Annotated in this window: 55 protein-coding genes, 1 tRNA gene and 2 pseudogenes; 22 read left to right on the top strand and 36 right to left on the bottom strand. The window is 68.2% G+C overall.

The window, feature by feature from the left end:
* Window positions 1-84: 84 nt before the first annotated feature.
* From AB0L71_RS16505 to AB0L71_RS16430, 16 genes and pseudogenes are all read right to left on the bottom strand, one after another.
* Window positions 85-693, bottom strand: coding sequence for a hypothetical protein (locus AB0L71_RS16505; protein WP_365243067.1), 609 nt, complete (start codon window positions 691-693; stop codon window positions 85-87).
* Window positions 690-1,997: an MAB_1171c family putative transporter gene (locus tag AB0L71_RS16500; RefSeq protein ID WP_365243065.1), complete on the bottom strand. Its 1,308-nt coding sequence runs from the start codon at window positions 1,995-1,997 to the stop codon at window positions 690-692. The genes AB0L71_RS16505 and AB0L71_RS16500 overlap by 4 nt, the downstream gene beginning before the upstream one ends.
* Window positions 1,998-2,038: 41 nt before the next feature.
* The gene (locus AB0L71_RS16495) at window positions 2,039-2,659 is read right to left on the bottom strand and encodes a toxin (RefSeq protein WP_365243063.1); all 621 of its coding nucleotides are present in this window, start codon (window positions 2,657-2,659) and stop codon (window positions 2,039-2,041) included.
* A gap of 6 nt (window positions 2,660-2,665) precedes the next feature.
* Complete coding sequence (locus AB0L71_RS16490; protein ID WP_365243320.1) at window positions 2,666-3,073, bottom strand: hypothetical protein; 408 nt, start codon at window positions 3,071-3,073, stop codon at window positions 2,666-2,668.
* 458 nt (window positions 3,074-3,531) lie between these two features.
* Window positions 3,532-3,906, bottom strand: a complete 375-nt coding sequence (gene crcB, locus AB0L71_RS16485; RefSeq protein ID WP_365243061.1) for a fluoride efflux transporter CrcB — start codon at window positions 3,904-3,906, stop codon at window positions 3,532-3,534.
* Window positions 3,903-4,256: a DUF190 domain-containing protein gene (locus tag AB0L71_RS16480; protein WP_365243059.1), complete on the bottom strand. Its 354-nt coding sequence runs from the start codon at window positions 4,254-4,256 to the stop codon at window positions 3,903-3,905. Before AB0L71_RS16480 ends, crcB (AB0L71_RS16485) begins: the two co-directional genes overlap by 4 nt.
* Window positions 4,253-4,663, bottom strand: coding sequence for a fluoride efflux transporter CrcB (gene crcB, locus AB0L71_RS16475; RefSeq protein ID WP_365243057.1), 411 nt, complete (start codon window positions 4,661-4,663; stop codon window positions 4,253-4,255). The genes AB0L71_RS16480 and crcB (AB0L71_RS16475) overlap by 4 nt, the downstream gene beginning before the upstream one ends.
* A gap of 148 nt (window positions 4,664-4,811) precedes the next feature.
* A pseudogene (locus tag AB0L71_RS16470) lies at window positions 4,812-5,438 on the bottom strand (phosphoribosyltransferase); the annotation flags it as partial.
* A 146-nt stretch (window positions 5,439-5,584) separates the two neighbouring features.
* Complete coding sequence (locus tag AB0L71_RS16465) at window positions 5,585-6,382, bottom strand: VOC family protein (RefSeq protein ID WP_365243055.1); 798 nt, start codon at window positions 6,380-6,382, stop codon at window positions 5,585-5,587.
* A 181-nt stretch (window positions 6,383-6,563) separates the two neighbouring features.
* Window positions 6,564-7,373 carry an enoyl-CoA hydratase/isomerase family protein gene (locus AB0L71_RS16460; protein WP_365243054.1) on the bottom strand — a complete coding sequence of 270 codons (810 nt, stop codon included), beginning with the start codon at window positions 7,371-7,373 and terminating at the stop codon, window positions 6,564-6,566.
* Window positions 7,370-8,500, bottom strand: a complete 1,131-nt coding sequence (locus tag AB0L71_RS16455) for a cytochrome P450 (RefSeq protein WP_365243318.1) — start codon at window positions 8,498-8,500, stop codon at window positions 7,370-7,372. Before AB0L71_RS16455 ends, AB0L71_RS16460 begins: the two co-directional genes overlap by 4 nt.
* A gap of 329 nt (window positions 8,501-8,829) precedes the next feature.
* The gene (locus AB0L71_RS16450; protein WP_365243052.1) at window positions 8,830-10,218 is read right to left on the bottom strand and encodes a cytochrome P450; all 1,389 of its coding nucleotides are present in this window, start codon (window positions 10,216-10,218) and stop codon (window positions 8,830-8,832) included.
* Window positions 10,219-10,307: 89 nt separating this feature from the next.
* The gene (locus tag AB0L71_RS16445) at window positions 10,308-10,898 is read right to left on the bottom strand and encodes an ATP/GTP-binding protein (protein ID WP_365243050.1); all 591 of its coding nucleotides are present in this window, start codon (window positions 10,896-10,898) and stop codon (window positions 10,308-10,310) included.
* Window positions 10,873-11,247: a DUF742 domain-containing protein gene (locus AB0L71_RS16440; protein ID WP_365243048.1), complete on the bottom strand. Its 375-nt coding sequence runs from the start codon at window positions 11,245-11,247 to the stop codon at window positions 10,873-10,875. Before AB0L71_RS16440 ends, AB0L71_RS16445 begins: the two co-directional genes overlap by 26 nt.
* Window positions 11,244-11,648, bottom strand: a complete 405-nt coding sequence (locus tag AB0L71_RS16435; RefSeq protein ID WP_365243046.1) for a roadblock/LC7 domain-containing protein — start codon at window positions 11,646-11,648, stop codon at window positions 11,244-11,246. The genes AB0L71_RS16440 and AB0L71_RS16435 overlap by 4 nt, the downstream gene beginning before the upstream one ends.
* Window positions 11,645-12,883 carry an ATP-binding protein gene (locus AB0L71_RS16430; RefSeq protein WP_365243044.1) on the bottom strand — a complete coding sequence of 413 codons (1,239 nt, stop codon included), beginning with the start codon at window positions 12,881-12,883 and terminating at the stop codon, window positions 11,645-11,647. Before AB0L71_RS16430 ends, AB0L71_RS16435 begins: the two co-directional genes overlap by 4 nt.
* Before the next feature lie 867 nt (window positions 12,884-13,750).
* Between AB0L71_RS16430 and AB0L71_RS16425 the strand changes: the two genes are divergently transcribed.
* From AB0L71_RS16425 to AB0L71_RS16400, 6 genes are all read left to right on the top strand, one after another.
* Complete coding sequence (locus tag AB0L71_RS16425) at window positions 13,751-15,226, top strand: basic amino acid/polyamine antiporter (RefSeq protein WP_365243042.1); 1,476 nt, start codon at window positions 13,751-13,753, stop codon at window positions 15,224-15,226.
* Between the two features lie 68 nt (window positions 15,227-15,294).
* Window positions 15,295-16,554: an arginine deiminase gene (locus tag AB0L71_RS16420; protein WP_365243040.1), complete on the top strand. Its 1,260-nt coding sequence runs from the start codon at window positions 15,295-15,297 to the stop codon at window positions 16,552-16,554.
* 203 nt (window positions 16,555-16,757) lie between these two features.
* Window positions 16,758-19,844, top strand: coding sequence for an FG-GAP-like repeat-containing protein (locus tag AB0L71_RS16415; RefSeq protein WP_365243039.1), 3,087 nt, complete (start codon window positions 16,758-16,760; stop codon window positions 19,842-19,844).
* Between the two features lie 162 nt (window positions 19,845-20,006).
* Entirely contained in the window at window positions 20,007-20,549 is a 543-nt protein-coding gene (locus tag AB0L71_RS16410) for a GNAT family N-acetyltransferase (RefSeq protein ID WP_365243037.1), read from the top strand.
* 3 nt (window positions 20,550-20,552) lie between these two features.
* Complete coding sequence (locus AB0L71_RS16405; protein WP_365243035.1) at window positions 20,553-20,867, top strand: hypothetical protein; 315 nt, start codon at window positions 20,553-20,555, stop codon at window positions 20,865-20,867.
* 201 nt (window positions 20,868-21,068) lie between these two features.
* On the top strand, window positions 21,069-23,474 hold the full coding sequence (locus AB0L71_RS16400) for a PA14 domain-containing protein (protein ID WP_365243033.1): 2,406 nt from the start codon (window positions 21,069-21,071) through the stop codon (window positions 23,472-23,474).
* 118 nt (window positions 23,475-23,592) lie between these two features.
* On the opposite strand, the gene AB0L71_RS16395 is transcribed toward AB0L71_RS16400, so the two are convergent.
* Window positions 23,593-24,873, bottom strand: coding sequence for a peptidase (locus AB0L71_RS16395; RefSeq protein ID WP_365243031.1), 1,281 nt, complete (start codon window positions 24,871-24,873; stop codon window positions 23,593-23,595).
* A gap of 609 nt (window positions 24,874-25,482) precedes the next feature.
* On the opposite strand from AB0L71_RS16395, the gene AB0L71_RS16390 reads away from it, so the two are divergent.
* The gene (locus AB0L71_RS16390; RefSeq protein WP_365243029.1) at window positions 25,483-26,259 is read left to right on the top strand and encodes a polysaccharide deacetylase family protein; all 777 of its coding nucleotides are present in this window, start codon (window positions 25,483-25,485) and stop codon (window positions 26,257-26,259) included.
* 88 nt (window positions 26,260-26,347) lie between these two features.
* Window positions 26,348-26,995 carry a class I SAM-dependent methyltransferase gene (locus AB0L71_RS16385; protein ID WP_365243027.1) on the top strand — a complete coding sequence of 216 codons (648 nt, stop codon included), beginning with the start codon at window positions 26,348-26,350 and terminating at the stop codon, window positions 26,993-26,995.
* 293 nt (window positions 26,996-27,288) lie between these two features.
* On the opposite strand, the gene AB0L71_RS16380 is transcribed toward AB0L71_RS16385, so the two are convergent.
* From AB0L71_RS16380 to AB0L71_RS16345, 8 genes are all read right to left on the bottom strand, one after another.
* On the bottom strand, window positions 27,289-28,401 hold the full coding sequence (locus AB0L71_RS16380) for a hypothetical protein (RefSeq protein ID WP_365243025.1): 1,113 nt from the start codon (window positions 28,399-28,401) through the stop codon (window positions 27,289-27,291).
* A 1,470-nt stretch (window positions 28,402-29,871) separates the two neighbouring features.
* Complete coding sequence (locus tag AB0L71_RS16375) at window positions 29,872-30,273, bottom strand: PIN domain-containing protein (RefSeq protein WP_365243023.1); 402 nt, start codon at window positions 30,271-30,273, stop codon at window positions 29,872-29,874.
* A 429-nt stretch (window positions 30,274-30,702) separates the two neighbouring features.
* Complete coding sequence (locus AB0L71_RS16370; RefSeq protein WP_365243021.1) at window positions 30,703-31,026, bottom strand: hypothetical protein; 324 nt, start codon at window positions 31,024-31,026, stop codon at window positions 30,703-30,705.
* Window positions 31,023-31,388, bottom strand: coding sequence for a hypothetical protein (locus AB0L71_RS16365; protein ID WP_365243019.1), 366 nt, complete (start codon window positions 31,386-31,388; stop codon window positions 31,023-31,025). The genes AB0L71_RS16370 and AB0L71_RS16365 overlap by 4 nt, the downstream gene beginning before the upstream one ends.
* A 29-nt stretch (window positions 31,389-31,417) precedes the next feature.
* Window positions 31,418-31,612: a type II toxin-antitoxin system Phd/YefM family antitoxin gene (locus tag AB0L71_RS16360; RefSeq protein ID WP_365243017.1), complete on the bottom strand. Its 195-nt coding sequence runs from the start codon at window positions 31,610-31,612 to the stop codon at window positions 31,418-31,420.
* 398 nt (window positions 31,613-32,010) lie between these two features.
* Window positions 32,011-32,412, bottom strand: coding sequence for a PIN domain-containing protein (locus tag AB0L71_RS16355; protein WP_365243015.1), 402 nt, complete (start codon window positions 32,410-32,412; stop codon window positions 32,011-32,013).
* Window positions 32,409-32,657, bottom strand: coding sequence for a type II toxin-antitoxin system CcdA family antitoxin (locus tag AB0L71_RS16350; protein WP_365243013.1), 249 nt, complete (start codon window positions 32,655-32,657; stop codon window positions 32,409-32,411). The genes AB0L71_RS16355 and AB0L71_RS16350 overlap by 4 nt, the downstream gene beginning before the upstream one ends.
* Before the next feature lie 501 nt (window positions 32,658-33,158).
* Complete coding sequence (locus AB0L71_RS16345) at window positions 33,159-33,374, bottom strand: DUF6243 family protein (RefSeq protein ID WP_365243011.1); 216 nt, start codon at window positions 33,372-33,374, stop codon at window positions 33,159-33,161.
* A gap of 496 nt (window positions 33,375-33,870) precedes the next feature.
* On the opposite strand from AB0L71_RS16345, the gene AB0L71_RS16340 reads away from it, so the two are divergent.
* Complete coding sequence (locus tag AB0L71_RS16340) at window positions 33,871-35,289, top strand: DEAD/DEAH box helicase (protein ID WP_365243010.1); 1,419 nt, start codon at window positions 33,871-33,873, stop codon at window positions 35,287-35,289.
* A gap of 81 nt (window positions 35,290-35,370) precedes the next feature.
* Complete coding sequence (locus AB0L71_RS16335; protein ID WP_365243008.1) at window positions 35,371-35,709, top strand: thioredoxin domain-containing protein; 339 nt, start codon at window positions 35,371-35,373, stop codon at window positions 35,707-35,709.
* Between the two features lie 125 nt (window positions 35,710-35,834).
* On the opposite strand, the gene AB0L71_RS16330 is transcribed toward AB0L71_RS16335, so the two are convergent.
* From AB0L71_RS16330 to AB0L71_RS16320, 3 genes are all read right to left on the bottom strand, one after another.
* Window positions 35,835-36,527, bottom strand: a complete 693-nt coding sequence (locus AB0L71_RS16330) for a DUF4232 domain-containing protein (RefSeq protein ID WP_365243316.1) — start codon at window positions 36,525-36,527, stop codon at window positions 35,835-35,837.
* A 540-nt stretch (window positions 36,528-37,067) separates the two neighbouring features.
* The gene (locus tag AB0L71_RS16325) at window positions 37,068-37,559 is read right to left on the bottom strand and encodes a hypothetical protein (RefSeq protein ID WP_365243006.1); all 492 of its coding nucleotides are present in this window, start codon (window positions 37,557-37,559) and stop codon (window positions 37,068-37,070) included.
* A 276-nt stretch (window positions 37,560-37,835) separates the two neighbouring features.
* Window positions 37,836-38,102 carry a hypothetical protein gene (locus AB0L71_RS16320; RefSeq protein WP_365243004.1) on the bottom strand — a complete coding sequence of 89 codons (267 nt, stop codon included), beginning with the start codon at window positions 38,100-38,102 and terminating at the stop codon, window positions 37,836-37,838.
* A gap of 76 nt (window positions 38,103-38,178) precedes the next feature.
* Here AB0L71_RS16320 and AB0L71_RS16315 point away from each other — a divergent pair, with 76 nt between their 5' ends.
* From AB0L71_RS16315 to AB0L71_RS16300, 4 genes are all read left to right on the top strand, one after another.
* Window positions 38,179-38,616, top strand: coding sequence for a hypothetical protein (locus AB0L71_RS16315; protein ID WP_365243002.1), 438 nt, complete (start codon window positions 38,179-38,181; stop codon window positions 38,614-38,616).
* A gap of 50 nt (window positions 38,617-38,666) precedes the next feature.
* On the top strand, window positions 38,667-39,533 hold the full coding sequence (locus AB0L71_RS16310; protein ID WP_365243000.1) for a hypothetical protein: 867 nt from the start codon (window positions 38,667-38,669) through the stop codon (window positions 39,531-39,533).
* Window positions 39,534-39,723: 190 nt separating this feature from the next.
* Entirely contained in the window at window positions 39,724-40,503 is a 780-nt protein-coding gene (fabG, locus tag AB0L71_RS16305) for a 3-oxoacyl-ACP reductase FabG (RefSeq protein WP_365242998.1), read from the top strand.
* 30 nt (window positions 40,504-40,533) lie between these two features.
* The gene (locus AB0L71_RS16300) at window positions 40,534-40,971 is read left to right on the top strand and encodes an NUDIX domain-containing protein (RefSeq protein WP_365242997.1); all 438 of its coding nucleotides are present in this window, start codon (window positions 40,534-40,536) and stop codon (window positions 40,969-40,971) included.
* A gap of 355 nt (window positions 40,972-41,326) precedes the next feature.
* Here the strand turns inward: AB0L71_RS16300 and AB0L71_RS16295 are convergent, their stop codons facing one another.
* From AB0L71_RS16295 to AB0L71_RS16285, 3 genes are all read right to left on the bottom strand, one after another.
* The gene (locus AB0L71_RS16295; RefSeq protein WP_365242995.1) at window positions 41,327-41,728 is read right to left on the bottom strand and encodes a DNA-binding protein; all 402 of its coding nucleotides are present in this window, start codon (window positions 41,726-41,728) and stop codon (window positions 41,327-41,329) included.
* A complete protein-coding gene (locus AB0L71_RS16290) occupies window positions 41,725-41,973 on the bottom strand; it encodes a type II toxin-antitoxin system CcdA family antitoxin (protein ID WP_365242993.1) in 249 nt (82 codons plus the stop codon). Before AB0L71_RS16290 ends, AB0L71_RS16295 begins: the two co-directional genes overlap by 4 nt.
* 132 nt (window positions 41,974-42,105) lie before the next feature.
* Complete coding sequence (locus tag AB0L71_RS16285; protein WP_365242991.1) at window positions 42,106-42,852, bottom strand: hypothetical protein; 747 nt, start codon at window positions 42,850-42,852, stop codon at window positions 42,106-42,108.
* Window positions 42,853-42,887: 35 nt separating this feature from the next.
* Here AB0L71_RS16285 and AB0L71_RS16280 point away from each other — a divergent pair.
* Window positions 42,888-43,530 (top strand): annotated as a pseudogene (locus AB0L71_RS16280) (site-specific integrase); the annotation flags it as partial.
* Between the two features lie 101 nt (window positions 43,531-43,631).
* Here the strand turns inward: AB0L71_RS16280 and AB0L71_RS16275 are convergent.
* Window positions 43,632-43,705: transfer RNA gene (locus AB0L71_RS16275), tRNA-Gly, on the bottom strand.
* Between the two features lie 490 nt (window positions 43,706-44,195).
* On the opposite strand from AB0L71_RS16275, the gene dcd reads away from it, so the two are divergent.
* Both dcd and AB0L71_RS16265 read left to right on the top strand, forming a co-directional pair.
* Window positions 44,196-44,771 carry a dCTP deaminase gene (gene dcd, locus AB0L71_RS16270; protein ID WP_365242989.1) on the top strand — a complete coding sequence of 192 codons (576 nt, stop codon included), beginning with the start codon at window positions 44,196-44,198 and terminating at the stop codon, window positions 44,769-44,771.
* Window positions 44,772-44,776: 5 nt separating this feature from the next.
* The gene (locus tag AB0L71_RS16265) at window positions 44,777-45,277 is read left to right on the top strand and encodes a phosphoribosyltransferase (RefSeq protein ID WP_365242987.1); all 501 of its coding nucleotides are present in this window, start codon (window positions 44,777-44,779) and stop codon (window positions 45,275-45,277) included.
* Between the two features lie 185 nt (window positions 45,278-45,462).
* On the opposite strand, the gene AB0L71_RS16260 is transcribed toward AB0L71_RS16265, so the two are convergent.
* The 3 genes from AB0L71_RS16260 to AB0L71_RS16250 all read right to left on the bottom strand — a co-directional run bounded on the left by AB0L71_RS16260 (window position 45,463) and on the right by AB0L71_RS16250 (window position 49,692).
* Window positions 45,463-46,425, bottom strand: coding sequence for a Yip1 family protein (locus AB0L71_RS16260; RefSeq protein WP_365242985.1), 963 nt, complete (start codon window positions 46,423-46,425; stop codon window positions 45,463-45,465).
* 221 nt (window positions 46,426-46,646) lie between these two features.
* Window positions 46,647-48,929 carry a (Fe-S)-binding protein gene (locus AB0L71_RS16255; protein WP_365242983.1) on the bottom strand — a complete coding sequence of 761 codons (2,283 nt, stop codon included), beginning with the start codon at window positions 48,927-48,929 and terminating at the stop codon, window positions 46,647-46,649.
* A gap of 100 nt (window positions 48,930-49,029) precedes the next feature.
* The gene (locus AB0L71_RS16250) at window positions 49,030-49,692 is read right to left on the bottom strand and encodes a sugar transferase (protein ID WP_365242981.1); all 663 of its coding nucleotides are present in this window, start codon (window positions 49,690-49,692) and stop codon (window positions 49,030-49,032) included.
* A 267-nt stretch (window positions 49,693-49,959) separates the two neighbouring features.
* Here AB0L71_RS16250 and dnaK point away from each other — a divergent pair, with 267 nt between their 5' ends.
* The 4 genes from dnaK to AB0L71_RS16230 all read left to right on the top strand — a co-directional run bounded on the left by dnaK (window position 49,960) and on the right by AB0L71_RS16230 (window position 54,174).
* Window positions 49,960-51,813 carry a molecular chaperone DnaK gene (gene dnaK, locus AB0L71_RS16245; protein WP_365242979.1) on the top strand — a complete coding sequence of 618 codons (1,854 nt, stop codon included), beginning with the start codon at window positions 49,960-49,962 and terminating at the stop codon, window positions 51,811-51,813.
* Entirely contained in the window at window positions 51,810-52,460 is a 651-nt protein-coding gene (gene grpE, locus AB0L71_RS16240; protein WP_365242977.1) for a nucleotide exchange factor GrpE, read from the top strand. The genes dnaK and grpE overlap by 4 nt, the downstream gene beginning before the upstream one ends.
* Before the next feature lie 90 nt (window positions 52,461-52,550).
* Window positions 52,551-53,726: a molecular chaperone DnaJ gene (gene dnaJ, locus AB0L71_RS16235; RefSeq protein WP_365242975.1), complete on the top strand. Its 1,176-nt coding sequence runs from the start codon at window positions 52,551-52,553 to the stop codon at window positions 53,724-53,726.
* Between the two features lies 1 nt (window position 53,727).
* A complete protein-coding gene (locus tag AB0L71_RS16230; protein ID WP_365242973.1) occupies window positions 53,728-54,174 on the top strand; it encodes a helix-turn-helix domain-containing protein in 447 nt (148 codons plus the stop codon).
* Window positions 54,175-54,316: 142 nt separating this feature from the next.
* Here AB0L71_RS16230 and AB0L71_RS16225 read toward each other — a convergent pair whose 3' ends face one another.
* Window positions 54,317-55,303, bottom strand: a complete 987-nt coding sequence (locus AB0L71_RS16225) for a helix-turn-helix transcriptional regulator (RefSeq protein ID WP_365242971.1) — start codon at window positions 55,301-55,303, stop codon at window positions 54,317-54,319.
* 141 nt (window positions 55,304-55,444) lie between these two features.
* Between AB0L71_RS16225 and AB0L71_RS16220 the strand changes: the two genes are divergently transcribed.
* A partial coding sequence (locus AB0L71_RS16220; RefSeq protein WP_365242969.1) for a hypothetical protein occupies window positions 55,445-55,835 on the top strand: 391 nt, incomplete at its 3' end.

Below are 55,835 nucleotides of genomic sequence, written 5' to 3'. Positions count from 1 at the left end.
ACCCGGCCGTGGAGCGGTTCAACGGCGATCCGCCCGTCATCACCCCTGGCCCGGTGCGTGGTTGACGAAGCGGGTACGCCGGGATCAGACGAACAGGAACGCGCCCGCCGTCGTGGCCCCGAGCGAAGCCCCGGCGATCGTCTGCGCCACCGTGTGGTACCCGAGCGCGACCCGTGACCAGCACACGGCGATCGTCATCACGTACACCAGCAGCCACCACGGCGAGTGGACCGCGGCGGACAGGGCGACGACGGCCGAGGCGACCGCGGCGTCCACCGAGATCTTCCAGACCGTGTTGACCGACAGCAGGACCACGGTCATCGCCCAGAGCGCGAGCATCGCCGCGAGGATGCCGGTGGGGGCGTGGCCGAGGACCATCACCACCGAACCGACGCCGATGGAACCGAGGATGACGAAGAAGATCGGGGCCCGCTTGGTGCGGTCGACGACATGACGGTCGCCCCAGGTGCCGCGCCCGCGCTCCCACTCGATGTACCCGGCGGGCACCAGCCCGGCGCACAGGGCGCCGAGGAATCCCCACAGGAGCCCGCTCCAGTGTCCGGCCGCGGCCAGACCGATGCCGAGCATGCCGACCAGCAGGAGATTGCGCGGCTGGAAGACATCGGTGACGGTACGCGCGACCCGGGTGCGCGTCGTTTCCACGGCATCGGTGCGGGGGGCGGCGGGGGTCATGAGGTCTCCTCCAGGGATGTGGCGGTTGCCGGGGCGGGGATGCCGACGGGTGCCACGTCGGCACCGGCGGCGGCGCGGTCCAGCACCTGCCGTGCCCGCTCGTCCGTGACCGTCCGGTACGCCGCGGACACCCGGGCCAGCCAGGCCACTTCGCCGTCCTGGTCGGTGGCGTGCTGAGGGTCGACGGCCGCGGCGACGGAGGGGGACGCGCCGGCTCTCCTGGCCAGCACCGCCGCCTTGATCCAGTACGCGTCGGCGAGCGGTCCGGCCCTCCCGCGGTCCGGTGCGTCGTCGGCGGCGGCGGCCTTGGCGGCCGGGAGCAGGGCGTCGGGGACGTAGTGGCGCAGCTTCTCGACGGCGTCCGCGATGTCCGCGACCCAGCGGTCGACGCGCAGGTCCGCGGGGGTGTCGAAGCGGGTCAGCTCGCGGATCAGCGGAGCCGGCGGCTCGAAGGGCTGCTCGGGGAAGGCCGTCATCAACTCCCGCCAGAGCCCGTGCAGGGTGACCTGGGCCCGCCACAGCCTCGCCCGGCGGTGACCCTTGCTGAACGCCGGGATGGAGGCGCCCACCGCGAAGAAGGCGAACAGCACCACCTGGGCGGCCTCGGTGACCTCGTCGAAGGTCAGGGCGAAGTCCTCTCCCGGCTGGTCGACGACGCTGACCCACAGGAACAGGGTCCGGCTGACGGTGTATCCGACCCCGATGAACATGGCGAAGGTCATCATCCCGAGGCCCACCCGCAGATGACGCAGCTTCGCACCGGCGGTGGCCAGTGCCCACTGGTACGCGCAGACGGCGGAGGCGGCACCCAGGTAGAGGTAGAACACGCTCATGTACAGCGTGGCGCCCCACTGGCCCGCGTGGTCGGCGATGAAACGGTCCGAGGGCGAGGAGCGGTCGACGACGGTGAAGAAGAGCACCGTCAGCAGGATGAGTGTGGCGATCGACGCCTTGGCCGCCACCTGCTGGATGGAGCGGGCGAACCTTACGTGCCGCGGCACCGCGCCGCCGTCGGGGTACTGACCGTAGATCGCGACGATGTAGCTGAGGATCGCCAGGATCGCGACCGTCGACGTGTAGTGCTTGATCAGGACGGCGAGATCGGTGACGGCGCTGTGGTTGAGGGCGACGCGCACAACCTGTGTCTTGGTCCACAGGGCGGCGGCGAACCCCGCGTAGCAGCCCCACAGGGCCCGGCGGCGTTTGTCTTCTTCGCCGCCCCACAGGGCGGCCGGCATGCGCCAGAGGGCGACGGCCGTCATCAGGGCGGCTATGAGATAACCGGCGAGGTCGAGCGGAGTCACAGCGGATTCCTCGATAGGGGGACGGGCGGGGCGGCCGGGCGTCAGGAACGGCGGAACAGGCCGCGACGACGGGTGGCGACGGGGCGGGACAGGGAGTTGGCCAGGCGTCCCATCATGTCGTCGCTCGTCACATCCCGCGCCATGCGCGGAATGAGTGACGCGCCGAACTCTGCCATGCGTTCGTCGTGGGTGTCGTACTGCGCCCGGGCCTGCACGGCGCCGTTCCCCGAACGGAGCGCGCCGGCGATCGTGGCGGCCACCGGTTCGGGGGCGGGGGCGGACCGCTGCGGCGGAGTGTCGGGGGCCAGGACCCGGGTGATCAGGGACGTGTCGAAGACCGGCAGCAGCCGTTGGAGCTGTTCCGGATCGAGCGAGGTGCCGTGGTCGAACCACTCGTGGCAGAGCTCGTGCAGGATGACGTGCTGGGTCTGGTACTCCGTCGGGCGCCGCCGGTAGAGCACGAAGCTGGTCCCTTCGGTCTTCAGCCGCAGACCGCAGGCGGTGTTGACGCGGGCCAGCCGTTCGGGCATCTCGTGCAGCACGATGGTGTGGCCCCGTGCCTTCTCCATGGCAGCCACCAGTGCGGAGATGGAGAAGGGTGCGGGGATGGGCAGGTCCGCCAGCCCGGCCTCGCACTCCTTCCGCAGTTCGCGCAGGGACATGGAGACCTACTTCTCCGGGGCGCCGTGGGCGGCCGCGCCGTTGGTGCCGGGCGTGCCCTCCCGGCTTCTGGCGTCCTCCAGCAGGGAGAGGGCGAACTGCAGCAGCTCCGGCGGGAGACCGTCCTGGTCGAGGCCGCGTCCGGCCACTCCGCTGATCTCACCGGTGCGCCGCTTGGCGAGGAACTGCAGCCCGGCGACGACGTCGTCGACGACCTCGGACTCGTCCTTGAAGAACCGCCAGTCCACGCCGAAGCCCAGCCCGAGCGCCTTGAGGATGTCCTCGGACGGCTGGGTGACCTTGCCGGCCAGGATGTTGGAGAAGTAGCTGTGCGAGAGGGAGCCGCCGCGCTCCTTGACCAGATCGGCGAAGACCCGGCCCGAGATCTTCTGGCCGGGGAACGTCTTCTCGACCATGTACTCGACCTTCTGCTGCAACGTCCGCAGCTCCGGCGAGCGTTCCTCGCAGCCTTCCCTTCGGCCCCCCACGCATCCGCCCCTGTCCGATCGCTGGTGCACGGTCTTCGATGTCGGTCAACGGGCTCGTACTGTAACGAACTCCGTTGTGGCGGCCCTCGTTCGGGAGGCGGATCGGGGCTACACACGAGAACGGGCTTGCGTAAACACTCTACGTCACTGTTAACTCGAAAAAACACGGGCAGGGGACCACGAGGGGAGTCCCTTGCCCGTGAAGTGTGCGCGGATGAAAGGGACATCATGCGCGCAGGGGATGGCACACAGGGGTGTAGCCCTTCACGACGGGGGATGCGTGAAGGGCTACGCATGCATTATGACCGCTGGTCAGTTCGGCATCAACTGACCGGCCGATCAGTGGGTGGAGGAATGGGGACGATTCGCCGTCGGAGCGGCGGGCCCTACGGCCACAGGACCCCTGCCAGGGCGGCCCCGGCGAAGGCGGCACCGAGCCCGGCGACCACGCTCGCGACGGCGTTGGCCGCGGCGTAGAACAGCGCACCGTCCTCGGCCAGGCGCAGGGTCTCGTAGCTGAAGGTGGAGTACGTGGTCAGTGCTCCGCACAGGCCGGTGCCGATGAGGAGTTGCAGAGGGGAGGAGGCGGCTCCGGAGGCGGCCGCGCCGGTCAGCAGGCCGAGGACGAGTGATCCGGCCACGTTGACCGCGAAGGTGCCCCAGGGAAAGACGGTGTCGTGGCGGGACTGCACCGCACGGTCGGTGAGGTAGCGCAGGGGCGCCCCGACCGCCGCTCCGACGATCACCAGCAGCCAGTTCACCGATCCTGCTCCCCGTCGCCGTAGCGGACGATCTCGCAGGGATCCAGAACGGCGAGGCCGCCGCCTCGGACCAGCTCCTCGATGTGCGGGAGAAACGCGCGGATCCGGTCCTCGGTGTCGATGACGACGACCGCCACCGGCAGGTCCTCGCTCAGCGAGAGCAGCCGTTGGGTGTGGATCGTCGAGGAGGCGCCGAAGCCCTCGGCACCGCGGAAGACGCTCGCGCCGGAGAGTCCCGCCCGGTGTGCCCGGTGCACGATCTCGCTGTACACGGGCCGGTGGTGCCAACCGTCGGACTCGCCGACGAGGACCGTCAGCCGCAGGCCCCGTTCGGTGTGCGGTGTCGTCATGCCTGCCTCCGCGCCCGTACACGGCGGGTCGCCCACACCGCGCTCCACACTGCCGCGAGGGCCGCGCACAGTGTCAGTGCCAGATAGGCCAGGCCGGCCCCGGCCCGGCCGGCGTCGACCAGGCGCTCGATGTCCACCGCGTAGGTGGAGAAGGTGGTGAACCCGCCCAGCACCCCCGTGCCGAAGAACGGCCGCACCAGCCGGTGCGCCGTCCACATGTCGCTGATCACTACCATGAACACACCGATGACCGCGCAGCCGATGACGTTCACGACCAGCGTCACCCAGGGGAAACCACCTGGGGCGGTGGGCCAGATCAGGGTGGCCCCGTAGCGGGCACACGCCCCGATCACACCGCCGAGCGCGACCACCGCGACGACGGGCCCCTGGGGGTTACGGGCTCCCATGCGCACCTGTCTCCTGACTGCTCGACGTCCCAGGTTATCGCCGGGCCCCGGACCGGGCGGGGCGGTCCCGGGCGGGCAGCACGGCCGCAGAGAGGCCGTATCCGTCCGCCGTTCAGTCGGTCCCGGGCACCCCGTGGCCGCTGTACCTGGCCTGGGCCAGGAGGGAGACGACCTCCTCGTCGGAGGTCTGGGAGAAGTCCCGGTACCACTCGCCGACGGCGAAGAACAGGTGTGGCATGGACAGGCACACCACCTCGTCGGCGCACTGCCGCAGCCGCTCGACCGCATCCGGTGGTGCCACCGGCACGGCTGCCACCAGACGGGCCGGCTGCTGGGCCCGGACCACCCGGCAGGCGGCCTCGGCCGTCGCCCCGGTCGCGACCCCGTCGTCCACGACGACCACGGTCCGGCCTTCGAGCGGGGTCCGCGGCCTGCCTTCGCGGTAGGCGTGCGCCCGGCGTACGAGTTCCTCCCCCTCGACGCGCTCGACCGCCGCGAGGTCCTGCTTCCCGGCCAGGATGTGGCTGACGACGTCCTCGTTGAGGACGCGCACCCCGCCCTCGCCGATGGCGCCGAAGGCCACTTCCTCATGGTGCGGCACGCCGAGTTTGCGGACCACGATCACATCGAGCTCGGCGCCGAGCATCTGTGCCACCTGGAAGGCCACCGGGACTCCGCCACGGGGCAGACCAAGCACGACCGGGTGCTCACGCTCCAGATGGCGGAGCGCCTCGGCCAGCTGCTGACCGGCGTCCGTGCGGTCGGCGAACAGCACGGTGGTTCACCCCCAGACAGGGGAGCGGGTCCGCGTGGTGCGTGCCCACCCACTTCGAAACAACCCCATGTGCGGCGACCGCGCAACTCGGGCACGGTCGGCCCCGCGGAACGGACCGGACCTGTACCACCGGGGCGGCGCCCCGGTCAGGACACCGGGGACGTCTCGGGGGCCTCGCCCTCCGTCGTGGTCACGTCGATCACGGAGAACGCCGCGCCCTGCGGGTCCGTGAGTGCGGCGAAGCGGCCGAACGGAATCGTCAGCGGCCCGAACCGCAGGATCGCGCCGCGCTCGACGGCCTTCGCCACGGCCGCGTCGCAGTCCTCGACGGTGAAGTACACGTTCATGTGCGGCGGCACCTCGGGCGGGAAGTCGTCACCCATCTTCATCCGGCCCATGACCGTTCTGCCGCCGACGTCGAACATCCTGAAGTCGATGGCCGCGTCGGCCATCTGCACCATGGTGTAGGGGAAGACGGCGGAGAAGAAGGCGTCCGACTTCTCCGGCTCGCGGGTGAAGACCTCGGCCCAGCAGAACGCACCGGGCACGCGCTCCGCCTCGAAGCCCTCGTGGCTGCCCGCCTGCCAGACGCCGAAGACGACCCCGCTGGGGTCGCGGGCCAGCAGCATCGTGCCGAAGTCGCCGACCTGCATCGGGTCCATCAGCGTCTCGCCGCCGTGCTCACGGATCTTCGTGGCGGTGGCGGCGGCGTCCGGCGAGGCGAGGTACAGACACCAGGCCGAAGGACCCTCCTGCCCCGGCATCGGGGGCACCACGGCGGCGACCGCCTTGCCGTTGGCGTAGGCCTGGGTGTAGTCACCGAACTCCGACGAGGACTCACCGAAGGTCCAGCCCAGCACGTCGGCGTAGAAGCTCTTCGCCCGGTCGAGGTCGGGGAACATCGCGTCGGCCCAGCACGGAGTGCCCTCCGGTTGTACGGCCATGGCTCCGGCTCCTTCGCGCTCGGTGGGACGGTCCGGCACCTCACGCCAGTGCCGCAACAGGCAACGTGTGCCCCGTCGCGACACTAGCCAGTCGGCCACCCGTCCGCGCGCCGGGCGCGGGACGGCTGACCCTGGTGGCGTACGTGGGCGCGCTCCCACGAGCCGGGGCCCGGCTCGTGGGTCAGTGGCCCGGAACCGGACTCCGGGCGGCGCGGGGCCGACGGGTCGCGGCGGCGACGGTGGCCATCAGTTCCGCGTCCAGCACGGACGGATCGGCCAGCCGGGTCGGGGCGGCGTACGAGTTGAGCAGCGCCTTCGTGACGCGCAGGGCGGCCTCCGGCCGGCGCACGAGGGGCTTGGTCCAGGCGGCGACCGCCGCGTCGAGGGCCTCCTCGGGCACGACGCGCTGGAGGATCGACAGCTCCTGGGCCTCCGCGGCGTCGAAGGCGCGGCCGGTCAGGATGAGCTCGCGCACCCGGGCGGCGCCGACCTCGTGGATCAGGCGCGGGAGCACGCCGCCCCAGGCGGTGGGCAGCCCGAGCGCCAGTTCCGGGAGCCGGAAGCCGGAGGTGTCGGAGCCGACGCGCAGATCGCAGGCGAGGGCCAGGGCCAGGCCCGCGCCGATGGCTCGCCCCTGGACCCTGGCGACGGTGACGGCCTGGCCGGTGGAGAGGGCCTCGCAGACGCGGCGGGCCTTGTCGCCCGCGATCCGGATGCCCCGACCGGTGGGGTCCTCGTCGAGCCAGTCGGCGAACTCGTTCCGGTCCCCGCCCAGGCTGAAGTCGTCCCCGGCGCCGCTGAGCACCACCACCCGGACGTCGGGGTCCGGCACGGCCAGGACCTCGAGCAGATCGTCGAGCATCGCGTCGGTGACCGCGTTGCCGGTGTCGGGGCAGTTCAGTTCCACCCGCAGTACGGCGCCCTCGCGCACGGTGCGTATCGTGCGCGGCCGCCGGTACGGGGACAGGTATTCGGGGAGCGAGAGCTTCATATCGCCACATTCATCGAGGTCACACGTCTGAAGACGAGCCGGGAGGCATACACGGGCGGGGTGACCACGCGCAGGGTGGGGAATCGTTCCAACAGCCGGCTGAGCAGGGTACGCGCCTCCAGGCGGGCGAGGGCCGCGCCCAGGCAGTAGTGCACGCCGCCGCCGAAGGTGAGGTGGGTGCCGGAGCGCTCGATGTCGAAGACGTCCGGGTCGTCGTTGCGCCGGGGGTCGTGGTTGGCGGCCCCGTACATGACGTGGACCATGCTGTCCTTCGCGATCGGCACCCCCGCCAGGACGGTGTCCTGCGCGGCGACCCTGGTGTTGATGTGGATCGGCGGGTCGTACCGGAGGGCCTCGTCGACCGCGGCGTCGACGTATCCGGGGTGTTCGGCGAGCCAGGCCCACCGGCCGGGCTCCTCCAGCAGCAGCGCCACCATGCTCGACAGCAGCGTCGCGGTGGTCTCCAGCGAGGCGATGGTGACGAACATGATGAGGCGGTAGAGGATCTCGTCCGCCTTCTCGCGGTCGGGTTCCTTCGCGTCCCAGGTGTGGATCCATCCGGTCAGGACGTCGTGGCCGGGGTTCGCGCGGCGTTGCTTCACCAGGTCGGTGAAGTACGCGCGCAGGGACACGGTCGCCTCGGCGGACACCTCGAGCTGGCTCTTGGTGGGCAGCAGTTCCTGGGCGTGCACCTGGTTGTGGGTGATCTCCAGGATGTGGGGGTAGTCCTCGGGCGGGATGCCCAGCCAGGAACCGATGGTGCTGATCGGGAGCTGTTCGCTGACGGTACTGACGAAGTCGGCGTCGCCCCAGCGCAGTTTGTCGGCGAGCTCGTCGAGCAGACGGGTGACGTCCTCCTCGACCTGCGGGGTCAGCTGCTGGATGGTGGAGCGGTCGAAGAGGTTGCCGAGGCTGCGCCGCTGGCAGGTGTGCTCGGGTGCGTTGAGGCGTGAGAGCGTCTTGGTCATCTCCTGCGTGGCGACCGCGTCCCAGCGCTCGGTGTCCGCCTGGCGTTCCTGCCAGGCGAAGTCCGGTGCCAGCCAGGTGCGGCCGCGCAGCACCTCGCTGCAGGTGTCGAAGCCGGTCACGAAGTACGCGTCCCACGGAGCGCGGACGACATCGCCCATGGATCTCAGCTCGCGCAGGAGAGGGTAGGGATCAGCCTGCCCCTCCGGCGATCTGAGGCGTCGTAGGAGGGATATGAGAGCACGCCGGTCGACGGTGGTGGGACGATCGGTGCCACGTACAGCGCTCACGCAGAGTTCCTTGCCCTGGGCCCATGGTTACGGCCAGAACCTACCCTTCCGCATGTAGTGACCAAGCTTCGATCTCTGTTGGCCGTGTCACAGACATATGCCCCACAGACCCCTTGCCAGGGGCCAACCACCGCTGTAGACAGGCTTCGTGACGATCCGTTATGTGACGGTCGACGGAATTTGCGCCTCCGGCTGCCCGGTCACATGCGAAAGACGTCCAGGAACGAACTCCACCAGCCCTTCGCCTTCTTCTGCGGCTCCGGGTGGTCGTGACGTACGGCGGGAATCTCCTCGGGAGCGGCGAACCCGGACGGAACGGGCGGCTGCGCGGCCGTCGCCGTATGGCGGGCCGCGCTCGGGCTGAACCGGACCGGCAGGGAGACCAGAGCCCGGTGGAACGGGCCCGGCCGCCATTCGACGGCCGAGGCCGGCACGGCGAGGGTGAGGTCCGGCACGCTGTTGAGGATCTTCTCGATCGCGGTGAGGGCGATGAGCTGGGCGGGGGACTTCGCCGGGCAGACGTGCGGACCCGCGCCCCAGGCCAGATGGGCGCCCTTGCTCAGGGTCTGGCGGGCGCTGGTGAGCGCGGGATCGCTGTTCGCGGCGGCGAAACTGATCAGCACCGGAGTGTCCGCCTTCAGCGTCACACCGCCCAGATCGACGTCCTGGACCGGGTAGTGGGTCGCGTAGTTGGCGATCGGCGGGTTGTTCCACAGCACGTTGTCGAGGGCGTCCTCGACCATCATCCCGGTGCCGCGCCGCTGCGGGGCCGCGGGGTCCTCCGACAGCAGGAGGAGCAGCGCGTTGGCGATGAGATTGCGTTCTGGCTCGACACCCGCGCCCATCAGCATGACGAGCTGGTCCTTGAGCTCCTCGTCCCGCAGGCCCGCCGGGTGCTGGATCAGCCAGGAGGTGATGTCCTCGGCGGGGCTGCGCCGCTTGAGCGCGACCAGTTCCATCAGGCACTCGGTCAGTTCGCCGTTGGCCCGGAGCACGTCCGTACCGTCGAAGATCGCGGACATGCTGCGGGTCAGCCGGTCGCCGATGTCACCGGGGCAGCCGAAGAGCTGGTTGAACAGCAGCAGCGGCAGAAGCTTGGCGTAGTCGCCCAGCAGGTCCGCGGAGCCGCGTTCGATGAACTGGTCGATGAGGTAGTCGGCGATGCGCTCGACGTCCCGGCTGAGCCGGGTGGTGTTGAGGCGGGCGAGGCTCTCGGTGACCGCCTTGCGCAGACGCAGATGCTCGGTGCCGTCCGTGAACAGGCAGTTGGGGCGGTACGCCATCATCGGCAGCACCGGGCTGTCGAGCGGTACGCGGCCCTCCCGCAGTGCCGCCCACCGCCGCGCGTCACGGGCGAAGTAGGAGGGGTTCTGCAGAACCCGGAGCGCGGCCTCGTGCTGCACGATCAAGGTGGCGTCCACACCGGGAGCCAGCTCGATCGGAGCGGCGAGTCCGTGCGCCCGGAACTCGTCGTACACACGCTGCGGATCGGACGCGAACTCCGGCCCGTAGAGCGACGTCTGGCGCCCCGCGTGCATCGGGCACCCGGTGGGGGCGCCGTACTGGTCGGCTACCGGCTGAGAGTCCATGAGTGATTCCTTGTGGTGATCGCGGGCCTCGCCGGGCCCGGGACGGTGGACGGGGCGCGGACCCCGTGCTGCGGACGGCGTACGAAGGGTCAGTGCACCCGTGCGAGAAGGTGCTGTACCAGAGTGATCAGGGCCTGCGCGGAGGACTTCTCGTCCCGGGCGTCGCAGAACACGACCGGCGTGTCCGGCAGCAGGTCGAGTGCCTCGCGCAGTTCTTCCTCGGCGTGCCGGGAGTACGGGTCGAAGCTGTTCACCGCGACCGCGTACTCCAGCCCGTACGTCTCCACGAGGTCGATCACCGGGAAGGTGTCGGCCAGGCGCGCCGGGTCGACGAGGAGCAGTGCGCCGAGCGAGCCCCGGGCCATGTCCTCCCAGAGCTCGACGAAGCGCTGCTGGCCCGGCGTACCGAAGAGGTAGAGCACCAGCTCGTCGCCGAGCGTCAGCCTGCCGAAGTCCAGCGCGACGGTCGTCGTCACCTTGTCGGGTGCCCCCCGCAGGTCGTCGATGTGCGCGCCGGCCTGTGTCATCCGCTCCTCGGTGCGCAACGGAGTGATCTCGGAGAGGGTGCCGATGAGCGTCGTCTTGCCCACGGCGAAGTGTCCGACGACGAGGATCTTCGCCGCACGCTGCACCGCGTCCGGCACGTAGATGCTCTCAGCCGAACCGGACCTGGAGTCCATGCAACACCTCTTCGAGGATCTTCCTGTCAACGAGCTGAGCCGGTGGAGGCGCCTGACGGCGGATCAGGTTCCCCTGTGCCGCTAAATCGTTCAACAGCAGGCGGGTCACCGCGACGGGCAGCTCCAGATGGCCCGCGACCTCGGCCACCGACAGATAGCCGCCGGAGCACAGTTCCCAGATGGCCCGTACCTCGGGGCTCGGGTTGGGGGGCATGTGCCGGTCGGGTGCGATGGAGACCAGAGTGACGAGCGACAGGCCCTCCGCATCGGGCAGGCCGCGCCCACCGGTGATGACGTAGGACCGGACGAAACCGCTGCTGACCGCCTGTTCCTCGCCCGGAGCCGTCATGCGTTCCTTCCCACGTCCTGGCGGGGAGGCGTGGTCATCGCCTTCCCCAGCGCGGCGACCTGTTGCTGCATGCGGAAGGACATGGCCTCCATGTCGACGTCGGCCGCCGCGGCCGCGGCCAGATAGGCGCCGGTACCGGCGGCGATCAGGAAGATCCAGCCGTTCTCGTACTCCAGGAGCGTCTGGTGCCAGCGGCCGGGGGTCTGGGTCCCGATGAAGGGGGCGACGGCCCGGCTCAGCGACTGCATGGAACTCATCGCCGCCGCCACGGTCTCCGCGTCGTCCCGGCCGATCTCACTGGAGTTGGCCAGCAGCAGACCGTCCGCGGAGACCAGGATCGCGTGCCGCGCGCCGGGTACCTGGAGCACATCGTTGAGTACCCAGGACAGATCGGGGTTCACTGGATCTCGGGTCCTTCCGTCGTCGTCGTGTCACGCCCGGACCGGGTTCCGCGCTGGAACGCGCCCAGGCGGGAGGCGGTCTCCTCGTTGCTGCGCGCCGGCGAGGGCTCGGTCGACGGCACCACCGACACCGGGCTCTTGCGACGACGCTTGGGCAGGCCACCGGCGGTGGTGAACGTCCCCGACGGCTGCGCGGAGGGCGTCGGCTGCGGGGTCGGAGGAAACAGCGGGGTGGGAGGCGGCGTGGCTGCCTGGCGGCGGGGGAGTGCCGACACGTCCGCGCCGCTCACGGGGACGTCCGCGGTGACCGCCGCGGGCGCGGGCGCGGGTGCGTCGCTGGTGAGAAGTTCGTCGGGCAGGAGAACCACCGCGCGTACGCCTCCGTAGGGGGACACGGAGTCCACCGAGACCCTGAATCCGTAGCGTGCGGCCAGCACACCGGAGACGGCGAACCCGAACTGAGGCGGAATGCCGAGACTGGAGACGCTGATCGCGGCCTGGGGCGCGAGGAGAGCCGCCGCGCGGTCCTTCTCCTCCTGGCCCATGCCGAGCCCGGCGTCGTCGACGATGAGGCAGACGCCCTTGGGTACGGCCTGGATGTTGATCTCCACCGGGGTGCCGGGGGCGGAGTAGTTGGTGGCATTGGCCAGCAGCTCGGCGAGGACCACCGCGACCGGCTCCACGGCCTTGCTGACGACGGAGAAGTTGACCTGTCCGTTGATCCGGACCCGGTCGAAGTGCCGGATACGGCCCTGGGCGCTGCGGGCCACGTCGAAGACCGAGGCGACCGTCTCCCGGCGCCCGAGCCAGCCGCCGCACAGCACCGCGACGCCCTGCGCACGGCGCCCGAACTGGCTGTTGGCGTGGTCGATGGCCATCAGGTCGGCGAGTATGCCGGGGTCGTCGCCGTACTTCTGCTGGGCCTTCTCGATGACCACCTGCTGCTCGTCCGCGAGCCCCTGCAGGGTACGGACGGCTGCCTTGAGGACGGCCTTGGTCTCCTCCTCGGCGTCCTTGCGTACCTCGGCGAGTTCGGCGTACTGACGGTGCAACAGGCTGTTGTGAGTGACGTGGAGTTCGTCACGCTGGCGTTGCAGCGCATCGCGCTCGCTTCGGAGTTCGTTGTTGCGTCTACGCAGTCCGATGTTGGTCCCGCGAGCCCGCAGGACGGCACCCACAGCGGCCAGTGCTACGACAACCAGCGCCCAGAAAAGTGGGCCCTGTGCAAATGTCATGAAACTCACTTCAAGTGCCATGGCTGGAAACGGCTTGACGCATCTCCAAGTGCCGTACAGCTCGGGCTGGTTGAACCCGGCTCGCGCCACGAGGGGAAGGCCCCTCCGAAGGTGGGGCCGCGGAATTCATTCCTTCCGGAATGCCCCCATATGCCATCAGCCCACTGGAAGTAAGATGATCTTAACACCGCCTCGATGGGTAAATGTCAAGGCGGACACGCCAGTTGCACGCATGGCGCGGAATGTTCACATTCAGGCTCGAATTTCCTCTCCTTCCTGTCTGTGGGTGTGTGACGCACATGCGGGACAGGGCAGGGACTTCCTGCGGCTCGAGGATCTTTCGTCCGGATCGGCTGGACCGGACCGGGCCTGGCCCGGCCGGAGCAGCTTGGGTCGGCGACCGGGGTGTGCGAGTCCGGCCCGGCCCCGGCGAGAGATCCTGGGCGATCCTCTGGTGCTGTCGGCCGGGTTCCGGTGACGGAGAGTCCGTCCCGTGTGTGTGCCCGTCATGCGCCCCGCGTCCCGCGCCTCCTGAGTCGGTGCGGGGTCTCCGATGTGCGTGGCCGCCGTCGGGTGAGGTGTGTGCGGGCGGGGCGGATCGTGGTCGTCGGGGTGGCCTGCGGCGGCTGTCGTGGTTCCTGCTGAGCGGACCGTGGAGCGCCATATCGGGCGAAAAGGTCCAGATAGGGATAAATTCCTCTCGCTGGTCTGGCAATGCGGCAGGCGCCCGCCTTTCTCCGTGAATCCGGGGGTTTGACGTGACGGACGACCTTCTGGGGAAGGGCGGGCGCCCGGTGCCTGCGTTCGGCTCCTGCGCCTGTGGCACTGGAGCGTGTCGATGAGGGGCGGGCAGTGATGAGTACGGGCATGACGGACGTGGGCAGCGGCACGGAGCCGGGGGCCGCCGGGAAACCGGTGGCCGCCAAGCTCACCCTGCTGACGCTGACGGCGATGGTCGTCGGCTCGATGGTGGGCGCCGGGGTGTTCTCCCTGCCGGGGCGGTTCGCCGCGGAGACGGGCGTGGCCGGTGCGCTGATCGCCTGGGCGATCGCCGGCTTCGGCATGCTCATGCTCGCCTTTGTGTTCCAGAACCTCGCCGTCCGCAGACCGGACCTGGATGCCGGTGTCTACGCGTACGCGAAGGCCGGATTCGGCGAGTACCTCGGCTTCTTCTCCGCCTTCGGATACTGGGCCAGCGCCTGTGTCGGCAACGTCACCTACTGGGTGCTGATCATGTCGACGATCGGCGCCGTCTGGCCGAGCCTCGGCAACGGGGACACCCTGCTCGCGGTGGTCCTGTCGACGCTGGGCCTGTGGGGCTTCTTCCTCCTGATCCGGCGCGGTGTCAAGGAAGCGACGGCCATCAACAGGATCGTCACCGTGGCGAAGATCGTGCCGATCCTGATCTTCGTCCTGCTGGCGTTGTTCTACTTCCGGCCGTCCGTCTTCGCCGACAACTTCGGCGGCGCCGACTACGCGGGCTCCCTGTTCAACCAGGTCCGCGGCACGATGCTCGCCACGGTGTTCGTCTTCCTCGGAGTCGAGGGCGCCAGCGTGTACTCCCGGCACGCCAAGCGCCGCGAGGACATCGGACGGGCCACGGTCCTTGGCTTCCTGAGCGTCTTCGCCGTCTTCGCCTCCGTCACCATCGTGTCGTACGGGCTGATGCCGATGAGCGAGATCGCCGAGTTGCGCCAGCCCTCCATGGCAGGGGTCCTGGAGCACGCGGTGGGCCCCTGGGGCAAGGTCTTCGTCAGCGTCGGGCTCATCGTCTCGGTTCTCGGCGCCTATCTGGCCTGGACCCTGATGGCCGCCGAGGTCCTGCTCGTCGCGGCCCGGGACCGCGACATGCCGCGGTTCCTCGGCCGTACCACCGCCGCCGACGTACCCGCCTCGGCCCTGCTGCTGACCACGCTGCTGAGCCAGGTCGTCCTCGTCGTCACCCTGTTCTCCGACGACGCGTTCAACTTCGCGCTCGACCTGACCAGCGCGTTGACCCTGATCCCGTTCTTCCTCGCGGCGGCCTTCGCGGTGAAGATCGCGTTCCGGCCGGGCAGCCCGGATACGGGCGGGGGAGGCGCGGCCGGCCACAGCACCCGGCGCGAACTCGTGGTCGGCGTGCTCGCCATGCTCTACACCGCGTTTCTCCTCTTCGCGGCGGGGCTGAAGTTCGTCCTGATCTCCTTCATCATCTACGCCCCCGCGACGCTCCTGTTCATCAAGGCCCGGCGCGAGCAGAACCGTCGGCTGTTCTCGCCCGCGGAGGCCGTCATCTGTGCGGTCTCGGTCGTCGGCGCCGTCGTGGGCGTGGTCGCCCTGGCGGCCGGCTGGATCGAACTCTGACCCCGGCGCCACGCCCGACCGCCCGTCGACCGTTACTGATCAACCTCCCTCCGACCGAAAGGCGCACCGTGACGAGCACCGACACCACCAAGCCGGCCCTCGGGGTCCATTCCGAGGTCGGAAAGCTGCGCAAGGTGCTGGTCTGCGCACCCGGCCTCGCCCATCGCCGGCTCACCCCCACCAACTCCGACGAGCTGCTCTTCGACGACGTGATGTGGGTGGAGAACGCCGAGCGCGACCACGCCGACTTCGTGAACAAACTCCGCCTGCGCGGTGTCGAGGTCGTCGAGCTGCACGATCTGCTCGCCGAGACGATGGCCATCCCGGAAGCCAGGACATGGCTCCTGGACCGCAAGATCACGGCGAACGAGGTCGGCATCGGTCTCCTCGACGCCACCCGGGACTTCCTGGAGACACTCGGGCACCGTCGGCTCGCCGAACTCCTGATCGGTGGCATGGCCGTCGCCGATCTGCCCGACGACTTCCGCTCCCCGTACATGACCCTGGCCCGCGAGTCCACCGGCGCCCGCGAGTATCTGATGCCGCCGCTGCCCAACACCCTCTACACCCGTGACACCACCTGCTGGCTCTACGGCGGACTGACGCTGAACCCCCTGTACTGGCCCGCCCGCCATGACGAGACCCTGCTGATGAAGGCGATCTACACCTTCCACCCCGACTACAAGGACGCGACGGTGTGGTGGGGCGACCCGGAACGCGACTGGGGCCGGGCCACCTTCGAGGGCGGCGACATCATGCCGGTGGGCAACGGCGTGGTGCTCATGGGCATGAGCGAACGCACCTCGCGCCAGGCCATCAGCCAGGTCGCGGACGCGCTGTTCCAGAACGGTGTCGCCGAGCACGTGATCGTCGCGGGCATGCCGAGCCTGCGGTCCGCCATGCACCTCGACACCGTCTTCACCTTCGCCGACCGCGACCTCGTCACCCTCTACCCGAAGATCATGAACGAGGTCCACACCTTCTCCCTGCGCCCCAGTGACAGGTCCCCGGGGATCGAGGTCACCGACGAGGGCTCGACCCCGTTCGTCGACGTGGTCGCCCGGGGACTCGGCCTGCCCCGGCTCAGGGTGATCGAGACCGGCGGCGACCTGTACGCATCGGAACGCCAGCAGTGGGACAGCGGCAACAACGCGGTGGCCGTGGAGCCCGGTGTTGTCTTCACCTACGACCGCAACACCCAGACCAACACCCTCCTGCGCAAGGCCGGCGTCGAGGTCATCACCATCGTCGGCGCCGAACTCGGCCGCGGTCGGGGCGGCGGCCACTGCATGACCTGCCCGCTGTCCCGGGACGCGGTGGACTTCTGACGGCGCGGGCGAGGGCACGGCGCCGGGCAGATCCAGTCGAGGAAGTGAACCCCTTTACTCCCGGAGGGGGTTGGGTTGCTGTTAGCCTCATGGACGCCTTGTAGGGGGGCGGCCGGGGGCTGGACATTCTTTGCAGCACCGCTGACGCGCGGCTGTGGCTCGCTGCTGTCCCGCCACACCTTTTCCTCGCCCAGGAGGCCGCGTTGGCCCGCCGCTCCCTCGCTCGCCGCTCCCTCGCCCGTGGTGCCGTCGCCACGTCGGCAGTCCTCGCCGTGACCGCTGGTCCCGGCCCGCTCTCCGTCCAGGCCGGCGCGGACACCGTCGCCGGGGGCACCTCCCTGGCGGCGGAGAAGGTCTTCCAGTCGGACCGCTACGTCCCGCGCGGGGACCGGTTGTACGTCGCTGGCGCGAACGGCTATCTGCATGCCCAGGAAGGCAGTTCCGGCTATCTGTGGACGTCGTACGGCACCGGTGCCACCACCGAACTGGGCGCCCTCGCCCGGCTCGAACGCTCCGCCTACCTCGGATCGTCGTCCGACATCGTCACCGAGGTCGTCTCGCCCACCGAGAAGGTCGTCCTCCGGGACATGGCCTCCGGTACCGCCACGGACGTCGCCCTCACCCATGGCACGTACGAGGCCATGTACGGCGCCCATGTGCTGACCCAGGAGCGGGATGCCGACGGCGACCGGGTGCTGTGGCTCTACGGCGACGGCGCGCCCGCCGAGGGCACGACGGTCGACGGGTGGCCGACCGGAGTCACCAGCGACTTCACCGTCCTGGGCGGCGACAGCGGCACCGCTGTCATCAGTTACGCACTGGGCGGCGTGCGCCACCTGACCCTGGTGGACCTGGCCGCCGCGAAGGTCACCGGTGACGTGACCCTGCCCACCGCCCCGACGGCCGTCGCGCTGAGCGGCGACCGGCTGGTCTGGTACACGTCCGGCAGCACGGCACACGTCCTGGACCGCACCGACCTCTCCGCCGCCGGAACGACCGTGACGCTGCCCGGCACCGAGGGCACCCCGTACCTGGGCATCGCCGGCCGCTGGCTGGTGGTCGCCCGCTCCGTACCGTCGTCGCCCGGCAACCTGGTGGACAGGTCCGGGGAACCGCTGATGGCCGTTCCCCTGGCGGGTGGCGACCCGGTCACCCTGCTCCGGCACGCGAACACCTCGGTCACCCCGGCGCCGGACGGTGGCCTGCTGGTCGTGGGCGGCGCCGACTCCGGGCACTGGGCGGTGCGCAAGGTCACCGACACGGAGACGGACGCCCCGACGCTGACGGAGGTGACCGCCGTCCCGGCGGTGGCCGCGCGGATCAACCGGCTGTCGCTGCAGAACGGCACCCTGGCCACCGACGAGGCCGACGGCAGCTTCCTCGGTGCCAATTTCACCCGTCAGGTCTCGACCGCCGGGACGTCCTACGCGCCGGGCACTCCGACCTGGCAGTCGTGGAACAACCGCGGGGAGGGCCCGTTCGCCACCGGGGACGGCCGCGCGGTGACGCTCACCGCCGACCCCACCGGTTCGTACGTCCAGTCCCTCGACAAGGCCGACGAGGCGGGCTTCTTCCGTCTGCCCTCGGCTTCCGGGACCGTCCTGGACATCACGGGCCGCTACGCGGTTGTCAACGGCTCCTCTCCCGCCAAGCAGTACGTCGGAGACCTCGGCGTCCACCGCGACCTGCAGCCCATCGTCTCCCGCTCGGTCACCGCCGCCTCCGTGTGGGGGACCAGGCTGTGGACACCGGGTTCCGCCACCGGCGTCGTCACCGCGAAGGACCTGAAGACCGGCAAGGTCACCGACACCGTGAGCACCGGTGCCCCCTGCACTCCCAAGGAGTTGCAGGTCGTCGGCCGCTGGATCTACTGGTCGTGCGGCACCTCCGCCTCGGCCGGGGTCTGGGACCGCACCGCGAAGAAGAACATCCCCGTCCCGTCGGGCGAGGCGCTGCTCGGCGACGGCTACCTCGTCCGGCACGACACCTCGGCCGGGGAGCTCCTCCTCACCGCCTTCGCCGACGGCAGCACGAGCACCCGCAGGATCGGCGACCTCGCGGCGGGCAGCTCCAGCCTGCGCGGGGTGACCTGGACCGTGGACAAGTTCGGCGGACCGGCGGCCTATGTCGACGCGGACCGGCAGATCCATCTGGTGCCCAGTGGGGTCGCCACCCAGGCGCTCGGCATGCCCGAGTCCGAGGTGACCAACAATTCCTCGGAGAGCAGTGCGGCCACCAGTCCGTGGTGGCAGTGGCGCGGAGTGTTCTCCAAGCCCGCCTCCTCCTGGAAGGCCACGTTCACCCGCAAGGCCACCGGCGCCGTGGTCCGTACGCTCACCGGCGGCGAGGTGGACGGCACGCTGACCGCGCGGTGGAACCTCCGTGACACCGCCGGCGCACTCGTCCCGAACGGCACGTACACCTTCAAGCTGACGGCCCCGCCCGCCGACGGCTCCGGAGCCGCGCTGACGGTGTCGACCACGGTCAACGTCTCCGTCGGGGCAGCCGTACGCCACGACTTCAGCCACAAGAACGCCTGGGCACCCGACGGGATCGGCGACGCCCTCACACTCACGTCGTCCGGTGTCGTCAGCTACCGGACGGGCGACGGAGCGGGCAAGCTGAGCGGGACCATCTCGGCCTCGGGCTGGCCCTCCTCGGTGACGCTCGTCCCGTTCGGCGACCTCGACGGCGACCGCCGCAACGACATCCTGGTGCGGTTCAGCAGCGGAGAACTGCGGGTGTACCGGACCATGCGCGGACAGGCCTTCCTCACCAGCACGCCGCGCACCTCACTGGGCAAGGGCTGGAACCAGTACAACGTGCTGACCTCCCCGGGGGACATCACGGGCGACGGCCGCCCGGACCTGATCGCGCGCAAGGCGTCGACGGGTGAGGTGTTCCTCTACAAGGGGACGAGCACGGGGAAGCTGTCGGCGCGGGTGCGGATCGCGACGAACTGGTCGGGTTACAAGAAGATCGTGGGCGTCGGCGACTTCAACGGCGACGGCCGCGGTGACCTCCTGGCCCAGGACAGGTCCAACACCCTGTGGCGGTACGACGGCACCGGCTCCGGCCGTTTCAAGTCCCGGGTGAAGGTGGCCACCAAGTGGGGCGCGTCGTACAACGTCGTCATCGGCGTCGGCGACATCACCGGCGATGGCAAGGCGGACCTGGTGTCCCGCGACACCTCCGGCAACGTGTGGCGCAACACGGGTAACGGCAAGGGTTCGTTCGGGTCCCGCACGAAGATCGCCACGGGGTGGCAGAAGTACAAGGGCGTGTTCTGACGGGCCCAGCACGGTGATCACGCCCCGCCTCGGCAGCGGCGGGGCGTGATCCCGTGCGACGGTGCCCGGTCATGACCAGGGGTGCGCGGCCGCGTGTCACCGCACCGGTCGATACTGGTCCTGTCCTGATCTCGTCCGGCACAGTCCAGGAAGGGCCCCACCATGAGGAGTACCACGTCGTCCTTTCCCGAGCGGATCGAACTCTCGGGGGAGGGCCTCGTCCTCCGCGACTGGGCGGAGGCTGACCTGACCGCGATGCCGGAGCTGTTCGATCACCCCGACATCGCGTACTGGACACCGATCGTCTCGCCCTTCGACGAAGCGGCTGCCCTTGCACGGCTGGACCGCAGCCGGCAGCTCCGGTGGGAGGGCACGGCCATCCTGCTCGCCATCACCGTCGACAACGGCGCACCGCTCGGCGAGGTGATGCTCCGGCGCGCCCCCGAGGGCACGGAAATCGGCTACGCGGTCGGCCCGGCCCACCGCGGCCAGGGGCTGGCGGCGCGGGCGGTGCGGGTGATGACCGCGTACGCCTTCGAGCAGCTCGGTGCGGAGCAGGTGATCCTGGAACTGGAGGCCGAGAACGCCGCCAGCGTCGCCGTGGCCACCAAGGCGGGCTTCGGTCTGCTGGACGTGCCGCTGATCACGGGTGAGGAGAAGGGGCGGCCCTTCGCCCTCCAGACCTGGGGTCTGAGCCGCGTCTGACCCGTGGTCGACCTGGCCCGCAGTACCCGGCGCACCGCCGCGCTCGAGGCCGCCGGCGCGCATGTCGTCGTCGCCGACGCGCTCGACCGCGATCAACTGCTCACCGCAGTACGGCAGGCCGCGCCCGACGCGGTCGTCAACCTCCTCACCGCCATCCCCGCCGCGCGCACGCCGACGACGCGGCCACCGCGATGCAGGTGGCGTGCTCAACGTCGTCGACGACGACCGGCACCGCTGCACGTGTGGCTGCCGGAGTTCGCCGCCGGGCTCGGCGCGCCCGCACCCGAGCGCGCTCCGGCTGCCCCACCTTGCGTGTGAACGCACCGTCCCGACGCGGCATCACCTCGTCCTACCGGGAACCGTCACGGTGGCGGTCGGAACCGAGACCCTGCCCTCGAACGACCGGGCTGTCGCCGCTGGGGTGACCAGCTGTGGCCCTTACAACCAATCGATGCTCTTGTCAGTCCTGTTCGGCGACGTCTGATCGATATCTGTCGCCGAACAGGACTGAAGGACTTGATGAACCCAGCCAGACGCGCTGCCGCTATTGCTTTGGTCCTGGCCACGGCAGGCGGAGTGCTCCACGCCACCGTCGTACCCGCCTCCGCGGCGGTGAGCTGCACCTCCCCCGTCTTCACACGGCAGTTCTTCGCGAACACGACGTTCTCGGGCACACCCAAGAGGACGGACTGCGACTCCGCGATCGACCAGAACTGGGGTACGGGCAAACCCACCTCCGGCGTACCGTCCAACAACTTCGGTGTGCGCTGGTCGGTGTCGCGCGACTTCGGCTCCGGGGGCCCCTTCACGTTCAAAGTCTCCGCGCAGGACGGCATACGGGTCTATCTGGACGGCGTCCGCAAGATCAACCTGTGGAAGAACGTCTCCACCACCGTCAAGAAGACGGTCAACGTGACGATTCCCAAGGGCAAGCACACGCTCCGCGTCGACTACGTCAACTGGACGGGCACCGCGAAGGTCACCTATACCTACACGCCGCGCACTTCCGCCGACGTCGACAAGGTCAAGCCCCTCACCCCGACCGGCGCGGCCGTTTCCTACAGCACCGCCACCGGCGCGGCCAAGCTCACCTGGTCCAGGAACAGGGAGATGGACCTCGCGAACTACCGGGTCTACCGGCGGCTGAAGGGCACGTCGTTCGCCTCCAAGCCGCTCGCGACGACGACGGCCACGTCGTACACCGACAGCACCCTGCCGAAGACCGGCGCGTCCTACTACTACGAGGTGCGGGCCGTCGACAAGGCGGGCAATGTCTCCGGCGGCACCGCGGACCAGCTCGTCGCCACCGTCGACAGGACGCCGCCCGCCGCCCCGTTCGTCGAGTGGGACGGGTGCCCGAACGACCAGCCCTACGCAGCCCCGCAGCTGGTCACCACCGCGAAGAACGCCGCCGACATCGCCTGGTACGAGATGCAGCGGCTCGACGCCACCACGAACCGCTGGAGCACCGTCTACTCCGGCGCCAAGGGCGCGATCTGCGACACCGGCTATCCGGCCGACGGCAGCAAGGTCACCTACCGGGGCCGGGCCCGGGACGCCGCCGGGAACTGGTCGGCGTACTCGGCCGCCACGACGTTCACCACCTCCGACCTGACCCCGCCGGCCGCCGTCGAGCAGCTTCGCGTCGAGTACCAGTCGGGCGTTCCGCATCTGATGTGGTCGCCCGTCACCGAGGCCGCCTCCTACCAGGTCCTCCAGTACGACCCGGCGACCGGCGGCTATGTCGACGCCGGGCCCAAGGAGAGCGCTGTCACGCAGACCGACGTGGTGCCACGTCAGCTGGCCGCCGTCGCCGACACCTACCGGTACGCGGTGCGCGCGGTGGACGCCAAGGGCAACGCAGCCGCGCCGGTGGAGATCACGCTGAACATGGCCGACCGGCCGGAAGCGATCCCCTCGTTCCAGACCACCGCCACCAGGTTCGGTGTGGGCGTGATGGTCGAGTGGAGCAGCGTCGACCCGTGGACCGTCGACGAAAAGCCCCTTCCCACGTACGAGATCGTCCGTACCGACACCGTGACCGGCGAGACCAGCATCGTGGACAAGTGCAAGCCGTTCACCTCGCAGGACAAGCCGCTGGCCGACCCGCACACGTACTGGAGCTGGACGGGCGGCAGCGCTCCCTGGTCCGCCGCCAAGCAGGTCAACGGCAGCTGTTGGGACGTCCAGGGCGCATCGGAGACGACGTACGACTACCGAGTTGTGACGACCGACCGGTACGGCCATGTCTCGCGGCCCGGCCCGGCCGCCAGGGAGACCACTCCCGACACCGTGCGTCCCGCTCCGGTACAGAACCTGACCGCGGAACGCATCCCGCTCGGTGTCCGGCTGACCTGGACACCGCCCGCCGATGCCGACGTCACCGGCTACCGCGTGTGGCAGGGTGTCACCGACCCGGACAGCGGTGAGACCGTCTGGAAGGAGAACTGCTGGACCGGCAGCTCCCTGCCCAGGACCGAGATGCTCTGCCCGACAGTCCCCGACGGCGCCACCCACGTCTACAAGGTGGCTGCCAAGGACGCCTGGCCTCTGAACGACAACGAGGCCCTCGACGCCCTCCACCCCGCCGAGGTCTCGGTCACCCTGCCCGACACCCGGCCGCCGGGCTGGACGGAGACCGGCGTCCGTGAGGACCGGTATCCGGAGCTGTATGTCGGCTGCTCCGAGAGTTCCGGCCTCGGGGACTGCTCCCGGTTCGCGAGCTACCGCGTGGAGCGTTGGGACCCGGTCACTGCCACCTACGTCACCCTGACCGAGGGCACCGCGGGTGACGCCGCGTACTACATGGACACCACGGTGCACGAGGACCTGCTCAGCCTGTACTACTACCGCGTCGTACGCCTGGACGCCTCGGGCGCCGAGGTCGTGACCCGATCGAGGGCGTACGGCATCTGGGAGTCCTGATTCTGACGGGGCAGGCGGCGGCGTCACCGCGTCGGGCCCGACACCGAGCAGCGGTGTCGGGCCCGTTGGGCGGTCAGCACATGGGGCGGAGTGCCGGGTCGGCACCCCGCCCCATGCGTCAGGCGTGGGAGCCGGCCTTGCGGCGGCGTGCGAGGAACACCGCGCCCGCGCCGATCGCTACAGCCGTACCGCTCGCGAGGGCGAGCTGCGACGTCGCGGTGGACGAGCCGGTGGCAGCGAGGCTGCCACTCACCGGACTGGCCGACGTGCCGCTCTGCGGCTTGAGGTCCGAGGTGTTCGGCTTGGTCGTGCTGGGCTTGGCGTCGTCGACCTTGCCGGGCTTGCTGCCCGCGGCGGCGATCAGGAACTCGTAGCCCTCGAGGTCCGGGCTCCCGCCGCAGGTGCCGTTGTCGTTGAAGTAGTCACCGGCGACGAAGGTGACGCCGTTGCCCGCGGGGGCCGAGGTGTCGATGGTGAGGCGCATCTTGACGTCGGCGTGGGCGCCGGCCTTCAGCGGGCTGATGGCGTCCATGTAGTGCTCGTTGTCGACGGTCTTCCACTTCGAGGACGAGGCGGAGGACCACTGCAGGTGCACCAGGTCGTCGATGCTCTTGAGGCCGCTCTTGTCGGTGGCGTGGACGTAGGCGAACGGAAGCACCTCGTCCATCGTCTTGTCGGTGCCGTTGGTCACCCGGAGATTGAAGTGGACCTTCGTGCCGGCGACGACGGTGGAGGGCAGACCCGTGACGATCGTGGTGAGTTTGGCCTCGGGGACGCAGGCCTCGCCGTCCTCGTCGTCGCCCTCTTCCTCCTTCGCCTTGGCCAGCGCCTCGTCGGCGGCGGTCTTGGCGGCGAGCGCCGCCTCGGTGGCCTTCCGCGCCTGGCTCAGCTGCCGGGCCGCGGCGACCCGCTCGTCATCCCGCGCGGTCTGCGCTTCGACTGCCTTGGCGTCGGCGGCGGCCTTGGTCTCGGCAGCGGTCCTGGCAGTGGACTCCGCTTCGGTGAGCTTGGCCGCGGCGGCGGTCTTCTCCTCCTCGGTGGCCGTCTCCGGGAGGGCGTCGACCGCGGCCCTGGCGTCGAGGACCGCCTGGTCGGCGGCGGTCTTCGCGGTGGCGGCCTCCGCTGCCGCGGCCTCGGCGGCCTTGGCGGCCACGGCCAGAGGGGTGGTGTCGGACAGGGCTACTTTCAGAGCCGCCATGGCAGCGTCCTCGGCCGCCACGGCGGCTTCGTACGCTACTTTCGCGGCGGCGGCGGCCTTTTCCAGCTCTGCGACAGACGGCTTGTTCTGCGTCTGCGCCGCCGGCTTGTCGTCGGCGAACGAGGGAGTGACCGACAGCAGGAGAGCAGGCGTGGTCACTGCGGCGGCAATAGTTGTGGCAAGAATCCGGCGAATCTTCACAAGAGCCCTTCGGCGTCCGAAAAAGGGAAGAAGGGGTCGCAGCGGAATGGGACACGCGGATGCGACTCCAGGCGATCGTAGGGCCGGGGCAACGATCGACCGTCATGAATTCTTCATCTGTTCCGGCCAGTACCACCACATCGGGACGGACAGAAAAGGCGAAAGTGCACAGTTGCTTTCCCTGCCTGTGCTTTCGCTGTGATCATTGCCACAGGGCCCTGGGTGCGGCATTCCGCGCTTCCTCGACACCGCCCGGCCCGGCGAGCGCCCACACCCCCGCGGACGCCTCCCCGCGCAGCGGCCGCCCTGTTGCGGACATCCACCGCCGCGGCAGCACCCGGCGCGCGGCGTGCGCATGAGGTTGGCCCTGATCGCTGTCTCTGGTTGCCGGGTCTCGGCTTCCGTCGGAATGCGTGCGGACTCGCGTCCGCTGCCCTCACCGGTGTCTTCGCGAGGACGTTGCGCCCCTTGCCTGTCGCGGAACGTCCGCGATTGTCGTCGGCCCCCTGCAGATGTGTCCGCGATCGGTAACCGCGGTATCTCACAGGGGTGTTCGTATGTCTTCATGAGGGCACGGCATCGGCAAAGACGGCACAAGGGCGGGCGGACATGGCACGGCACAAGGGAAAGTCATGGCACGGCCGGCTTCTCGCAGCGGCGCTCGGGGTGACAGCGGCGGCCGCTGCCGCCTCGGTATGGACCGCGCAGGCCAACCCTGCGGGGGAGGGGCCTCAGGTGCGTGTATCGGCGCCGGCCGCCCAGCCTTCACGCCAGGTGGACAAGGTGGCGGCGGACATCGCGCACGCCTCGGACCGCGGCGACCGGGGCGTCAACATCACCATCGACGACGGTCCGGACCCGAACTGGACGCCGCAGGTGCTGCAACTGCTGAAGGACAACGGCGTGAAGGCCACGTTCTGCATGGTGGGCACGCAGGCCCAGGCGTACCCGGACCTGGTCAAGGCCGTCGTGGCGGACGGGCACCGGCTGTGCAACCACACCGTCTCGCACGACACCACCATGGACACCAAGTCCGAGGCGTACCAGTCGCAGCAGATTCTGGATGCCGAACGCATGATCACCAAGGCGTCCGGGGGCGTCCGGCCGCAGTACTACCGGGCCCCGGGTGGTGCCTTCACCCCGTACAGCCGACAGCTCGCCGCGTCCCGGGGGATGCGACCGCTGGGCTGGAACGTCGACACCAAGGACTTCGAGCGCCCCGGTGTGGACACGATGGTCGCCACCGTCAAGAGCGAGATATCCAACGGGCCGACCATCCTCTTCCACGACGCGGGAGGGGATCGCTCCCAGACCCTGGACGCTCTGCGCGAGGTTCTGCCCTGGCTGAAGGAGCAGGGGTACTCCTTCGGCTTCCCCGTGCGGTGAACGGGGCGGCCCGCACCGACCTCAAGTCCCTTGGCAGGAAAGGGAAGCGGGACGGACGGCGGTCGCTGCCGCGGAGTACGTTTCCGTCATGCCCGACTACCTCTCGCGTACCCTCGCCGCCTACGGGCACAGCGCTCGCACCTACGAAACCGCCACCAAGGACATGGTCCCGGACGCCGAACTCGACGCCTTCACCGCGCTGTTGCCCGACCCGGCGGGCCCGGTCCTGGACGCCGGCTGCGCCTTCGGCCGCGACACGGCGCTCCTCGCGGCCCGCGGTATCACAGTGACCGGCATCGATCTGAGCGAACACTTCCTGGACCGGGCCAGGGAGCTCCACCCCGGCCTCGACTTCCGGCGCATGGACGTGCGCGCGCTGGACTTCCCCGACGCGAGCTTCGCCGGTGTCTGGTCCCAGGCCACGCTGCTGCACCTCAGGGACGAGGACGTGGCGGCCGCACTGTCGGAGTTCCGGCGGGTGCTGCGCCCGGGCGGGGCGTTGTTCGTCAGCTTCAAGGAGGGCAAGGGCGAGGAGGAGATCGTCGAGTCGTTCAGTGCCGACGGGGCCCGTTTCTTCCGCTACCAGACCGCGGAGCGGGTCCGGGGTCTGCTGGAAGGCGCCGGGTTCGCGGGGCCGGATGTACGGGTCGTCAACGAGCGGGAGCGGTACGGGGCCGGGCACCGCGATCTCAACTGGCTGACCGCGTACGCCCGTAGGAGTCGTCTTCACATGTAACGCTCACATCAGGGGCGATGCGAGGGTGACGGCCGCTTGGCTGCTGTAATGCCTTGCACCGATTATCAAGGAAGCAGCCCCCGGGGCAACGGCCATGAGTAACGGCCCGACGCGGGACCCGCGGAACGCCGGCATTGCAGTTCAGCCGCCTCGCATGACGCCTGACTCATGGCCATTGGCCCCCGGGTGCTCGGTCGGCCAGTGATAAGGCGCTGCAAACAGAGACTTGGCTTTGGGCCGGGGTGGCTCTCGACTGCTGACCACCCCGGCTCGTATGCCAAAATCCGTTGACCTTACTCGATGGGGGCATCGAGCGGGAATCGAAATAGATGCCTTGGGCCGGGAGTCTTGAGTGCTGGGACGCCGTGAATCCCATACGCCTTTACGATTGATCGCTGCTGGCCGGTGCAAGTGTTATTCCATGCTGTCGCAAATAGGAATAGAACTTGGATTACTGACTGCATGCTCCGAACTGGTGCGCCGCTACCTTTCTCGTTTGATTCACCCCCGAGAAAATAATTGCGTAGCACTAGCCCTGGATCGCGCCGCTGAAAGTTCTCTCCACTGCCAAGCTGTGCATACCAGTTATCCGGGACCGTGGATGATCCGCATGCCTGGGCGGCCAGGTAGTGAATCAAGGTGGTGGCTCGGGCCGATGCCCCAGGGACTGTTTTCCCTCGCTTTACGGAATGTCGGATATCTGGGTGCCGCTCCAGTACTTCCCTGAGTTGATCGTCGGACACTGGATGCCTATTTTTCCATTTTTCTACAGCGACATTTTCCCACATCCATAGAAGGCGCAGGGCGGCTGACAGATTGAATGCATCCTTTTCTCCTGCGGCTGCGAATGTGTAGGAGCTGCTACGCATTTTACCGCGATCAACTACCGTGAATGTGTCTCCTTGGATTCCTCGCGCTACGCTGTATCGTAGCGTCTTTCCTACAATGATTTGTGCAGCTAGCCTGTGCTGGCCGTCGAAAAGCATCCCCTGGTGGTCAATTGCTAGCCCCTGGTGGGTGGTGCGCCACTCGCCTCGAGCCATGGCGCCAGCCCACTCTTCGATCTTCCGATCGTCCATATTGCGTTGGTACCAAGGGATCCGGAGTAGAAGCTCGCACGCTTCTACTGGAGATACCTCCTCGAATGACAGTGATGGCTCACCGGTCCACTTACGTGCCGCTGGGATCCAGTTCATGCGATAAATCTTGCGTGCAAATTCTACGTATTCGTCCCCGGTTACAACCTCTGGTACGTTGATTGCTCTAGTGTGCCCGTCGCTCTTGATTTCCCATCCGTGATCATGGCGGCTCATGGAAAAACCTGGAGATGCGCATACGATCTCTACGGGCTTTTTCATGTTGTAAAAGGGCTTCCCTGGCTCGGTGAGGCTGTGCTGCACTTCCATTATTTCGCTCCCTGCTGGAAAAGGTTGTCCGTTCTGAGTCTCACTTTCGGTGGAGTGGTGGGTCAAGCGGTTGTCATGCTTTGGTGGCCTTCGGTCCTTGGCATAGGTGATTTGATGGAGAATTATGAGCGATTTTCGAATGGGTGTTCTGTGATGAGTTTTCAATTCCCTGACGGATCGGCGAGGCGACGTCAGGGGTTCTTTGGGGCGAGTGGTCATGGATCTATTACTCCAGTGGCACTGGCCGTTGTGGCTGCGCACTCGGGCCGACCGCATGGAGGGCGTTCAGCTTGCCTTCACCGTCCTCCGGTAATGGAGGCTTGCAGTGCACAGGGGACTCATCATTTCCGCTGGCTGAGCCGGTCGACCAGGTCGTGCGCCTGGACCGCGCAGCCACCGGTGAGCGCCAGAGGTGATCACCGCCGACGGCGAGCACATCCGCAAGCAAGCGGCGGTGCAGTTCTGTGAGGTTCGCGCAGCGGCCTGAACGCTGTGAGCCAGCTCGTCGAGGGAGCTCTCCCAGTCCTCTCGGATATCGCGACTGATCAGTTTGAGCAGCGTGTGCCACATGCCGACGAGCAGGTCGCGGTTGAGGCATTGGCCCGGATCGTCTCATCGGTCATTGATCCGACCGTCGACACCCGCTTGTCGACACCCGCTTCAGGAGTTCGATCTACACCCCGCCTGCCGGGCTCCACCTGAGCACACTCGGGCCGTTCGCGATCACTGAACGCCACAGCCGCCCGTAGTCGTCTATGGCAAGGCTGGATGTCAGCGAAAGAGCCGTGGCATTGGGTAGACCTCCAACGGCTCGCCCGGTCGATCAGCCTATTTCCACCACGCATGGCAACTGGCACACACCCACAGCAAACGGAGCGTTCGTTTACCGTTGCCCTCCCGCACCCTGAGTAAGAATCCGCCGAACTAAATGGCTTGACTGCAACCACGCGCGGTGGAGCGCCGCGTACCTGACCTGTGGCGTCGTCGTCTGGGCAACTACGAGCGGTACGGCCCTGTTGGCTCGTGGGAGTACCGCCCGTGGGGCGTGTCATATCAACGAGAGCAGCCCATTGCCGCCCAGGAGGGTGCCGCCTTTCTGGGCGAGGCCTACACAGGACGTGGTGAACATACGACTGCCTGCGGCTGTGGGGCCGGAGGCGCCACCGGGGAGAACCCAAACGGCACTCGTGGCGTGCGAGGCGCTGTGGCCGTACGGGAGAAGCCTTTTGAGGCGGTTGAGGCAGGAGTTGAACTCGCGCTCTGAGCCTGGGAATCAACGGCGCATACTGTGGGCGAAAGCACTTCGCTCCTGCAGTGGTCTCTGGCTGCCTTGGTTCACCGCTGTTGACCGTTCCGCTGGGCACAGAGAGGGCGCGAGCGGTGGTGCGCTGTAGACGCCCGTCAAAGCTGCGCCCCATGGGGCCTCGCTGAGGAAGCACCGAGCCGCATCTGCCCGAAGAAGCCGGCAAGTCAGAGCGGGATGATCCGGACGTGGTTACCGCAGAGCTTGGTCATGTCGTCGCTGTCGGACGTCAGTACCGCGACCGGCTTCGGCTGGCGAAGGGCTACCTCGGCCACGGTGGCATCGATGGCGTACCTGTGGCCATGCAGTCCTGCTCCTTTGAGAAGCTCGGCAGCAGCCTTTGCCGCCTGCTCGGTGACCGGTTCCACCTTGATCCGGGACAGAGCCCAGTTGAGGCGTGGAGCGTTGGTGCGCGAGTGACTGACCTCCACGATGGTGTTCGCCCCGATGACAAGGTCGGCGCCCATCTCGTGGAACACTTGCAGCAGTGCGAGGAACTTACGGTCCTGTGCGACCCAGGCCGAAAGCCCTTCCGAGTCCAGGACGACGGTCTCGATGCGTTCACGCATGCCGCGTCCGCGTCCTGGGAGGGGGCAGGGGCGCCGAAGATCTTCGACCGGGCTTCTGCCGGCGAGGAGGCCGTGGCACGGGTCAGTGCGGCGCGGACGCGTTGTCTGATGCGTCCTGAGGGCAAGGTGACAAAGAAGGCCCGGGCCGTTGGCCTGGGGCTTTTGCATGGAGCGGGTGACGAGAATCGAACTCGCGCTCTGAGCTTGGGAATCACCGGTGCTTGAGTGGGTGGGGTGGCACTGATCTGCACGTTTGTCGGGAGTGGGGCGGTTGTCCTGGCTCCCTGGGAGCCGTGAGTGACTGCTGTTCTCCGCTCCGAAGGGCACGGACGGGGCACGTCGACGGCCGGTCATCAGCCTGAGGCTTGTGCCGGAGCGTGACAGGAAACGAAAGCTGCCCGTGGTGCAGGCACTGCGATGGCGCAGACGTCATGCCCAGAAGGCTTCGGTGATGACGATCTGTGGGTCGGCATGGCGGCGCATGAATGTGTAGATGAGCCAGCCGCGTCCGCCGGCCAGGTCCACGATATGGGGGCCACCGGGGCTTGTGGAGGTCAGTGGCCGGACGGTCATCCAGTGGGGGAGCGAGGCGTCGGCGTCGATTCCCCGGAAGTACGGGTCTTCGGCGGTGACCAGTTCCGCACGGGCACTCATGACCAGGTTGCTGCCTTCGGCGGGCATGTTCTGGAAGTCGTGCTGCGCCTGCTCCGTCCAGTCCATCTGCCAAGGCGGCCGGAGTGGTTCGTCGATCACTCTCCGGGCTTCCTCTCGGCGGCTTCGTGTCGGAGGCGGCTGTACTCCTCCAGAAGCCGGATGGACTCCTCGGGGTCCTCGGACTTGGCGGCGCGGGCTTCGAGGTCGCGAAGGTGTGAGTCGAGGACGGGATCTCGCGCGATGGCGTACTGCGTCCACCACAGGCGCATGAAGGCCGGTACAGGAGTGATGTTGAAGGCGTCGCCGATGACGCGCTTCCAGTGAGCCTCAAAGTCCGGGAGGAGGTGCGGAGTGTGTTCCTGAATGGCCAACCGGAGTGCTTGAGGCGTGTGTTCGGGCATGGGTGGCAACCGCAGGGGTTCCCCCTCGTACCCATCGAAGTGGAGTGCATGGGCGGGCATGGTTCGGGCTCCTTGGTAGGGAGAGTGGGTCAGGCCGCCTCGTGCCGGGCCTCGTGCGACTGGTGCCGACGGGCCATCTGCTCGAACCACTCGGCCGGCACCAAGTAGGCGACCGTCTTCCCTTTACGGGTGATGGCAGCGGCCTCACCGGCGATCCGGGTCCGGTCCAGGATCTCGCCCATTCCCTTGCGCAGGTCGATGGTTGTGTACGTCTTCGTCTCCATGCACAGAAGCATATAACAACTATCATAGTTGGCATATGTGCTCGTGGGTTGTTGATGGCCGGAAGCCGCCGATTGATGCGTGGGTGCAGAACGAGCCCAGGGCACTCGATCGGGCTTGAGCAACAATCAAGCCCCAGGCCGTCGGCCTGGGGCTTTGAGGTAGGGCTTCGTGGAGCGGGTGATGAGAATCGAACTCGCGCTCTGAGCTTGGGAATCAACGGTTCTTGGCACCCCGATGCGTCTCTGGCCTGCGCTTTTCCCTTTCGTGGGGTGGTCGGCTGTGGTCTCTGGGATCCGTACATGACCGCTGTTGTCCGTTCCGCTGGGCACGGATGGGGCACGGGTGGTGGCAGTGCAGCGGAACCTGCCAAGTTGCGTGCTCCGGGTGGGGCGGTGGGTCAGAGAGGGATGATGCGGACCTGGTCGCCGCAGAGCTTGGTCATGTCGTCGCTGTCGGACGTCAGTAGGGCGACCGGTTTCGGCTGGCGCAGTGCGACCTCGGCGACCGTGGCGTCGATGGCGTACTTGTGCCCGTGCAGTCCGGCGCCTTTGAGAAGCTCCGCTGCCGCTTTGGCCGCCTGCTCGGTGATCGGCTCCACCTTGATGCGGGACAGGGCCCAGTTCAGGCGTGGGGTGTTGGTGCGGGAGTGGCTGACTTCCACGATGGTGTTCGCCCCGATCACGAGGTCTGCCCCCATGTCGTGGAACACCTGCAACATCGCGAGGAACTTGCGGTCCTGTGCGATCCAGGCGGAGAGCCCTTCCGAGTCCAGGACAACGGTCTCGATGCGCTCGCTCACGCGGCGTCCGCGTCCTTGGGGGAGCCCGCGGTGCCAAAGATCTTGGAGTGGGCTTCGGCGAGTTCCTCGTCGCTGAAGTGTCCGTGCTCCTCCTCGTGGCGGCGAAGGTCGTCGCCCAGAAGCTGGTGCCGGATCTGACGGGCTACGGCTTCCGCTACGTAGCCGGAGACGTTGTCCGTGAGCTTGCGGAGCTCCGCCACCTGGTCGCTGGGCAGCGTGACGGTGATGCGAGTCGTTGAGGACATGCGGTAAGCATACTGGAGTATGCGCAGGAGGGCTCGGGCTTGTGCCGCCAACCGTTTCGATCAAGGTTGCGCGATCGGAAGGGTGCGGCTTCCGGCACTGGCCAGGCGGTGGTGCCCTGACAGGCAAGCGAAAGGCCCCGGTCGCCGACCAGGGCCTTCATCATGGAGCGGGTGACGAGAATCGAACTCGCGCTCTAAGCTTGGGAATCACCCGGTACTGGGTAGGCTTGCATGCCCTCTGACCTGGGTAAACGCACCCATGGGGGCGTGCCGTAGTGGCTTCGTTCGGGCCTCTGCTGACCGCTGTTCACCGTCCTGACTGGCACGTAGTGGCACGCCCACCTCCGGGTGGTCGGCTGAGACGCGGGTGGTCGGCCGAGAGCTGAGCGGGACCGGCCGCGCCCGGTACGGCCGCAGACCCCCGGTACGGCAGCAGGGCCCGGACCGTGCGTCGCGGCCCTGGCCCTGCCTCGTGCGGTGCCGCCCTGCGACGGTGGTGCGTCAGCTCTGTGCGGTGTCGTCGCCCGTCTGCCCGGCGCCCTCGGCTGCGCCTGCCTTCTGGCGCATCTTGCGCACCAGCTCCGCCTTCCGGTCGGCGGCACCCTGGCGGTCGAGGTTGCGGTGCGGACCGTTGTTCTGCCGTTCGGCGCGGGACAGTCTCTTGCGCTGGCCGCCGCCCATGCCCACGGGGTTGTTGATGTTCTTGCTCACGGTCATGGGTTCTCCCGGAATGATGTGAAGTGATCTACGGATTCATCGGTGGGGGACGGGCGCGGCGACGTCGAGGAACGTCAGCAGGGGCCCATCACGCTCTCACTCGTACATCGGCGTCCTGGCCTTCGTCCGAGTATGCGCCGTGCACGGACATGCTGGTCATGTATCAGTGCAAGCGCGAGACATCGATCCCGAACTCCCCGATCGCCCGCGCCCCGACCGTGCCCGCGATGGTCTCCAGCCGCGGGGCAATCGCGTCCGGCGACCGGCCACCTGCGGCAGGAACTCTTGTACCGGTCGGCGAGGGCAACCCGGATGTCGAGGGGCTTACCGGCCTTCGGCGCATGACGATCCCCGGGGCGGATGCCCGGCCGGGCCGCAGGGCGGCTGGCGCGAGGCCCGCGCTGGTAAGGTTGGGTCACGCTTGCAAAGAGCCTGGGCCCGTGCCGGACAAGGCACGGGCCCAGGTCCGTTCAGGGCGCCGAAACGAGGAACCCCCATGAAGGCGAAGCAGCCGGCTTCCGGTCGCTCCGGATCCGGCAGGTCCGACCAGGGGAGGGCCCTGCGGGGCGAGCTCTCGGTGCCGGGGGCGCCGGCGCCTGGCCTCCCGCCGGCTGGGTCCTTCGCGGAGCTGGAACTGCCGGTCGAGCTGATGGGGGTGCTGGCGGGGCTCGGGGTACGGGAGCCATTCCCGATCCAGGCGGCCACCCTGCCGAGCGCGCTGGCCGGCCGGGACGTCCTCGGCCGCGCGCGGACCGGCTCGGGAAAGACTCTCGCCTTCGGGCTTGCGCTCCTCGCACGTACGGCGGGCCGGCGCGCCGAACCGAAGCGGCCTCTCGCGCTGGTCCTGGTGCCGACAAGGGAACTCGCGCAGCAGGTGAGCGAGGCACTGGCTCCCTACGCGGAGGCGCTCGGGCTACGCTCGGTGACTGTGGTCGGCGGTCTTGCGATCGGCCGGCAGGTGGCGGCGCTCCGGGCGGGTGCCGAGGTCGTGGTGGCGACGCCGGGACGGCTGTCCGATCTCGTCGCCCGGCGGGACTGCCACCTGGACCGGGTGCGGATCGCGGTGCTGGACGAGGCGGACCAGATGTGCGACATGGGTTTCCTGCCGCAGGTCTCGGAGACCCTGGACCGGACGCCCCCCGGCGGGCAGCGGATGCTGTTCTCCGCGACGCTCGACCGCAACGTCGATCAATTGGTCAGGCACTATCTGAGTGAGCCGGTGTTCGCCACGGTCGACCGGGCGGAGGGCTCGGTCGCGACGATGGAACACCACGTACTGAACGTCCATCCCGCCGACAAGTACGCGACAGCCACCGAGATCGCGGCCCGGGACGGGCGGGTGCTGATGTTCCTGGACACCAAGCACGGTGTGGACCAGTTCACCCGCCACCTGCGGAGCAGCGGCATACAGGCGGGTGCTCTGCACGGCGGGAAGTCGCAGCCGCAGCGCACGCACACGCTGGCCCAGTTCAAGGACGGCGAGATCACGGTGTTGGTGGCCACCAACGTCGCTGCCCGTGGCATCCACGTCGAGCACCTGGACCTCGTCGTCAACGTGGATCCGCCCTCCGACCCCAAGGACTACCTCCACCGCGGCGGGCGCACCGCGCGTGCCGGGGAGTCCGGCAGCGTGGTCACGCTGGTCACGCCCGGCCAGCGCCGGGACGTGAACCGGACGATGTCGGACGCAGGGATCCGGCCCATGGTCGTTCAGGTTCGCTCCGGCGAGGAGAGGCTGACCAGCATCACAGGCGCGAAGCGCCCGCCGGTGCAGGACGGGGGGAAGACCGGCAACGCGGCGTTCCGGGGTCTTGGTACCCGCGCGGGCCGCCCGCCGAAGGAATCCCGCAAGGCCACGGAGGCGCGCATGATGGCGGAGGCCCGTAAGGCCGCCCGAGCGCGCAAGGCCCACTGACAGGCGGTACGTGCCGCCGCAGTCGGGAGACACAAGGAGGCACCGACTGCCTCGCATCGAGTGGAGCGTCAAGGAGTGCCGATGGCAAACAGGGTCCAACAAGCCCGGGAGAACGCCGAGTTCGAGTTCATCCTGGCGAGGGTGGACGTCCCGGTGCTCGCGTACTTCCACGGGGTGTGGCCCAAGGCCGCAGCAGCATGCAAGGAAATGGATCCCGTGGTGCGGGAGGTGGCCGACGCCTACGAGGGCCGACTGATCGTCGTGCGGGCCGACATCGCAAGGTGCCCCGGCCCCGTACGGCGGTACGGCGTCACCGGCGCGCCCTTCTTCGTGCTGATCGATCGGGGCGAGGCGATGGCGGCCGGGAGCGGTCCGATGTCCAGGACCGCGCTCGGGGAGTTCCTGGATGCCCACCTGTGAGCAGGCCGCATACCGGGATCTGGCTGGACAGGGATCCGACGAGACGCCCTCAGGGGGCGCGGGGGCGACTGCGCGGACGGACTCCACGGGGTGGAGCGCGATGTCGACGGTGCCGGTCCGGTTCGTCAGACGATGACGGGGACGGCCTCGGCGCGGTTGGTGGCCCAGTTGGTGACGATGGGCTTGTCGACGGTGGCGGTGTCGGGGAGCTGGAGTTCGGCGGGGTCGGGATCGTCGTCGGAGGTGGCGATGATGACGTTCTCGAATTCCTTGCCGGCATCGCTGTTGGTGGTCTTGGGGCTGATACCGGTGTACGCAACGGCGGATCCGGTGAGCTTGATGGGGTCTTCGCCGCCCTGTCCGACAGGGGAGGCGACGCCGTCGGCGCCGGAGCCGAAGGAAACGCTGGGGGTGTTGACATCCAGGTAGCAGGTGATACCGGACTTGGCCTTGGCGGTGACGAGGTAGTAGCCGCCGGCCTGGGTCTCCGAGGTGACCGTGAAGTCCAGATCGTTGGTGCCACAGGACTGCCCGTAGCCGCTCTTCTCGCCGTCACCGGAGGCGGCGGCCTTGTCATCGGCTCCGCCCGAGTCGGACGATTCGCTGGAACCGGAGCCGCTGGAACCGGACGCGCCGGCGGAGAGGCTGTCGCCGGAGGAGGGGCTGCTGCTCCCGTCGCCGGCGGCGGAGGGGGCCGAGGAACTGCTGGTGTCCTCGATGTCGTCGGGGCTGCAGGCGGTGGAGGTGGCGGCGAGGGCCGTAACGGCCGCGACGGCGAGGAAGAGACGAGTGGAACGGGCGGCGAGGCGCGGACGCATCATGATCTCCTGCGGCTTTTCGGTTGCGGTGCTTCCTGCTTGTACCGATGACACTAAGACGGGGTCGATCTTGAAATGATCCGGGACATGTCCGGGTTCTGTCCCAGCAACATCGCCTCCAAGAAGTGGTGTTGGCTTTCATCACTCCCGACTCAAGGGGCAGTCCGGGACCGACCGCAGCTCAGCGGTGGGCCAGGCGGTGCCGCCAACTTGGCGAGGCATGGACGGCCAACCGTTCCGGTAGCTCGCAAAGGTCGGGGAGGAGCCTTCTGGCATGGATATGGCACGAGAGACCCGAACTGGTCCAGACAACAAAGAAGCCCCCGGCTACTGGCCTGGGGCTTTCTAGTGGAGCGGGTGACGAGAATCGAACTCGCCCTCTGAGCTTGGGAATCACCGAGCATCAACGGCACGGCAGGTCGCTGACCTGTGGTGATACGCGCAGGAGGTCGTCCAGGCCGCCAGCTTCAGGTTCTTGATTGACCGTGGTTGCCCGCTCTAACTGGCGCGGGTCTGGCACGAGGGCGCGACTCAGTTGGGTCAGTCGGTCACGCCGCAAACCTGGTACGACGATGCTGGGGCAAGGGCGGTGGAGGCAGCCAAGGTGTGGGCTGCGGTTTGTAGATCGTGTTCCCATCCCGGGAGGTCGTCCGGTCCGATCCATTCGCTGTAGTGGGCGGCGATGGAAAGGAACTGCGTCTCCTCCTGGGTGTGAGCTGCGACCGTCATCGATAGCCGGTCGGCCACATCTTTGGGGCTCAACTCGCCTTGCGCCAGGCCGAACGCGAGGCTCACGAGGAGACATCGGCCAGCCGTCTCCTCGTCAGGAAGGTGCACATCAAGCTCATCCAGAGCTTGGATGTACAGCTCGCGGACCTCAGCGGCATCGCTCCGGCGCGACAGGCTGGCCAGCTCACGTAGGGCGGGAGAGTCATGGCCATCAACGAGTGCGTGCGCAGCGACCATCGGAAGATCCTCGGCGTGGAGTACTTCCGCCACGTACTGCCAAGCGCTGTCCTGCAACCGGTCCATGCGGCCATCGTGGAGGCCGCGAGACGTACTGGCCAGTCGATTGCTGTCTTGGCCCCGGCTTCTTTCTAGCCCTGGGTCTTGTCGGGGATCTTGGTGACCTGGGATTTCGCAGCTCAGGAGTGGTGTTCTAGAGCGCCTGGTGGTCGTCGTTTGTCGTCGTTGGCCATGGGTGCGCGGCCCCGGACGGCCCAGGGATGGCCCAGAACCGAGTGCAGCGCCCAGCCCCAGAGCGCACAGGCCCCGTGCGGCGTCACCTCCCGTAAGAAGCGGTTGCGCCTATGCCACAAGGCTGTCGAGCACTCCGTATGCAACATCGACGAAGTCGTCCCGGACTGCCTGAAGCTGTTCCAGCAGTGGGTCTCGGACAAAGCCACCGATCATCTCGTCCCAGTACGCAACGCTGTTGGCCACGTCAAGTACCTGCCTCACCTGCTCCGCACCCAAAGCGTGGCTCTCCCGCAAGGCGAACTCCAAGAAATCGAGCTTCTCCCACCGCTCCTCATCCTCCAAGCGCCCCCACTCAGCCAAGAGCTCCCAGGCCACGTACGCAGAGATGTGGTGTGGATCCTGGCACCATTCTGCGTTGCGGGGACACCAGGCGGCTTCCAGAGCGCTGATCGTGACCCGCGCCGAGTGCCGGGTCGGCGCCATCACCTCTCGACTCCTTCACGTCCTCGCTCTCATCGGCAGCGGGTCGCTGGTCCCCTTGTGGTCCACCCCCGGCCTGGCTCTGCCCGCTCCGGACGCGGCCACCGACGTCGCTGTAAGCCTGCGCGACGGCATCCAGGCCGCTATCGAGATCCGCCGCCAGTTCCTCAAGGGAAGTCCTGACCTCCGCGCCCTCTACAAGGTCACTGCGCTGCTCGCGAAGATTCAGCTCCGTTTCAGTGGGATCGAGTGCCCCTCCGACAGCGACGCCCTCACCGTCCTCCTCGACGCCACGCGGCAGGACACGAGCCTGATCACCACCGCCCGCACCGAGCCGCTCGCTGCCGAAGCGCTCGCACTCCTCGTTCTCCAGGCTTGGCTGGACACCCTCCCTAGGGAGACGCGGTGAGCGCGAACGTCCGACGGCCCATGGCAGCAACGGGTGTCTTCCATAAGCCAGTGGCGACTCGGGAGCGGGCCGAAGTCGAGGCGAAGGGGTGGGCACAGCTCTCCTCCCGCATCGCGGTTCCGGCCCTTCACGGGCAGATCGCGTTACCGGACAGACAACTCCTTGCCTACGAGGACGTTTTCGCCAACGGCCGGTGCGAGCTGCTGATGGGCGACGTGATCGCCCTCGCCGACCGCGAACCGGCCGCGCAGCTCCGCCTGGACCGCCTTGTGGACGGGGTCTGCGCCGACCTGAGGGCAGCGGCTGAGGAGACCGGGAAGCGCGTGCCGCTGGCCGAGTGCGTCCCGGACCTCTACCTCGACCGGATCCGCCCCGGTAGCCGACTGGATCGCTGGTACCTGCGCCGCGACCAGTCACTCACCCTGCCCCACACCGGTACGACCCTCACCCTCCGGGAGCTGGGAGACTTCACCCTCACTGCCAACGGCAGACCGCTGACGTTGAACGTCGCCCACACCATCGACAACCTCCGCCACGCCCTGGCTCCCGACCGCCGCATGCTCGCCGGTCTGACACAGGGCGACCCTACGGAACCAAACATCGCCGACCCGCTGTGCTGGCTCGACTTCGAGTTCGCCGGGCGCAACACCGTCGCGGGCGAGACCGCCAACCTGCTCTGGTACCTGATGGCCCTGGGCGGCTGGCTCGTCCCCCGCTACCAGCCCGACGTGTACGCCCGCACCCTCCGCCTCGCCCTGCCGCCCCTGACCCGCCCGCGCATCGAGCACCTGGAACTGCGCTGGAGCAGTCGGCACATCGATGTCCGATACTCCTGGAACACCAGCCCCGGCCGCGCTGCGGCCATCACCCGTGTCCTGGACGGCCTTCGCAGGGGGAACGGCAGCGGCCTGGAATAGATCCGTGCCTTTCTCGCCCTGCGCGTTCTCGGCGTCATCCCGCCCTCCCGGCTCACCGGACACGACCTCCTGCTCGTCCTGATCAAACTCGCCGAGAGCCAGGACCCGCACACGACGCTCGACACCTTCTTCACCACCACACCGGCCCCTCACCCCCACCTCGGCGAACGGAGCAGCAATGTCCCTGCCCATGCTTGAGACTCCTCTCCAGACCCGGCCACTCCAGGGCCGCACCGCCCTTGTCACCGGCGGGGCCACCGGCATCGGCGCCGAGATCGGACGGGCGCTCGCCACCGCCGGAGCAACCGTGGCGGTCAACCACCTCGGCCAGGACCCCGACGCCCACGCCCTCCTCGCCGCCTTCGAGCGCGCGGGCAGCCCCGGGATCGCGGTGAACGCCGACCTGACCGATCCAGGCAGCGTCCAGACCATGGCCGGCCTCGTCCGGGCCGAGATCGGACCCGTCGACATCCTGGTGAACAACGCCGGCTCCTACCCCCGAGTTGCCTGGCAGGACACCGACGAGACCGCTTGGAACTACTCCCTCGACGTGAACCTCACCGCTCACTACCGCACCTGCCATGTGTTCACCCCCGACATGATCGAGCGCCGCTGGGGCCGGATCGTGAACATCGGCAGTGTCAACGCCCGCGCCGGCCGGACGAACCTCGTCGCGTACAGCACCGCGAAGGCCGGGCTGTTGGGCCTGACCCGCTCCCTCGCCCGCGAACTGGGGCCGTACGGAATCTGCGTGAACACCGTCATGCCCGGGGCCATCCAGGTCGAGGCCGAGAACACCCTCCCCGCCCAGCACCGTGCGCGGCCGGAGGACCAAATCAAGCGTCAGTGTGTCCGGCGCCGTGGCCGGCCTGAGGATGTCGCCGCCCTGGTGGCGTTTCTCGTGGGCCCCTCCGCCTCGTTCATCACGGGGCAGTCCGTCCACGTCGACGGCGGCTGGCTGCTGCACTGAGACCGTCAACAAGCAAGGAGACGAACCGAAATGATCGAACGAGTCCGTGCTGTCCTGATCACCGCCGACGAAACGATGCTGGTCATCCGCCGCACCAGGCCCGGTATCCCCGAATACTGGGTCCTGCCCGGCGGCGGCGTCGAACCCAGCGACGAGTCCCGGGAGGCGGCCCTCCACCGGGAGATCCACGAGGAGATCGCGGGAAAGGCCGACATCGTCCGCCTCCTCCACACGATGGAGTCCGCCGACGAGCGTCAGCTCTTCTACCTCGCCCGCATCGCAACCTGGTCCTTCGATGACCGCACCGGCCCCGAGTTCAGCGCCGAGGGCCGCGGCGAGTACGCACTGGAGGAGACCCCACTGACCATGGAAGGGCTCGACGGCATTGACCTCAAGCCCGAGGAGATCGCCCACGTCCTACGGGGAGCCATCAGTGCCGGAAGCCTCGGAGTCAAGGCATCGCTCTGAGCTTTCGAGTGCGTCAGCACGTCATCAGGGCCGACTCTGAGGTGCCCCGGCCCTGATGGCGTCCGTACGCGCCAATGGCACGGGCCCCAAAAGTGGTCTAGATAACAAACAAGGCCCTGGTCTCCGACCAGGGCCTTCATCATGGAGCGGGTGACGAGAATCGAACTCGCGCTCTGAGCTTGGGAATCAACGGTTCCTAGGTTGTTGCAGGGGCCCTGACCTGCGATTTCGGATTGGGCAGGTGAGTGGCTCCCGGTCTCTGGGAGCCGTATCTGACCGCTGTTGTCCGCTCTGCTGGGCACGGATGGGGCACGAGAGCTGGCAGTGCGACGCGTGCTCCGGGCGGGCCGGCTGGTCAGAGGGGGATGATGCGGACTTGGTTGCCGCAGAGCTTGGTCATGTCATCGCTGTCGGACGTCAGCAGGGCGACGGGTTTCGGCTGGCGGAGCGCGACCTCGGCGACCGTGGCGTCGATGGCGTACTTGTGCCCGTGCAGCCCGGCGCCTTTGAGGAGCTCAGCCGCCGCTTTCGCCGCCTGCTCGGTGACGGGCTCCACCTTGATACGGGAGAGGGCCCAGTTCATGCGAGGCATGTTGGTGCGGGTGTGGGTGACTTCCACGATGGTGTTCGCCCCGATCACGAGGTCGGCTCCCATGTCGTGGAAGACCTGCAGCATGGCGAGGAGCTTGCGGTCCTGCGCGATCCAGGCGGAGAGTCCTTCCGAGTCCAGGACGACGGTTTCGATGCGCTCGCTCACGCGGCGTCCGCGTCCTTGGAGGAGTCGGCGGAGCCGAAGATCTTCGCGCGGGCTTCGGTGAGTTCCTCGTCGCTGAAGTGTCCGTGTTCTTCCTCGTGGCGGCGAAGGTCGTCGCCCAGGAGCTGGTGCCGGATCTGGCGTGCCACGGCTTCCGCTACATAGCCGGAGACGTTGTCCGTGAGCTTGCGGAGCTCCGCCACCTGGTCGCTGGGGAGCGTGACGGTGATGCGCGTCGTTGAGGACATACGTCAAGCATACTGGGGTATGCGTGAGAGGGCTTGGGGTTGCGGCATCGATCGCTCCGGTCAAGGTTTCGCGACTGGAGGGTACGGCTTCCGGCGCTGAGAGTAACCGCCCGCGTGCCATGCGCGTACCGGTCAGAAGGGCGGTTCGAGATCGCCGCGGCCATCGCTATGTGGCCCCCAGCCCCAGGGCTCCTCCCGGAAAGGCTCAGGGGCGGGGACGTCGTGGCCCCATGCTTCGAGTGCCTTCCGGGCAACACGCCGGTTGGGGTCGTCGCTGCTGGTGTCCAGGATGGCGCGTGCGTGCGCGGCGAGGTGATCGCGGTGCTCGGCGAGCGCGGGGTGCTCGGCGAGGATGAGCGCGGCGATGACGGCGGCTTCGCGCACGTCCTCGTGGCTGTCTCGGAGGAAGGGCGCGACGGCCCGATAAAGCATCGGGCGCAGGTCCCGGAAGGACGCCACGATGGTGCCGGGGGCGAGGAAGCCAGGGAAGTACTGCTCCGTGCGGCCCACAATCTCGTCGGAGGCGTCGTAGGCCGTGGAAACCAACCAGTTCAACAGCGCCGCGCGGATGGGGATGTTGCGATAGGGCCGGAGGGTCATAGCCGCCGGGTGGGTGAGGATGCCGGCGACATACATGGCGACGGGGGCAGTGGCTTCGTAGACGGTGTTCTGATGGCCGACCATCTCGCCTAGCTCTGACAAAGCGTTGACCTGTGCCTTGGGGTCGGGCGTCAACAGCCGTGCAAGGACCTCGGGAAGGTCCTTACCGTTCCCGAAAGCCGTCTGGAGCGAACCCCAGTCAGTCTCTGACAGGACTACCTGGTACGGCGGCAAGTCAGGCTCGTGGGGCGAGCCGACGTTGGAACGGCTGCGGGTCACAGGCAAAACCTAGACCAGACTTCGGACGCAATTCCCGCAACCCCTGCCGTATCCAGAGCGCGGGAAAGGAAACCGCGGCCGAACGACCCGTCGCCACCGTCGACCAGGTCGACGCGCTTGCCGACGCCCTCCGCCCCGTTGGCGGCTGATGGTCTACGACGGTGCGGACGGGCCTCTCCGTCCCCATGAACAGGCCGAACTGCACCGAAAGGACATCGATCTGGACAACCTCACCGTCCGTGCCAGGCAGGCCGCGCCGGAGCTGACCACGGGCAGGCGTGCTGAAGGGGCCACCACGTCGGAAGCGGGCAGGCGGTTCGTCGTTCTGTTGGCCCTTCTACGGCCCGACCTTCGTCGGAACCTTGACTGGCACGCTGAGAACGGCCCGGACGGACTGCTGTTCCTTGGGGGGAAGGGCAAGCCGTTTCGCCGGTCCACCTTCGGGCGGAAGCGACGTGCGGCTCGCTCGAAGATGGATTTTTTTGATGGCTTCCTCTTCTGCAATCTTCGTCATACCGGGCACACCCTGACGACCCGGTCCGGCCCCACGCTCAAGAGGCACGATGGTGCGCGCGGGGGCAGCCGACCGAGCGGGCTGCGCTGATCTGTCAGGGCTCGGGCCTGGAGCGGCAGCGTGAGGTGGAGGTCAGTCTCGACCAGCTTGTGCGGGCTCGCCGTGAAACGGCGGATGACCGGGCATCCGGCACGGATAGGCACGAGATGCCTGAACTGGTCCAGGCAACAAAGAAGCCCCGGGCTGCTGGCCTGGGGCTTTTTCCTGGAGCGGGTGACGAGAATCGAACTCGCGCTCTGAGCTTGGGAAGCTCATGTTCTACCATTAAACTACACCCGCGTAGCGCGCTGCTTGATCGCGCTCGATCGTCTCACACTGTACCCCATCCCAGGTCCCCGGCGTATGCGCCGTGGGGCCTTTGCGCTGTTGCGGAGGGCGGACACGGTTGCCGCGGGCGGGAGTTGAGGGCGTAGCGTGGGTGGTCGGAGTGCCGCCTGGAGTGGCGTCCTGTTCATCCCCTAATGTGGCGTTCTCGTCCAAAGTTTGTTGGGGAAGGGACTTGATGGACTCCGTGGAGCGCACCGTCGTCCGCTGTGCCGAAGGGCACGTTTTCGCTACCGCTTCGTTCCCGATGCAGCAGCTCGGGTCCGGGCGGATCGGTCCCGGGCGGCTCCTCCGCTGTCCTCGTTGTGCGCGGCTGAGGCAGGCCGTGCCCGTGATGTTCGAGCAGCAGTAGCGGGGGCCGGGAAAGAGCGGCAGGAGCGGTCACAGGCGCGCGGAGCGGTCCCTGGTTGGGGCTGGTCCGCGCGTTCTGCGTATCCTCGGGGGCGTGCTTCTCTCAGATAAGGACATCCGGGCCGAGATCGACGCCGGACGTGTACGCATTGATCCGTTCGACGCGTCGATGGTGCAGCCGTCGAGCATTGATGTGCGGCTCGACCGCTACTTCCGGGTGTTCGAGAACCACCGCTATCCGCATATCGACCCGGCCGTCGAGCAGGCCGATCTGACGCGCCTGGTCGAGCCGGACGGGGACGAGGCGTTCATCCTGCACCCCGGTGAATTCGTGCTCGCCTCGACGTACGAAGTGATCTCGTTGCCCGACAATCTCGCGTCGCGGCTGGAGGGAAAGAGCTCGCTGGGGCGGCTCGGCCTTGTGACGCATTCGACCGCGGGATTCATCGACCCCGGTTTCTCCGGGCACGTGACCCTGGAGCTGTCGAATCTGGCGACCCTGCCGATCAAGCTGTGGCCGGGCATGAAGATCGGGCAGCTGTGCATGTTCCAGCTGAGTTCACCTGCGGAGTTCCCGTACGGCTCCGAGCGCTACGGATCGCGGTACCAGGGCCAGCGCGGGCCGACCGCGTCGCGTTCGTTCCTTAATTTCCACCGGACCCAGGTGTGATGTCGATGAGTGATGATGTGCGGGAGAGTCTGACGTACGAGGGGTTCGGCCATGCGGTGCGCGAGTTGGCGCAGATCGTGGCCGACGACGGGTTCGAGCCCGATGTCGTACTGAGCATCGCGCGGGGCGGGGTGTTCGTCGCGGGCGGGCTCGCTTACGCCCTGGACTGCAAGAACATCCACCTGGTGAATGTCGAGTTCTACACCGGTGTGGGCACCACCTTGGAAATGCCGGTCATGCTGGCGCCGGTTCCGAATGTGGTCGATTTCTCGGACAAGAAGGTCCTGATCGCCGACGACGTCGCCGACACCGGGAAGACATTGAAGCTGGTGCGTGATTTCTGCATCGATCATGTCGCCGATGTGCGCAGCGCGGTCATCTACGAGAAGCCGCACTCGCTGGTGAAGTGCGAGTACGTGTGGAAGAAGACCGATCGCTGGATCAACTTCCCGTGGAGCGTGGACGAACCCGTCGTGCGTCGCAGCGGGCAGGTTCTCGACGCCTGAGGGGAGCTCCTGAGGGGAGCTTCTGCGGGTCGCTCCTGAAGGGGCTCCTGCCGCAGCTCGGGGCGGGCGGACCGGCAGTCGCCTGCCGGGCCTGCCCCGGACGCGTCCCGATCCGTACGTGACAACGGCCTCGGCACCTTTCGGTGCCGAGGCCGTTGCTGTGGGCGCTGGTGCGTGCGGTGCGGTCAGAGCGTGCCCAGCTTGATGATCGACAGCAGTGCGATCAGCTGGATCGCGGATGCGCCCAGGGCCTTCGGCCAGGGCAGGTCGTGCGACTTGCTCACCATCGAGGTGAAGAGCGCGGCCGAGGCCAGCCAGGTGATCCAGCCCAGGATCTGGACCAGGGAGTTCTCGCCGCCGAGGAACAGCGCGAATATCAGCCGGGGCGCGTCCGTGAGCGACATGATCAGCATGGAGAGGCCCACGGTGGGCTGCCAGGAGCCGTCGCCGCCGAGCTGGCGGGCGAGCGTGTGCGTGACCGCGCCCAGGATCAGGCCGCCGATGACGAAGGCGATGCCCGTGATGACGACGTAGGGGACCGCCGTGGAGAGCGTCGCGTGGATCGCGTCGTCCCGGGCCTGGTCGAAGCCGAAGAGGGCGAGCAGGCCGTACAGGAACGTGACGATGAGCGCCGGGCCCCAGACCGGGTAGTCGCGCATCTGCCAGAACGTCGGTCCCGGGCGCAGCACGATGCCGGTGAGCAGCTCCTTCCACGGCAGCCGCGGGCCCGCGGGCTGTGCGGGGGCCTGGCCGGCGCGGTAGGTGTTGCCGTCGTCGTACGGGGCCTCGTCGATGCGGAACGCCTGCGTGTGGCCGGGTGAGTTGGCGTACGGGTCGCCGTGCTGGGGGTAGCCGTGGGGCTGCTGCGGCTGCTGGTACGGGTCGGTGAAGTACTCCGGCTCGTCGTTGCCGTAGCCGCCGTCGTTGTTGTAGCCGCCGCCGGGGGCGCCGCCGTTGTAGGCGTAGCCGCTGTTGTCGTGCCTGCCGTTGTTGTACGGGGGCGGGGCGCCGTTGCCTCCCGTCGGCGGCCATGACCGCTGGGCGTACGGCGGTGGTGCCTGTGAGCCGTACGGCTGCTGCCGCGGTTGCTGCTGCGCCTGCTGCGGGGTGCGGTTGTCCCGGCCGCGTCCGATCCTGAATCCAGCCACTCGTCGAACGTACCTGGTCCGCGCCGGTGCGGTGAGAGGGCCTGGGGAACCCGACCGCCATTGCGGCCGAGCTGTGACATCCCCTGGGGGGAACTCCTGAGGAACCCCTGAGGGAACCCTGGGGACTCCCTGAGGGCCGGACGCAGAAGCGGCCGGACGCAGAAGCGGCCGGTCCTGCCCCCGAGGCAGGTCCGGCCGCTTCTGTCGCACGACAGCCCGGGCTACTTCACCGGTTCGGGCTCCGGTGCGTCCGCCGGCTCCGTCTCACCGGCCGGGTCGGCCGGGGTCTTCACGGAGTCGAGCAGCAGCTGCGACACGTCGACCACCTGGACGGACTCCTTCGCCTTGCCCTCGTTCTTCTTGCCGTTGACCGAGTCGGTCAGCATGACCAGGCAGAACGGGCAGGCGGTGGAGACGATGTCCGGGTTGAGGGAGAGGGCTTCGTCGACGCGCTCGTTGTTGATGCGCTTGCCGATCCGCTCCTCCATCCACATCCGGGCACCACCGGCGCCGCAGCAGAAGCCGCGTTCCTTGTGGCGGTGCATCTCCTCGCTGCGGATGCCCGGGACCTTCGCGATGATCTCGCGCGGCGGGGTGTAGATCTTGTTGTGGCGGCCCAGGTAGCACGGGTCGTGGTACGTGATCAGGCCCTCGACCGGGGTCACCGGGATCAGCTTGCCCTCGTCGATGAGGTGCTGGAGCAGCTGGGTGTGGTGGATGACCTCGTACTCGCCGCCGAGCTGCGGGTACTCGTTCGCGATGGTGTTGAAGCAGTGCGGGCAGGTCGCGACGATCTTCTTCGACGCCTTCGGCTTCTTCGACTCGGGGGTGACCTTGCCGTCGTCGTCCAGCTCCTCGCCGAACGCCATGTTCAGCGCCATGACGTTCTCCTGGCCGAGCTGCTGGAACAGCGGCTCGTTGCCCAGGCGGCGGGCGGAGTCACCGGTGCACTTCTCGTCACCGCCCATGATCGCGAACTTGACGCCCGCGATGTGGAGGAGTTCCGCGAAGGCCTTGGTGGTCTTCTTGGCGCGGTCCTCGAGGGCGCCGGCGCAGCCGACCCAGTACAGGTAGTCGACCTCGGTGAGGTCCTCGACGTCCTTGCCGACGACCGGGATCTCGAAGTCGACCTCCTTGAGCCACTCCAGGCGCTGCTTCTTGGCCAGGCCCCAGGGGTTGCCCTTCTTCTCCAGGTTCTTGAGCATCGTGCCCGCCTCGGACGGGAACGCGGACTCGATCATCACCTGGTAGCGGCGCATGTCGACGATGTGGTCGATGTGCTCGATGTCGACCGGGCACTGCTCCACGCACGCACCGCAGGTGGTGCAGGACCACAGCACGTCCGGGTCGATGACGCCGTTCTCCTCGACCGTGCCGATCAGCGGGCGCTCGGCCTCCGCGAGAGCGGCGGCGGGAACGTCCTTCAGCTGCTCCTCGGAAGCCTTCTCGGTGCCCTCCATGTCCTTGCCGCCGCCGGCCAGCAGGTACGGGGCCTTGGCGTGCGCGTGGTCGCGCAGGGACATGATCAGGAGCTTCGGGGACAGCGGCTTGCCGGTGTTCCAGGCGGGGCACTGCGACTGGCAGCGGCCGCACTCGGTGCAGGTGGAGAAGTCGAGGATGCCCTTCCAGGAGAACTGCTCGACCTGGGAGACACCGAAGACGGCGTCCTCGGCCGGGTCCTCCCAGTCGATCTCCTGGCCGCCCGAGGTCATCGGCTGGAGCGCGCCCAGCGCGACCTCGCCGCCGGCGTTCCGCTTGAACCAGATGTTCGGGAAGGCCAGGAAGCGGTGCCAGGCGACACCCATGTTGGTGTTCAGGCCGACGGTGATCGCCCAGGTCATGGTGACACCGAGCTTGATCATGGCGGTGAGGTAGACCAGGTTCTGCAGGGTGGGCAGGCTCAGCCCCTTGAACGCGGCGACCAGCGGGTACGAGGCGAAGTACGCGGCCTCGTAGCCGTCCACGTGGTGCAGTGCGCCTTCGAGCCCGCGCAGGGTCATGATCGCGAGGCCGATGACGAGGATGACCGCCTCGACGAAGTACGCCTGGCCCATCTTGGAACCCGCGAAGCGGGACTTGCGGCCCGGGCGCGACGGCAGGTTGAGCTGGCGGATCGCGATGAGGACGAGGATGCCCACCGTGGTCGCGAGCGCGATGAACTCCGTGTAGACCTCGTACGGCAGCCAGCCGCCGAGGACCGGGAGGACCCAGTCGGCCTTGAAGAGCTGCCCGTACGCCGTGACGATCGTCAGGCCCAGGGTCAGGAAGCCGATGGCGACGAACCAGTGCGCGACGCCGACGATGCCCCATCGGTTCATCCGGGTGTGGCCGAGGAACTCCTTGGCCAGGGTGATCGAGCGACTCTTGGGGGCGTCGGTGCGGCTGCCTGCGGGGACCGGTTGGCCGATACGGACGAACCGGTAGATCTGCGCGACGGCTCGGGCGATGAGCGCAACGCCGACCACAGTCAGCACCAGCGACACGATGATCGCGGCGAGTTGCATGTGAGGGCTCCTCGGGCCTGCGAGGGTGGGATCCAGCGTACGAGCGAACGCTCGCGATTACTAAGCAGTAACTTAATCAGTCTGTGCTGACACTACCGACTTATTCCGCTGCGCTGTAGTTGCACAGTCGGTGATCTGTATCGCTCAGGTGTGCCTTCCCGCGCCGGGCGCGCGCGTGGATCGCCCTGCGCAACGGATCGTGTACGACTCCCGCCAGGATGGCCAGGTCGAGTCCCACCCAGTGGTGCTCGGCGTAGTGCTGATCGAGCAGGGCGGGCTCGTCCCACGGCATGCCGGAGCGGGAGCGCAGCTGCGCCAGGCCGGTGAGCCCCGGCCTGAGTTCCTGCCGCCAGTGTGGCGCACCGGCCGCGGTGGTGGAGGCGGTGGGGGCGGAGGTGTCGGTTGAGTGGGTCCGGGCCTGCTCGTCGGCCGGCGTCAGCGGCTCCGGGCCGACCAGTGAGAGGTCACCCAGGACGACCTGCGGCAGTCGGGAGAGCAGATCCAGCCGCAGCCGCCGGGTGCGCAGGGAGCGCAGTACGAAGGGGCGCCCGCCCAGGCCGATCCGCGGGGAGCGGGTCAGCACGCCACCGGGGGGCCGCCGTGCCGCGAGGACGAGGGCGCCCGCGACGAGCAGCGGGGCCGTCAGGGTCAGCAGGACCGAGCCGAGGACCAGGTCCAGCAGGCGCTTGGGCGACGGCCGTCCTCGGGCCGCACCCCAGGGCGGCCTCCGTTTCGGCCTCTGTCTCTGCCTTTTCCTCTGCATCGTGCGTACCTCTGGAATCAGGCGGGTTCTGTGTCTGTTTTGTATGGATCGCGACATTTGTGACAGAACGATCCCATGGCGCGATGATGGGGAGGCGCCGCACGGCCGGTGAGGGGCGGGTGTCGCCCTCGATTCCCCTCTTCCCCTGGGCGCGCGAGGTTCGCGCACCATAGTTGAGTCTCATCGACTCAGGTCTGTTGACACTGGAACGACTCTCGTGCATCCTTGAGTCAGATCCACTCAAGTAGTCAAGCTGGAGGAACTGAAATGGCACGTGCGGTCGGCATCGACCTGGGCACGACTAACTCCGTCGTCAGCGTTCTCGAAGGCGGGGAGCCCACCGTCATCACCAACGCAGAGGGCGCCAGGACCACGCCGTCCGTCGTCGCCTTCGCGAAGAACGGCGAGGTGCTGGTCGGCGAGGTCGCCAAGCGCCAGGCGGTGACCAACGTCGACAGGACCATCCGCTCCGTCAAGCGCCACATGGGCACGGACTGGAAGATCGACCTGGACGGCAAGAGCTTCAACCCGCAGCAGATGAGCGCCTTCATCCTGCAGAAGCTCAAGCGTGACGCCGAGGCGTACCTGGGCGAGAAGGTGACCGACGCGGTCATCACCGTCCCTGCGTACTTCAACGACTCCGAGCGTCAGGCGACGAAGGAGGCCGGTGAGATCGCGGGCCTGAACGTCCTGCGTATCGTCAACGAGCCGACGGCCGCCGCCCTGGCGTACGGCCTCGACAAGGACGACCAGACGATCCTCGTCTTCGACCTCGGTGGTGGCACCTTCGACGTGTCGCTGCTGGAGATCGGCGACGGTGTCGTCGAGGTGAAGGCCACCAACGGTGACAACCACCTCGGTGGTGACGACTGGGACCAGCGCGTCGTCGACTACCTGGTGAAGCAGTTCGCCAACGGGCACGGCGTGGACCTGTCCAAGGACAAGATGGCTCTTCAGCGTCTGCGCGAGGCCGCGGAGAAGGCGAAGATCGAGCTCTCGTCCTCGACCGAGACCACGATCAACCTGCCCTACATCACGGCGTCCGCCGAGGGCCCGCTGCACCTGGACGAGAAGCTCACGCGCTCGCAGTTCCAGCAGCTCACCGCTGACCTCCTGGACCGCTGCAAGAGCCCGTTCCACAACGTCATCAAGGACGCGGGCATCCAGCTCTCCGAGATCGACCACGTCGTTCTCGTCGGTGGCTCCACCCGTATGCCGGCCGTCGCCGAGCTCGTCAAGGAGCTGACCGGTGGCCAGGAGGCCAACAAGGGCGTGAACCCGGACGAGGTCGTCGCCATCGGCGCCTCGCTCCAGGCCGGTGTCCTCAAGGGTGAGGTCAAGGACGTCCTGCTGCTCGACGTCACCCCGCTGTCCCTCGGTATCGAGACCAAGGGCGGCATCATGACCAAGCTCATCGAGCGCAACACCACGATCCCGACCAAGCGTTCCGAGATCTTCACGACGGCCGAGGACAACCAGCCGTCCGTGCAGATCCAGGTCTACCAGGGCGAGCGCGAGATCGCGGCGTACAACAAGAAGCTCGGGATGTTCGAGCTGACCGGCCTGCCGCCGGCCCCGCGTGGCGTCCCGCAGATCGAGGTCGCGTTCGACATCGACGCCAACGGCATCATGCACGTCGCCGCCAAGGACCTCGGCACCGGCAAGGAGCAGAAGATGACCGTCACCGGCGGCTCCTCGCTGCCGAAGGACGAGGTCAACCGGATGCGTGAGGAGGCCGAGAAGTACGCGGAGGAGGACCACCGCCGTCGCGAGGCCGCCGAGTCGCGCAACCAGGGCGAGCAGCTCGTCTACCAGACGGAGAAGTTCCTCAAGGAGAACGAGGACAAGGTCCCCGGTGACGTGAAGACGGAGGTGGAGACCGCGCTGACCGAGCTGAAGGAGAAGCTCAAGGGCGAGGACACCGCCGAGATCCGTACCGCCACCGAGAAGGTCGCGGCCGTCTCCCAGAAGCTGGGCCAGGCGATGTACGCCAACGCCCAGGCCGAGGGCGGCCAGCAGGGTGACCCGCAGCCGGGTGCCCAGCAGGCCAAGGCCGACGACGACGTCGTCGACGCCGAGATCGTGGACGACGAGAAGGACGCGAAGGGCGGTGCGGTGTGACCGAGGAGACTCCGGGCTTCGAGGAGAAGCCCGACGTCCCCTCCGGCGCCACCCCTGATGGAGCTGAGCCGAAGGACGCCCCTTCCTCGTCGAAGGAGGAGGCGTCCCCGGCCGGGGACGGAGTACAGACGGTCGGTCTGACGGCGCAGCTGGACCAGGTCCGCACCGCGCTCAACGAGCGCACGGGCGACCTCCAGCGGCTCCAGGCCGAGTACCAGAACTACCGCCGCCGCGTCGAGCGGGACCGGGCCACGGTCAAGGAGATCGCTGTCGCGGGTGTCCTGTCCGAGATCCTGCCCGTGCTCGACGACGTCGGCCGGGCCCGTGACCACGGCGAGCTCGTGGGCGGGTTCAAGTCGGTGGCCGATTCCCTGGAGTCGGTCGTCGCCAAGCTGGGTCTGCAGCAGTTCGGCAAGGAGGGCGAGCCCTTCGACCCGACGATCCACGAGGCCCTGATGCACTCGTACGCGCCGGACGTCACCGAGACGACCTGCGTGGCGATCCTGCAGCCGGGGTACCGGTTCGGCGAGCGCACCATCCGCCCCGCGCGGGTGGCCGTCGCCGAACCCCAGCCTGGTGCGGCACCCGCCGCGGCCAAGGAAGAGAAGGCAACCGACGAGGAGAGCGGTGGCACCGAGGAGGTCTGACATCCCGTCTGACCACCTCGTGCACCGCCCGGCCATGCGACCGGTCCATGGACCGGCCGCATGGCCGATCGTCCGGAAGGAGGGACGTCGATGAGCACGAAGGACTTCGTCGAGAAGGACTACTACAAGGTCCTCGGCGTCCCCAAGGACGCCACCGACGCCGAGATCAAGAAGGCGTACCGGAAGCTCGCCCGCGAGTTCCACCCGGACGCCAACAAGGGCGACGACAAGGCGGAGGAGCGCTTCAAGGAGATCTCCGAGGCGAATGACGTCCTCGGCGACAGCAAGAAGCGCAAGGAGTACGACGAGGCGCGCGCCCTCTTCGGCAACGGCGGCTTCCGGGCCGGTCCCGGCGGCGCGGGGGGCAACTTCAACTTCGACCTGGGCGACCTCTTCGGAGGAGCCCAGGGCGGCGGAGCCGGCGGTTTCGGCGGCGGCGGCGGTCTGGGCGATGTCTTCGGCGGCCTGTTCAACCGGGGCGGTTCGGGGACGCGGGTGCAGCCGCGCCGCGGCCAGGACATCGAGTCCGAGGTCACGCTCAGCTTCATCGAGGCGGTCGAGGGCGCCACGGTCCCGCTGCGGATGTCCAGCCAGGCACCCTGCAAGGCGTGCTCCGGCACCGGTGACAAGAACGGCACTCCCAGGGTCTGCCCGACCTGTCTCGGCACCGGCCAGGTGTCGCGCGGTTCCGGCGGAGGCTTCTCGCTCACCGACCCCTGTGTGGACTGCAAGGGCCGGGGGCTGATCGCCCAGGATCCCTGCGATGTCTGCAAGGGCAGCGGACGGGCGAAGTCCTCCCGGACCATGCAGGTGAGGATTCCGGCAGGGGTCTCGGACGGTCAGCGGATCCGGCTGCGCGGCAAGGGCGGTCCGGGCGAGCGCGGCGGACCGGCCGGCGATCTGTACGTCGTGGTCCATGTCGACGCCCACCCGGTCTTCGGCCGCAGGGGCGACAACCTCACGGTCACCGTGCCCGTCGACTTCACGGAGGCGGCGCTCGGCGGCGAGGTGAAGGTGCCCACGCTCGGCGGTCCGCCGGTCACCCTGAAACTCCCGGCCGGAACCCCCAACGGGCGTACGATGCGTGCCCGCGGCAAGGGCGCCGTGCGCAAGGACGGCACCCGCGGCGACCTGCTGGTCACCGTCGAGGTGTCGGTGCCGAGGGAGCTCAGCACCGAGGCCAGGGACGCGCTGGAGGCCTACCGGAAGGCGACCGCGGGCCACGACCCGCGGGCGGAGCTGTTCCAGGCTGCGAAGGGAGCTTGAGGTGGACGGCCGACGACGCAATCCGTACGAACTGACCGATGAATCGCCGGTGTACGTGATCTCGATCGCGGCCCAGCTCTCGGGCCTGCATCCGCAGACACTGCGCCAGTACGACCGCCTCGGCCTGGTCTCCCCGGACCGCACGGCCGGGCGCGGCAGGCGCTACTCGGCCCGCGACATCGAGCTGTTGCGCACGGTGCAGCAGCTGTCGCAGGACGAGGGCATCAACCTCGCCGGGATCAAGCGCATCATCGAGCTGGAGAACCAGGTCTCCGCGCTCCAGCAGCGCGTCGCCGAACTCTCGGCGGCCGTGGAGGGCGCCGCGGTGGCGATGCAGCAGCGCGAGGCCCAGGTCCATGCCTCGTACCGACGCGACCTGGTGCCGTACCAGGACGTGCAGCAGGCCGGTGCGTTGGTGGTCTGGCGGCCGAAGCGGCCGAAGGACTGAGCGGGTCCGGCAATCCGCACGACGGGCGAGGCCCGTCACCCGTGTGCTTCACGGGTGGCGGGCCTCGCCCGTCGTGCGGGCGGATGCTTCTTCTCCGCCGTGCTTCTTCTCCGCCGTGCGGAGTACTGCGGTTGCAGCTCCCTCAGCCAGGATCCTGTTCCAGGATCCCCGATCTGGCTATCAGGTAGCCGAGTTGGGCCCGGCTGCTGCTGCCGAGGGCGGCGTTCAGCTTGGCGACGTGCGCGCGGCAGGTGCGGACGTTCATGCCGAGACGGCGGGCGATCGAGTCGTCGACGTGGCCCTCCACGAGCAGTTGGGCGATGGAGCGCTGAACACCGCTGATGCCCTTGGGAGTCGGTTCGTACCGGACTTCTTCCAGGAGGGGAGCCGCGCGGGTCCAGAGCTGCTCGAAGACCTTGACGAGATACTCGACGAGCCCGGGGTGGCGTAGTTCCAGGGCGACTTGGCGGTCGTCCTGGGCGGGTATGAACGCAACGGTGCGGTCGAAGATGATGAGTCGCTCTATGAGCTCCTCGAGCGTCCGGATCTCCACGTTGTCGTCGGCCATCCGCTCGGCGTAGGCCAGGGTGCCGGGGCTGTGACGTACCGTGTGCTGGTAGAGCGTGCGGATGCTGACACCGCGGTCCACCACGGAGAGGCCTCGTTCCAGGGCTTCGCTGAGGCGGTCTTCGCTACGGCCGCCGCCGGGCTGGACGGTGAGGACTTCGGAGCGGCACTCTGCCGTGGCAAGATCCAGTGCCGCGTTGATCCGGTTGACGCCCTCGAGCACGGTGATCGCATGCGTGGTCGACGGGTCCTGGGCGCTGATGTCCATGAACGGCTCGAAGGACTCGGTCAGCTGGACCGAATGGCGCCGGCGCTCCTGGATCTCGCGCTCTATGGGGTGGAGGTGCTTGGCCAGAGCGGCGGACGGCGGGACGGGCCGCAGCCAGTCGGCATCGTCGGGATCGGGGTGGAGCAGGGCGAAGTCCATCAGACAGGGCGCCGGTTCCACCTCGTTTCGGGCAATGCGTCCCGAGCGCAAAGCGCTGGCGTAGAGACGCCCCCCGGCCTCGCACAGTTCAGTGATCCCGTGAGGATGTGTCGGTTTTGTGTTGCTTGCGAACATATTCTCCACCCCCCATGTTCCTGAACATTCAGGAACATGATGCATCGACTCGGTGGTGTTCGTGTGCCCAGGTGAGACACAGTCTTTGGTGCGGGGGAGAAGAATCCACAAGTGAGGACGAAGCCGACTATGTATAAGCGAATGCTTCGCTCGGCGCTTGCCGCCTCGTTCGTCGCGGCCCTGGGAATCGGGGTGCTGGGCGGCAGCGACATCGCCTGGGGTGGTGGGGCAGCATCCTCGCCTGGTGACATCGCGTGGTCCACCGAGGCATCTGCGCCGGGTGACATTGCCTGGTCCACCGAGGCGTCTGCGCCTGGTGACATCGCGTGGTCCGTCCAGGCGTCCGCGCCGGGTGACATTGCCTGGTCCACCGAGGCGTCTGCGCCTGGTGACATCGCGTGGTCCGTCCAGGCGTCCGCGCCGGGTGACATCGCGTGGTCCACCGAGGCGTCTGCGCCTGGTGACATCGCGTGGTCCGTCCAGGCGTCCGCGCCCGGTGACATCGCGTGGTCCACCGAGGCGTCTGCGCCTG

The organism is Streptomyces sp. NPDC052052 (genome assembly GCF_040680455.1).
Classification (GTDB): domain Bacteria; phylum Actinomycetota; class Actinomycetes; order Streptomycetales; family Streptomycetaceae; genus Streptomyces.
This window is presented reverse-complemented; position numbering and strand designations above follow the sequence as displayed.

Coding starts and splice junctions, on each gene's coding strand:
- AB0L71_RS16505 (WP_365243067.1), bottom strand. CDS start 693: ATGACCCCCGCCGCCCCCCGCACCGATGCCGTGGAAACGACGCGCACC.
- AB0L71_RS16495 (WP_365243063.1), bottom strand. CDS start 2,659: ATGTCCCTGCGCGAACTGCGGAAGGAGTGCGAGGCCGGGCTGGCGGAC.
- AB0L71_RS16490 (WP_365243320.1), bottom strand. CDS start 3,073: ATGGTCGAGAAGACGTTCCCCGGCCAGAAGATCTCGGGCCGGGTCTTC.
- AB0L71_RS16480 (WP_365243059.1), bottom strand. CDS start 4,256: ATGACGACACCGCACACCGAACGGGGCCTGCGGCTGACGGTCCTCGTC.
- crcB (WP_365243057.1), bottom strand. CDS start 4,663: ATGGGAGCCCGTAACCCCCAGGGGCCCGTCGTCGCGGTGGTCGCGCTC.
- AB0L71_RS16465 (WP_365243055.1), bottom strand. CDS start 6,382: ATGGCCGTACAACCGGAGGGCACTCCGTGCTGGGCCGACGCGATGTTC.
- AB0L71_RS16460 (WP_365243054.1), bottom strand. CDS start 7,373: ATGAAGCTCTCGCTCCCCGAATACCTGTCCCCGTACCGGCGGCCGCGC.
- AB0L71_RS16455 (WP_365243318.1), bottom strand. CDS start 8,500: ATGGGCGATGTCGTCCGCGCTCCGTGGGACGCGTACTTCGTGACCGGC.
- AB0L71_RS16450 (WP_365243052.1), bottom strand. CDS start 10,218: ATGGACTCTCAGCCGGTAGCCGACCAGTACGGCGCCCCCACCGGGTGC.
- AB0L71_RS16445 (WP_365243050.1), bottom strand. CDS start 10,898: ATGGACTCCAGGTCCGGTTCGGCTGAGAGCATCTACGTGCCGGACGCG.
- AB0L71_RS16440 (WP_365243048.1), bottom strand. CDS start 11,247: ATGACGGCTCCGGGCGAGGAACAGGCGGTCAGCAGCGGTTTCGTCCGG.
- AB0L71_RS16430 (WP_365243044.1), bottom strand. CDS start 12,883: ATGACATTTGCACAGGGCCCACTTTTCTGGGCGCTGGTTGTCGTAGCA.
- AB0L71_RS16425 (WP_365243042.1), top strand. CDS start 13,751: ATGACGGACGTGGGCAGCGGCACGGAGCCGGGGGCCGCCGGGAAACCG.
- AB0L71_RS16410 (WP_365243037.1), top strand. CDS start 20,007: ATGAGGAGTACCACGTCGTCCTTTCCCGAGCGGATCGAACTCTCGGGG.
- AB0L71_RS16400 (WP_365243033.1), top strand. CDS start 21,069: ATGAACCCAGCCAGACGCGCTGCCGCTATTGCTTTGGTCCTGGCCACG.
- AB0L71_RS16390 (WP_365243029.1), top strand. CDS start 25,483: ATGGCACGGCACAAGGGAAAGTCATGGCACGGCCGGCTTCTCGCAGCG.
- AB0L71_RS16385 (WP_365243027.1), top strand. CDS start 26,348: ATGCCCGACTACCTCTCGCGTACCCTCGCCGCCTACGGGCACAGCGCT.
- AB0L71_RS16380 (WP_365243025.1), bottom strand. CDS start 28,401: ATGGAAGTGCAGCACAGCCTCACCGAGCCAGGGAAGCCCTTTTACAAC.
- AB0L71_RS16375 (WP_365243023.1), bottom strand. CDS start 30,273: ATGCGTGAACGCATCGAGACCGTCGTCCTGGACTCGGAAGGGCTTTCG.
- AB0L71_RS16365 (WP_365243019.1), bottom strand. CDS start 31,388: ATGCCCGCCCATGCACTCCACTTCGATGGGTACGAGGGGGAACCCCTG.
- AB0L71_RS16360 (WP_365243017.1), bottom strand. CDS start 31,612: ATGGAGACGAAGACGTACACAACCATCGACCTGCGCAAGGGAATGGGC.
- AB0L71_RS16350 (WP_365243013.1), bottom strand. CDS start 32,657: ATGTCCTCAACGACTCGCATCACCGTCACGCTGCCCAGCGACCAGGTG.
- AB0L71_RS16345 (WP_365243011.1), bottom strand. CDS start 33,374: ATGACCGTGAGCAAGAACATCAACAACCCCGTGGGCATGGGCGGCGGC.
- AB0L71_RS16340 (WP_365243010.1), top strand. CDS start 33,871: ATGAAGGCGAAGCAGCCGGCTTCCGGTCGCTCCGGATCCGGCAGGTCC.
- AB0L71_RS16335 (WP_365243008.1), top strand. CDS start 35,371: ATGGCAAACAGGGTCCAACAAGCCCGGGAGAACGCCGAGTTCGAGTTC.
- AB0L71_RS16330 (WP_365243316.1), bottom strand. CDS start 36,527: ATGCGTCCGCGCCTCGCCGCCCGTTCCACTCGTCTCTTCCTCGCCGTC.
- AB0L71_RS16325 (WP_365243006.1), bottom strand. CDS start 37,559: ATGGACCGGTTGCAGGACAGCGCTTGGCAGTACGTGGCGGAAGTACTC.
- fabG (WP_365242998.1), top strand. CDS start 39,724: ATGCTTGAGACTCCTCTCCAGACCCGGCCACTCCAGGGCCGCACCGCC.
- AB0L71_RS16300 (WP_365242997.1), top strand. CDS start 40,534: ATGATCGAACGAGTCCGTGCTGTCCTGATCACCGCCGACGAAACGATG.
- AB0L71_RS16290 (WP_365242993.1), bottom strand. CDS start 41,973: ATGTCCTCAACGACGCGCATCACCGTCACGCTCCCCAGCGACCAGGTG.
- AB0L71_RS16265 (WP_365242987.1), top strand. CDS start 44,777: ATGAGTGATGATGTGCGGGAGAGTCTGACGTACGAGGGGTTCGGCCAT.
- AB0L71_RS16255 (WP_365242983.1), bottom strand. CDS start 48,929: ATGCAACTCGCCGCGATCATCGTGTCGCTGGTGCTGACTGTGGTCGGC.
- AB0L71_RS16250 (WP_365242981.1), bottom strand. CDS start 49,692: ATGCAGAGGAAAAGGCAGAGACAGAGGCCGAAACGGAGGCCGCCCTGG.
- dnaK (WP_365242979.1), top strand. CDS start 49,960: ATGGCACGTGCGGTCGGCATCGACCTGGGCACGACTAACTCCGTCGTC.
- dnaJ (WP_365242975.1), top strand. CDS start 52,551: ATGAGCACGAAGGACTTCGTCGAGAAGGACTACTACAAGGTCCTCGGC.
- AB0L71_RS16225 (WP_365242971.1), bottom strand. CDS start 55,303: ATGTTCGCAAGCAACACAAAACCGACACATCCTCACGGGATCACTGAA.